The sequence below is a fragment of the Burkholderia sp. APQ4-4ca genome, from assembly GCF_057837105.1.
The window spans coordinates 121757-179427 of record NZ_JBYQCG010000243.1 but is presented as its reverse complement, the minus strand read 5'-3'; the positions used below and the strand labels follow the sequence as shown (position 1 = coordinate 179427).

Genomic DNA, 57671 nt, shown 5'->3' with positions numbered 1-57671 from the left:
CGAGCTGCTCGGCGGACGACACGACCTCGGCGATCGCCTCGCGAAGCGGCTTGCCCTGATCCATCGTGATGTGGCGGCCGATCGCCGGCGCACGCTCGCGCACCAGCGCAGCCGCGCGGCGCAGGATATCCGAGCGCGCGAGCGGCGACTCGCGGCGCCACGTCGCGAACGCACGATGCGCGGCGCGCACCGCGGCGTCGATATCGTCCGGCGTCGCATGCGGCAAGTCGCCGAGCACGCTGCCGGTTCCCGGATCGAGAACGGGCTGCGTGCGCCGGCCGTCGGCCTGAAGGAACCGGCCGTCGATATACAGATGGAGCGACGCGTAATCGCGTTGCGCATCAGGCGTCATGCGGGAAGTCAGCGGCGTAAACGGGATCAAGACGAATACCTCGGTAGAGATTGCACGATGGGCCGGCACGGCGAACGCGTCACGCGGCCGGCGGCGGTGCACGCAGCAGGCCGCCGATTTCCTGTCGGAGGATCTGGTTTTCCTGCCGGACGAGCAGATGCCGGACCTTGCCGCGAAACGTCCTGAACTCGGGATCGGCCATCAGCACGGCACGACGTCGCGCCCGATCGTCCAGCGAATCGAACGCCCACAGATAGACGAGCTGGTTCAACGGTCCGATTTCCGTCGCGAAACAGCCGACCATCGTGCCGAGCGCGTGCTCTTGCGCAGCGCGGCCGCACTCCGCATAGAGCCGCAGGTACTCGGCGACGCCGCCCGGCACCAGCGTATAGGTGCGTTGCTCAACCAACATCCGCGGTCTCCCGTTGTCGCGGTGCGAACGCCTGGAACGCCGCGGTCACGCCTGCGATGCCGGCGGCGTCCGTCTGCGCCGCCACGTAGCGATCGGGGCGCACGACCACGAGCGGGCCGCGATGCCGGTCGAACCATGCCGCCAGCGCGTTGTCGACATCCTCGACGCACACGCTGTCGTGGGCGCTCGTCACGCGCCGTGCGCGACCCGTCCCGCTACGCGAGCGATTGACCTGAACGAAGGTCCCGCCCAGCGCCGTCCAGTACGCGCGATCGTCGTCGCTCAGGCACGCCTGCGGATCGCATTGCCAGCCGACGATCGAAAACCATGGGCCGAGCACGTCGTCGAGCTTGCGCCGCACGCCGTCGGCCGTTTCGACGTCGGGCTGCGCGATCATCCTGCCCGCCGCGTCGCCCGGCGCGCCCGGCAGCACGACGCCGCGCGTATAGCTCGGCATCGGCTTGAAGCGCATCTGCAGCACGTAGTCCTTCAGGCCCGGCGCATACCGCGCGAGCCCGAGGAACCGGTCGCGCAGAAACGCGACGACCCGGTTGGTCGGCATCAGCATCGCGCCGAACGTGTCCGCGAGATCGATCATCGCCTTCGCGTGGTCGCGTCGCTCCGATTCGTAGGTCGGGATCACGCCGGGATCCAGCGTGCCGTTCACGACGCCCGCCAGTTTCCACGCGAGATTGCCGACGTCGCGCAAGCCCGCGTTCAGGCCCTGGCCGATCCACGGCGGGCTCAGGTGGGCGGCGTCGCCGACGAGCGCCACGCGGCCCGCCACGAAGCGCTCGGCCACGCGAGAATGGTGCGTATAGGTCCGTGCGCGCACGATCTCGATACGATCGACGTCGTCGACGTACGGCGCGATCAGCGCGCGGATCGATTCGGGCCGGGCGATCGCCTCCGCGTCCTCGTGCGGGAATACGAGAAACTCCCAGCGCCGGAAATTGAACGGCAGATAGATGCACACGTTCGGGCGGCGCGGGTCGCAGTTCAGCGCCGTGCACGGCTGCTCGAGCCCGGCGTTCTTCACGTCGACCACGACCCATTTGATCGGGTGCGTCGTGCCGGCCAGCTTGATGCCGAGCCAGTCGCGCATCGGGCTGCGCCCGCCGTCGGCCGCCACCACGTAGTCGGCGTCGAGCGCATACTGCCGGCCGTCGGCATCGCGCACCTGCAACGTGACGCATCGGTCGTCCTGTTCGACACCGACCACTTCCTCGCCAGTCCGCAACGATACGTGCGGATAGCGCGCCAGCCCGGCGCGCAGCGTGTGTTCGGCCAGTTGCTGCATGAAGATGTTGCGCCGCCACCAGCCGAATTCGCGCATCGACGGGCGGATGTCGGCAAAGCATTCGCCGTTCGCCTTGAACATGCGCAACGGCACGTTCTGGATGATGTCGCGGCTCAATTCGTCGGCGAGCCCCGCGGTCTGGAACATCCGCAATGCTTCGTCGTCGATGCCGACCGCGCGCGGAAAATCGACGACGTCCGCCGCCTTCTCGATGATCACCGTCGCGACGCCATAAAGGCCGAGCAGATTCGCCATCGCGACGCCGTTCGGGCCCGCGCCGACGATCGCGACCGACGTCCGGTTCCGGTTGTTCGCTTTCATTCGCCCGCGCCTCCGCTGCGCCATGCAGGATCGTCGAGACGATCGAGCCACGATCGCAATGCGTGATTGAACGCATCGGGTTGATCGTCGTGCACGTAATGCGTCGCGCCGGGAATGTCGATCCGCTCGATTTCCGCATTGGCGGCCGCCATCTCGGCCGCCACGTCGGCGGACAGGAAATCCGAGTCGCCGCCGCGCAACAGCAACGTGGGTACGTGCAGGTTGAGGATTAGCGGCCACAGATGGACGAGCTGCTCCGGCGTCGCGGCCAGCCGTGCGGCCGCAATCCCTTGCGCGTCGTGTCGCCAGACGATCCGGCCGTGCTCGCCTTTTTTCAGCGAGTGCGCGATGCGCGAATCGAGCGCGGATTCCGCGATGTTCGGCCGCTGGCGTCGCCAGAACGCGCGTGCGTCGTCCCACGACGAGAACGCGTCCGGCGTTTCCCGCAGCTCGCGCTTGATGCGCTCGGAACCCGCCGAGCCGGCCGACGCGCCGGGGCCCATGTCCTCGATCACGAGGCCCGCGAGCCGTTCGGCATGCCGTTCCGGCTGCGCCGCCGCGTAGACGAACGCATTGGCGCCGCCCATCGAGTGCCCGACCAGCACGAATCGTCGCAGGCTGAGTGCACGCACCAGTGCGTCGAGATCGCGCACGTAGGCCGCCGCGTAGTAATTGCGTTGCGGATCCCAATCGCTCAGCCCGCGTCCGCGCTGATCGAGCGCGACGACCCGGTAGCGGTCGACCAGCGCAGCGGCGACGGGCGCCCAGGTATACGCGTAACTGCGCAAGCCGTGCAGCATCACCACGGTCGGCGCATCGTCGCGCCCCCAGCTCACGTAGTGCAGCCGCAATCCCTCGTTGTCGATCCATCCCTCGTTGACGGACGCCGTGTTCATCATGTGCTCCCCGGCCGGCATGCGCTCAGACCAGACCGTCGCGACCGACGATCTCGCTCGCCTTCAGGCCGCCGAGCCGTGCATGCAGCCGCCCGCGCGTCGCGAACGCGAAGATCACCAGCACTTCGTCGTCGTTCGGTGCATCGGGAAACAGGCACGTCACCGTGTCGTAGTGGGAGCGCACGTAGAGCGCATCCTTGTGCGCGAGCGGCACGTCGATCACCGTATTGATCGGGCCGCGCTTGCCGCTCGACGGCACCCATGATTTGCCGCCGCCCAGCGCCGCGCGGATCGGCTCCGCGAAGATCGACGTGAGAAACGCGTTGCCGTGTTCGTATTCGCCGGCCGAACCGACCAGGCACGCCTTGCCGTAGCTCTCGATCGCACGGCCGTCGGCGAGCGACGCGATGCGTCGCGCAAACTCCTTGCCGAGCGCGGGTGACGGACGCACGAGATCGTCGAGGTTTTCGCTGAATCGCCCCGCGTACGGGTTGTGAACGGCCGCGGCGATCACGATCTTGCGCAACGGCTCGCCGTCCGCGAGCTGCCCGGTTTCGTTCGCGAGCGAATCCTCGATCTGCGTGTACCACTTGCGGATGTGAAAGCCTTCGAAATTGGCGGTCTTGCTCATTTGCATTCCTGTATAAAACGTCGATGATGCGGAGGGAAAGGCGGCGACTCAGTCGCTCAGTCGAACAGCGGTTCGAGCTGGACGGGATCGCTCGGCGCGTTGTATCGATGCAGCACGCGCTTGCCTTCTTCGTCGTCCGTGACCATTTCGCAGAAGAATTCGAGCCGGTTGCCGTCGGGGTCCGTGAAATACACGCCGATCCCGACCTTGTGATCGGTGATCTTGACGATCGGCACGTCGCGGCGAATCAGCATCCCGTACAGGCGGCGCAATTCGGTCAGCCCGCCGGCGATTTCGAGGCCGTAATGCTGCAGGCCGATCGTGCCGAGTTCCGCATCGGACGCCGCGCGAATCAGCGCGATGTCGTGGTGCTTCTGGCCGAACGACATGAACACCCACTGCTCGTCGCGCGCGGTTTCCGTCATGCCGAGCACGTCGGCGTACCAGAGGCTGGAGCGAACGGGGTCGCGCACGAACAGCGACAGGTGGGTGCGCTGCACGCGCGGCGTCGGCAGCGGCAGGCCGCTCGCGTTCGCACGCTCGGCGTGTTGCCGAATATCGGACGGTGTCATCGTTTGCTCCGCTCAGTGGGTCGACTGCGCGTGGGCGGCCAGCGGCGCCTCGAACGGGGTCCATGCCACCGCCGTGATCTCGCTGAAATCGCGCCATTCCTTGGTCCAGTTCCGGCCGCCGTCGCGCGAGCGGAACAGGTGCCCGTACTTGGTGCCCGCATACACGAGCGCCGGTTGGGCCGCATGCACGCCGAACGCCCAAAACGTGGAGTTCGGCGGCGTGTGCAGATCCGTCTCGTGCCACGCATGGCCGCGATCGGTCGAGCGGTAGATGCGGCTGCGGCTGCCCGGCGTGCCGTCGCCGATCGCCATCAGCAGGTCGCCTTCCGGCGCCGGCAGTTGCACGACGGTGCGCGTGTAGTACAGCCCGTCGAAGCGGTCGCGCGACAGCTTGCCGTCCCACGTCAGGCCGTCGTCCTCGCTCACGTACACCGCGTTGACCGTCAGCAGCACCGTGGTCTTCGGCCGGCCTTGCGCGGCGGACAGGATCGCAATCGCATGAATGTCGCTATTGCGGATCGCGGTGCCGGGGCCGTCCACGCGCGTCCAGCTCGCACCGGCATCGCGGCTGCGCCACGCGCCGCCCTCCTCCACGCCGTACCAGACGTTGCGGCTGTCGTCCGGATCCACGCAGATCGTCAGCAGCCGCGGACGATTGACGCCCGAGCAAAACTCCGGAAACTCGGGCGCCGTTCTCGCCCAGGTCACGCCCGCGTCGCTCGACTTGTAAAGCGCTGCGCGCGACGGCGCGCCGGTGCCCGCATAGAGCACCGCCGGGTTCGCCGGATCGATCGCGATCGACCAGACCGTCTGCCCGTTCAGCAGGTTGTCGGGCCGGAACCAGTGCGCGCCGCCATCGTCGCTGATGCACAGCCCCGAATCGGCGCCGGCATAGACGCGCGACGGCGTCGCGGGGCACACCGCGAGCGCGCGCACGATGCCGTCGAACTCGATCGGTTCGGCGAGCCCGAGGCGATGCCAGGTCTTGCCGTCGTCGTTCGAGCGCAGGATGCCTTGCCCGGCGGTGGCGACCAGTACGGTTGCGGTCATGAAGTGCTCCTTGTGTCAGAGAAAAATGCCGCGCGTGAGCCCGCCGTCGCAGCCGATCGACTCGCCGGTGATCGAGCCGGACTTCGGCGACGCGAGAAACGCGACGATCCATCCCATCTCTTCCGGCTGCAGCACGCGGCGGATCGGCGTGACCTTCACGTAGTTGGCCTCGACTTCCGCGGCGGTGAGCCCCTGCTTCTGCGCTTCCTTCTCGTAGAGCTCGTGGATGTGCGGCGTCTCGACGACGCCCGGATGAATCGTGTTGACCGTGATGCCGAACGGGCCGAGCTGGTCGGACAGCGTCTTGGTCAGGTGCACGATCGCCACGTTGCGCATGCCGGACAGCTGCTTGCTGCCGCGCCCAGTCAGGCCGCCGATGTTGACGATCCGGCCGAAGCCGTTGGCCCGCATGTACGGTGCGGCCGCCTTCGCGCAGCGCAGATAGCCGACCACCTTGATGTCGATGTCCTGCAGCAACCCCTGCGGATCGGCGTGCTCCAGCTCCGCGCGCACGAGCCCGCCCGGATGCGCGGCGCCGTTCAGCAGGATGTCGAGCCGGCCGAAGCGCTCGACGCTCGCGGCCATCGCCGCGTCGATCGACGCCATGTCGGTCGTGTCCACCGTGACGGGCAGGATCGCGCCGGCCGCGTCGCCGAACGGCGCGAGCGCCGCGCGAATTTCGGCGGCCGCTGTTTCCAGGTGTTCCAGGCGACGCGCGGCGATCGCGACGTTGACGCCTTCGCGCGCCAGTTCGAGCGCGACCGCCTTGCCGATGCCCATGCTGCCGCCGGTGATGAATGCGGCTTTTCCGTGCAGTTGCAGATCCATGTCGATGAAAGGTGAGAGTCGAGATTGAAGAAAGGAGCCGGTTGCGCAATCAGGACAACTGCATTTCGATGAGCGTCGGCCCGTCGGTGTGCGCGAGCGCGTCGTCGAGCGCTTGCACCAGCGCATGCGCATCGCTCACGCGTTGGGCCGGCACGCCGTAGCCGCGCGACAGCGCGAGCCAGTCGATCGGCGGATCGTCCAGTTGCGTCAGGCGGCTCGCGTGCGGCGTGTCGGCCGGCAAGCCGCTGCGCGCGAGTTCGGTCTGCAGGATCCCGTAGCGCCGGTTCGATGCGATCAGCATCACGATCGGCAAACGCTCGCGCGCCATCGTCCACAGCGACTGGATCGTGTACTGCGCACTGCCGTCGGACTGCAGCGCGAACACGCGGCGGTCCGGGCACGCGACGGCGGCGCCGAGCGCCACCGGCAGGCCCTGGCCGATCGCGCCGCCCGTGTTCGTCCAAATGGTGTGACGCCGCGCACGCGCCGATGCAGTCACGAACGGATAGCCGCACGTGCCGCCCTCGATCGACACGATCGCATCGTCGGGCAACGCATTCGCGAGCACGCGGCCGACGGCCTGCGGCGTGAGCGGGCCGTCCTCCACGCGCCAGCGCTCGACATGCACACCGTCGTCGTTCGTCGACGCACCGATGCGATCGGCCAGCGCCTCCAGCGCGTCGTCCGCCGCGTCGCCCGGTGTTGCCAGCGTCACGATGTCCTCGGGCCGCGCGAGTTCGCCCGGAATACCTTCGTAGCCGAAGTAGGTGACGGGCGCGAGCGCGCCGGCCAGCACCACGCGCCGGCCGGCCAGCGCCGCGAGCGCCGGCTCGGGGAAATAAGGCAGGCGGTCGATGTCCGGCAGGCCGCCGCCGCGCTCCGCCCGCGCAGGAAAAGTCTCGCTGAAGCAGGTCGCGCCGGTGGCCGCCGCGATGCGCGCCGCCGCGCGCTGCCCGCGCGCCGACAGCGCGCGGGCGCCCATCAGCAGGACGGCGCGATGGCCGCTGAGCAGCAGATCGGCCACCTGTTCGACCCGAGCGGCATCGAACGACACCGCGGCCGGGCGCACGACGGCGGGCCACGCCGCGCCGCGCACGCCGGCCGACTGGAGATCGACGGGCAGCACGAGGGTCGCGACGCCGCGCCGCGCGCCCATCGCGGCCGAAATCGCGTCGGCCGTATCCGTCGCGAGATCGGTGTCGCGCGCCACGCTGCGATACCACACCGACACCGGACGGGCGAGCGATTCGATGTCCGACGTGAGCGGCGCGTCGTACTTCAGATGCTCGCGCGTGTGATCGCCGACGATGTTCAGGATCGGCGTGCGGGCGCGGCGCGCATTGTGCAGGTTCGCAATGCCGTTCGCATGGCCGGGCCCGAGGTGCAGCAGCGTCATCGCGGGCTTGCCGGTCATGCGGCCATAGCCGTCGGCCGCGCCCGTGCACACGCCCTCGAACAATCCGAGGATCGACCGTACGCCGGCCACGGTGTCGAGCGCACCGACGAACGGCATTTCGGTCGTGCCGGGATTGGCGAAACAGACGTCGACGCCGGCGTCTCGCGCGGTGGTGAGCACGACGCTCGCCCCGCTTCTTGCTGCGGTATCGCTGTCCAACTGTGGGATGTTCATGCGGCTGCTCGACGGGTTTGGCTGAAGTGTTTTTACTTTAATCCCGAATTACGGGATTTGTCAAACAACCCATTTCACTTTTTAGAGCCACGAAGGGGCACGTTTACCCGACATTTCTTATATCTACACCGTTCGAACGAGATCAAGGCGCTATCCGATCGCCCCCACGAAACGATTCATTTCCCGTAATTCGGAATTTTTCGAAACCCTCACGCCCGATCGACCGCCTTCGTGCCGTGCACCGTTTCCCCTCCCTCATCCGATCTCAAAATTACGATTGCAAATGCCTCTCATTTGCATTAAATTGCCGCGCAAATGTACTGTTTGGAACACAGATGTCGGCGCAAGGCCGCCCGCCGTGCCCGAACGCGAACGACACGAAAAGGAGATGTATGAGCAGGAGGAACTGGGCGGCCGCACCGATGGCCATCGTCGTCGGCACGGCCGGCATGGGCGCCGCCGACGCGCAGGAAACGTCGCTGCCGACCATCGAAATCTCCGCGCAACGCGCGACGACGCCGTTTCGCACGCGCGAATCGACGAGCGCGACGCGCAGCGAGGCCGACGTGATGGAGATTCCGTTCGCGGTCAGCAGCGTCGACACGAAGCTGATCCAGACCGTGGCCGCCACGCGCGGCGACGACCTTTACGACTGGGTCGCGGGCGTCTCGCGCCAGAACAACTTCGGCGGCCTGTGGGACAACTACGCGGTGCGCGGCTTCGCCGGCGACGGCAACACGTCGGGCACCGACTATCTGGTCAACGGCTTTTCGTGGAATCGCGGGATGAGCGTGCCGCGCGACACCGTCAATCTCGAGCGCATGGAAGTACTCAAGGGGCCGGCGTCCGCGCTGTATGGCCGCGGCGATCCGGGCGGGATCATCAGCTATACGACGAAGCAGCCGCAGTTCGCACGCGCGAACACCGTCGGCGTGTCGGCCGGCAGCTACGGTGCGCTGCGCCAGACCCTCGATTCGACCGGCCCCGTCACGAAATCACTCGCGTACCGCTTCGTCGCGATGAACGAGAACAACGGCAGCTTCCGCGATACGGTGTCGAGCAAACGCTACCTGTTCTCGCCGTCGTTCACGTGGGACATCGGCGCGGACACGACGCTCCACTACGAATTCGAGAGCGCGCGTCAGCGCGCGCCGCTCGACCGCGGCGTGCTGGCGGTCAACGGCCAGCTCGGCGTGATCCCCGCGTCGCGCTTTCTCGGCGAGCCGCGCGACGGCGACTACGACGTGCGCAACACGGGCCACCAGTTCACGCTCGAGCATCGCATCGATTCCAGCTGGTCGATCAATGCCGGCGTCGCGCAGCGCAACACCGACCTGTCGGGGCGCTCGTCCGAGGCGTTCGCATTGCAGCCGGACGGCCGCACGCTGTGGCGTCGCTACCGGCAAGTCGCGTTTCACTCGAACGACCTGCAAGGTCGCGTCGAAACCACCGGCTCGTTCCGCACGGGCGGCATCGGCCATACGCTCGTGATGGGCGTCGACGCGTATCGCTTCAACTACGACCAGTTCGTCACGCGCTCCACGCCAAGCGCCGCGGCGCCGTATGCGATCGACATCTTCGATCCGGTCTACGGCCAGCCCGCGCCGACGCCGCGCACCGCGACCAACCTGCTCGAACGCGATAACGGACAAGGCGTCTACGCGCAGGACACGCTCGCGTTCGGGCCGCACTGGAAGATCCTGGCCGGGCTGCGCTGGGATCGCTTCCACCAGTCGATCGACAACCGCCTGAAGGGCGTGACGACGAGCCAGTTGCAGACCGCGGTGAGCCCGCGTATCGGCATCGTGTATGAAATGAGCCCCGCGTGGTCGTTCTATGCGAACACCGCGTATTCGTTCCGGCCGAACAACGGCGCGGACGTCGGCGGCAACGCGTTCGATCCCGAAAAGGGCCACGGCTACGAAGCCGGCGCGAAATGGGCGGGGGCGCGCTCGCTCGCGACCGTCTCGGCGTTCTACGTGACCAAGCGCAACGTGCTGACCGCCGATCCGGCGAATGCCGGCTTCTCGCGCGCGGCCGGCGAAGTGCGCAGCCGCGGCGTCGAATTCGAATGGAGCGGCGATCTCGGCCACGGCCTGCGCGGCATCGCCAACTTCGCGTATGTCGACGCCGAGGTCACGCGCGATACCGTGCTGGCGCCCGGCTCACGCCTCGTCGACGTCCCGCGGCTGAGCGGCAGCGCGCTGCTGATGTACGAGACCACACTGCCGTTCGCGGACAAGGCCGGTGCTGGCGCCGGCGTCATCTACGTCGGGCGTCGCGCCGGCAACACGGCCAACACGCAGGACGGCTTCGAGCTGCCGGCTTACGCGACCGTCCAGCTCAACGGCTACGTTCAGGTCAACAAGCACCTGCGTGCCTCGGTCGTGCTGAACAACCTGTTCAATCGCACCACCTACGTGAGCTCGTACAACAGCCTGTGGGTCGCGCCGGGCGCGCCGCGCAGCCTGTTCGCATCGCTCGCGTACTCGTTCTAGGCCGGCCGGGACGGCTGACGCGACGCGCATCGCGCATCAGCCGCCCACCACGAACCGCGCGCCCAGCGCGAGCAGCAACGCAGGCGGCATCACGCACGCGCCGACCGCGAGAAATTCGCGGAAACCGACCTGCAACCCTTCGCGCCGGATCGCCGTCAGCCACAGAATCGTCGCGAGCGATCCGGTGATCGACAGGTTCGGACCGAGATCGACGCCGATCAGGATCGCATCGACTACCGTTTGCGGGCTATGCGCGGCGTGGATCGTCGAACTCGCGATCAGCCCGGCGGGCAGGTTGTTGACCCCGTTCGACACCAGCGCGACCGCGACGCCGGCCACGCCCGCGGCGACGTGCTCGCCGCTTTGCATCAGCATGCGCAGCAGGCCGGCCAGCGCGCGCACCGCGCCGGTCCGGTCGAGCGTCTCGACGACGACGAACAGCCCCGCGACGAGCGGCAGCACGCTCCATGAAATCGCGCGAACGATCGGCACGCCCGCCGCGCGATCCCGCATCACCACGCACGCGACCGTGACGATGCCCGCCAGCGCGGTCGGCAATCCGAGCGGACGATCGGCGACCGACACCGCCATCAGCGCGACGGCCGTTGCGGCGATGCCTGCCAACGCGATGCGTCCGCCGCCCGTCAGCGGCTGCACCGGCAGCCCGGATTCGCAATGGCCGGACAGCGCACGTCGCTGCACGATCCTCAGCATGACGAACGTGCACGCGATCGACGCGACGGACGGCGCCGCGAAGTGCGCGAGCCAGACGCCGAGCGCCGGCATGTGCGCACCGTACAGCACCAGGTTCGCCGGATTCGAAATCGGCAGCACGAAACTCGCGGCATTGGCGACGAGCGCGCAGCTGTACAGCAGCGGCATCGGGTCGGCCTTCGCGCGGCGCGCGGCGGCAAGGACCGCGGGCGTCAGCACGACGGCGGTCGCATCGTTCGACAGGAACACCGTGGTGACGACGCCGACCCCGTAGATCAGCGCGAACAACCGCCGCGGCGAGCCCTGCGCGAGATTGACGACGTGCGTCGCGACCCAGTCGAACAGCCCCTCGCGACGGGCCGCCTCGGACAGCAGCATCATGCCCGTCAGGAACAGGTACACGTCGCCGCCTTTCGCGACGGCGTCCAGCGCCTGGGCGGCGGGCAACAGGTTCAACACGACCAGCAGCAGCGCGCCGCTCACGGCCCAGATGGCCTCGGGCCAACCGAACGGACGCGTGATGACGCCCGCGGTGGCGAGCGCGGAAATCAGCCAGGCAAGCGAAACAGGATTCATGGGCAAGTGGGCGGAGGCAGGGGAATCGACATCGCCGTCACGACGATGTCGCCGATAGATCGGCGGGCTTGCCGCACACGCTGCTCAGCGAGCGCGCATGGCCGAGCCACAGCGCGAGCGAGCCCGTCGACACGGCGCCCAGCACGACGAACGCGGCCGGATAGCCGAAGTGTTGCGCGAGCACGCCGCCCAGCACGGGACTGAGCGCCGCGCCGATACCCTGCGCGGTCGCGACCGCGCCCTGCCCGGCATTCACGCGGCCGGAGCCGTGCAGCAGGCGAACCACGAGCGCGGGCACGACCACGCTTTGCAGGCCGGCGCCGATGCCGTCGAGCACCTGCACCGGCCACACGCCCGCTTCGCTCATCCACGCCGCGGCGACCAGCCCGCGCACCGGCAGCACGAGGTACGAGAACAGCAACACCCGCCAGTAACCGTGCGTGCGAATCAGCCGGGGCGCGAGCCACGCCGCCGCGATCATCACGAACTGCGCGATGACGATCGTCTGTGCGGTGAACGCGCTCGGGTTGCTGCGATGCGTGACGACGACGCCCATCCCGTAGAGCGGCAGCATCGCGGCATTGCCGAGATGAAACAGCGCGAGCGACGCGCCGAGCAGCACCAGCGGCCTGTTTTCAGCGAGCGTGCGCAGGCCGCCGACACGTGACGTCGACGTCGCGGCCGACGCATGCGGATGCGCGGCATCCGTTCCCGGTGCGGCACCGGCAGGATCGAGGCCACGTGCGGACGCATGATCGATCGCGTGCCCGGGAATCGCCAGCGTGCTCACGATGGCGAGGACCGTGAACACGCCGACGAGCGCGAACACGGCGTCGAACCCGACATGCCAGCCGAGCCACCCGGCCAGCGCCGCACCGGCGACGTTGCCGGCATGGTTCGCCATCTGGTTGCGCCCGAACTGCCGGTCGAAACCCTGCCGGCGCACGATGCCGAGCGTCACGCCCGCGGCGGCCGGCGCCAGCACCGCGCCGCTGACCGCCGCCAGGACCTGCGACGCCGCCACCGCCGGATAGCTGTGGACGAACATCATCGCCAGCGACGCAAGCGCCGTCACCGCGGTGGCCACGACGATCAGCGCCCGCTTCGCGCGCACCGCATCGACGAGCGCGCCGGCCAACGGCGTCGCGGCCATCGCGGCGAGCCCGGCCAGCGTCATGACCGAGCCGATCGCATCGGCGCCCCAGCCGCGCGACAGCAGGATGACGCCGATGAACGGGCCGATGCCGGCCTGCACGTCGGCGAGGAAGAAGTTGAGCGCTTCGAGCGCGCGTGCCGCTCTCATGGTCGTCTCACCGTCGCGCGATCATTCGGCGTCCGCATCGACGAGCTCGGCGATCTCGCTCACGTCGAGCGTCGTGCCGTGCGGCGTGACGACGCCGTGCCCCCACGCCTGCACATGGACACCGGGACGCAGATAATCGTGCGGCGCCTCAGCCGCATGCGGCGGCACCCGCAGCGCGACGCCGCTCGTCAGCAACGCGCCGTTCGACTCACCTTTCGGGCCGTGCAGCGCAAACGCGACTTCGCCGCTCAGTTCCATCGGTTTTCGAGCGGCGTGCGCCGGCTTCGGCGGCGCGGCGTGCGCGGGCCCGCCGTCGACGATGTCGACGCCGTCGCGCCCGGTCAGTTGCACGGCCGCGATCATCGCCGCGCGACGCGGCTTGACGCCCCGCACGCGGATGCGGTCGCCGACCGCGATATGGCGTACCAGTTCGCGGCCCAAATGCGGCGGCACGTGAACCTGGAAGTCGCCGTTCAGGATCAGGCCGTCGATTTCTCCGTGCGGATCGAGCAGGAACTGCGTGACGCGGCCGCGCGTTTCGGGCAGGCAGGCGGGATCGATCCAATGCATGGCAGGACTCCTTTCGATGGATGGGGGGAACAGCGTCGCGCGATCAACGCGCGACGTCGTCATAGAGATTCACGACATGGCCCGGCGCGCCGAACGCCGTCGCCTGCAACGCTTCGCCGTAGGCGTTGCGCGTGCCGTAACCGACCGCGGCCACGCGCTCGCCGGGGACGAGCAGCGCGCCGAATTGCTGGGCGGCCGGCACGGTCAGCTTGACGACCGCACCGCTGTCGAGGATCACGCCGTCCGGCTCGCCGCGCGGCGCGCGCGTCACGCGGCGCACGACGCCGGACACGCTCAGGCGGGCGAGGTTGACGCCGCGCAGCATGGGCGGCACGGGCGCGACGAGCGGGGGCGGCTGATCGGACAGCGACGCGCCGGTGCCGTCGTTGCGAACCACGCGTGCGCGGATTTCATCGTCGGCGCGTCGTTCGCCGGCTACCGTGACACGCTGGCCCGAACGCACGAGCGCCGTCAGTTGCGAACCGAGATGCGGCGGCAGGCGAACGAGCGTGCCGTCGGTCAGCACGAAGCCGTCGACGGCGCCTTCCGGATTGATCGTCAGGCGCGACAGCGTGCCGGACACCAACGCATCCGATGCGGTGTCGTTTCCTGGCCCGGCAGGCGCAAGCGCGCGCGGCCGAGGAGGCGCAGGAGGCGGCGGCATGGCGTCGGCCGGATCTTCCGCGCGCGGCGCCGGCGGCACCTGCGCGAGGCTGACCGTTGCGACGGCAACGAGTGCGGCAGCGCAAAGCATGCGACACGACCGGCGAACGGCGGCACGGCGCGGCGGCCGCGATCGAGCGACAGGCAGGTACGACTTCATGACGGGCTCCGGCGACGGGTTGCGATGCACCGGTATTCGCAATACCCGTGCCAACCCGCGACGCGCCGCGCGGCCGTGCGCCGAACGACGACGCGCGGCCAACATGTCGGATTTCCCGACACGTCGCGTCACCGCCTGTCGGCATTCCCGACAGTCGTAACGGCTGACTAGTCGTCGCGCTCGATCCCGAGATTCGCCATGCGCGCATAGAGCGACTGGCGGCCGATCCCGAGCTGCCTCGCGGCCTCCGCGCGATTGCCGTTCGCGCGCTCGAGCGCGCGCAGGATCGCCGCGCGCTCGAGCGTCGCCAGCGCATCGGGCAGCGGCATGTCGAGCAGGTGCGCCGGCACCGCCTCGGCGCCCGATTCGCGCGCGGGCACGGCGGCCAGGCCGAGATCGACCGCGCTGACGGCCGGCCCGGGAGCGAGCGCGGCCGCCCGCTCCATCACGTTGCGCAGTTCGCGCACGTTGCCCGGCCAGCGGTGATCGAGCAGCGCGCGCTGCGCGTCGTTCGTCAGATGCAGCGCGCGCATGCCCGCCGCGCTGCCGAGGAAATGCGCGGCGAGCGGAAGGATGTCGGCCACACGTTCCGCGAGCGGCGGCAGGTGCAGCGGAATGACGTTCAGCCGATAGAAGAGATCTTCGCGGAACGTGCCGTTCGCGACGGCCGCGGCAAGGTCGCGGTGCGTCGCGGCCACGACGCGAATGTCGATTGCCGTGGTGCGATCCGCGCCGAGCGGCGTCACCTGGCGCTCCTGCAGCGCACGCAGCAGCTTCGCCTGCATCGCGGCGGGCATGTCGCCGATCTCGTCGAGAAAGAGCGTACCGCCATCGGCCTCGACGAGGCGCCCCGCGCGATCGGCATGCGCCCCCGTGAACGCGCCGCGACGATGCCCGAACAACTCGCTTTCGAGCAGATCGGCCGGGATGGCCGCGCAGTTCACGGCGACGAACGGCCCCGCATGCCGGGCCGACGCGGCATGCAGCACGCGGGCGGCCACCTCCTTGCCCGTGCCCGTCTCGCCGGTCAGGAGCACGGTCGCGTCGCTCATCGCGGCGCGGCCGACCTGCTTCTGCACGTCGCGCATCGCGGCGCTCACGCCCAGCAGTCGCGGTCGGTCCGCCGAAGGTTCGCCCGCGAAACCGTCGTCGGGCGGCGCGAGCGCGGGCGGCTGATTCGCCGACACGATGCGTTCGAGCAATTGCGCGATGTCGCGACGGCCGATCGGCTTCGTCAGGTGATCGAATGCGCCGAGCCGCATCGCTTCGATCGTGTTGTCGCTGGTCGCATGGGCCGTCAGCATGACGACCGGAATCGCGGCCAGCGCGGGATCGTCGCGCAGTTGCGCGAGCACGGCCAGCCCGTCCAGATCCGGCAGGCGGAAGTCCAGGAAGATGCATTCGATACCGTTGCCGCCGCCGTCGCGCAGCGTGCCGAGCGCGGCGCGGCCGGATGCGGCCTCGACGGCCCGATGACCGAGATCGGCGAGCGTTTCGGCGAGGCTGTCGCGAAAGGCCGCGTCGTCGTCGACTATGAGGATGTTTGCCATGGAATTTCAATCACGAATGCGGCCCCCCCGTCGAGGCGCGCGTGACCGCCGTGCGCCGCCGCCACTTCGCGGACGACGGCAAGGCCGAGGCCCGTGCCATCCGCGCGGCCCGTCACGAAAGGTTCGAAAATCCGCTCGCGCTGCGCGGCCGGCACGCCGGGGCCGCTGTCCGACACGGTGAGGCACAGCCAGTCGCGCCCGGCGAACGCGCGCCGCTCGGCGGCGAGCGTGACCGCGCCGCCGTCGCCCGCGTGGTGCAGCGCGTTGAGCAGCAGATTGTCGAGCGCGCGCCGCATCTGGTCGGGATCGAAAGCGGGAAAATCCGACGGCCACGCGAGCCGTTCGCCCTGCCCCGCGAGCGACAGCGTCAGATCGATCGCTTGCCGCTGCGCGAGTTCGCGGTGCGCGTCGACGGCCTGCGCGAGCCACGCGTCGACGTCGACGCGTGTCGCATGCGGACGCACCGGCTGCGTCAGCGCGAGCAGGCTCGACAATTGCGCATCGATGCGCTCGATCTGCGCGAGGATCACGCGCAACGCGTCCTGCTGCCGCCGGCCATCGCCCTCCAGCGCGTTCTCCGCCTTCAGCCGCATCGCGCCCATCGGATTGCGAATCTCGTGCGCGACCTGCGCGGCCAGCTTGCCCAGCATGCCGAACCGTTCGGCCTGCGCGAGGCGCGTGCGCAGTTCGTCGGCCTGCTGTTTCAGCAAGTCGGCGCGCCGCGCCCGCTCGTTGAACGCATCGATCACGCGGTCGAGATCGGGTTCGCCGACGTACGGCAGGTGACGCTCGCGCCCGTCGGGTTCCAGCCCGCTCTCGATCCGTGCGAGATTGCGCTTCCATCGGCGCAGCGCCACGGCCAGCGCCGCCGCGATCGCCAGAATCACGGCGAGCACGGCCGCGAGGCCCGTCGCCAGCAACTCACCGTGCCGGCCCAGCGGCGGGCGCGCACGCGTCAGCATCCACACGTACAGCCCCGAGCCGCCGCGTACCGGGCAGGCCGCCGCGATCACGGCATCCTGCGCGCCTTCGACGACGTTCGCCGTCGCGGCATGCGTCGCGGCCGCGGCGCGCAGCGTGCGGAGGATCAGCGGCGTTTCCGCTTCCGGAACGTCGTGTTTGACGCCGCTACCCTGATAGGTCGGAAAGGAATACGCGAGAAAGCCGCTCGCCGCAGGGGCGGCGTCGGGCATCCAGAACCCGCCTTCCATGTCGGGCGCACGGGACAGCACGATGTCGAGGATCGCGTGCATCAGCTCCGGGGCGGGCCCGGCGCCCGCCGACGCGGAAGACGCGCTGTAACGCGACGCGACCGCTTCGCATGCCGACGCGCCGGCGGCCTTCGCGCTGGCCACCTGCTGACTCTCGGCGGAACTCGCCGTGATCCAGACGACCGCGACCAGCGTCGCGCACAGCGCCGCGACGAGTGCCCAGAGCATGACGAGTTGGGTGGAAAACGACGGACGCTTCATCGGATCGGGCGGATGGTCGAGGACGACAGAATAGCGTATTGCATGTCATGCGAAGCCGTCGTGACCGCCATGCATCGCACCGGCGGCTTGCCGGATCGGAGCGACAACGGCTCACGCCGGAAAACCGGGCGAAAGCCTCGGGCGCCAGACTGCCTTCGGTCCAGCGTCCAGCGCCGAACCCTCCCCGCGCCGCTCGTTCGGCGAATGGCGGCTCGGCGGCGACGTGCCGGCCGCGTGGGGCGCGCCGCGGCCATGATGCGCGGCGCATTCGATCAGAATCGGTGGCGAATGCCGACGATCGCAAGCTCCTGGGTCGCCTTGCCGCCATCGACGTAGGCGTCCGCGATCACCGCCTGCGCGGGGCCCGCGCCGTTGCTGCCCGACGCATGCCCGTAGCTCGTCGTCGCATAGAGATCCGTGCGCTTGCTGAGCGCGTAGTCGGCCGCGAGCGTGACCTGCCGGTACGCGGCCGACGAATCGCCGTGCGATTTCAGGTAGTTGTAACCCGTCTCGAACAACAGCGCGGGCGATGCCTGCCACGCGACGAACACCGAGCCGGTGTTGTAGCGCTCGGCCGCCCCGAACGTCGCGGCGACGAGCGCGGGAATGTCCGCAACCACGCCCGCATAGGTGTTCTCCTTCGACGAACCGTATGGCGATTCGCGCCGGATCTCACCATCTCCGCGCACGACCGACTGCCTCTCCATGATGCGTCACCCCTTTTCGTGTGCCGATAACGCGGACGCCCGTGTCAGATGCCCAGCGCGCAGCCGTCCTTGCGATGGTCGGACGCGCCGATCAGCGTACCGGCCTCCCAGTCGATCCGGATCGCCTGCGCGCCGCCGATCGCCGAGCTCGGTGCGACGAGGTTGAAGCCGCGTCGCGCGAGCGCTTCACGCACCGCCGCGGGCATCGTGCATTCGACCTCGACGTGATCGGTGCCTGGCCGCGGAAAGATGCGCGGCAGGTCGATCGCCGTTTGCAGGTCCAGGCCGTAGTCGAGCACCTTCGACAGGAAGTGCGCATGCCCCATCGCCTGATAATGACCGCCCATCACGCCGAACGCGATCTGCACCTTGCCGTCGCGGGTCACCATGCCGGGAATGATCGTGTGCATCGGCCTCGCGTGCGGCGCGATCGCATTCGGGTGGCCGGCTTCGAGCGTGAAGCTCTGGCCGCGGTTGTGCAGCATCACACCCGTTTCCTCGGACATGATGCCGCTGCCGAACGGGTGAAACAGCGAGTTGATGAAGCTCGCGCAGTTGCGATCCTTGTCGACCACGCAGATGTAGACCGTGTCCTTGTGCTCCACCGACGCCGCGACCGGTGCGCCGATCGCGTGCAGCGCCGCGATGCGCGTGCGCAGCGATTCGACGGACGCCTCCGACAACAGCATCTCGACATCCATCGGCCGAAGGCGCGGGTCCGCCAGCAGCACGTCGCGAAGCGCATACGCGACGCGCGCGGCATCGATCTCCCGGTAGAGCCGCTCGGCGCCGAGCGGATCGTCGTTCGCGTCGAATCCTTCGAGCAGCTTCAGCATCAACAGCGCGATGACGCCCTGCCCGTTCGGCGGACACTCGTGCACGTCGTAGCCGCGAAAGCGCGCGGTGATCGGCTTCACGTATTCGCCATGGAACGCCGCGAAGTCGTCCATCGTGTGCAGGCCGCCCATGCCGCGCAGGCGGGCGACGATGTCCTCCGCGACCTCGCCTTCGTAGAACACGCGCGAGCCTGCCTGCGCGATCGTCTCGAGGGTGCGCGCGAGCAGCGGCTGCCGATGCACGGTGCCCGCGCGCGGCGCGTGGCCGCCAACCAGCATCTGTGCGCGGCTCGTGGCGTCCAGCGACAGCAGTTGCGCCTGATGCGCCCAGTCCGCCGCCGCGCGCGGTGCGACCGCATAGCCGTCTCGGGCGAGCCGGATCGCCGGCGCAAGCAACGCGGAAAGCGGCAGCGAACCGTGATCGCGCACGAGCGTCGCCCATGCGTCGACCGCGCCGGGCACCGTCACCGCGTGCGGCGAGTGGCGCTCGATCGACGTGACGCCGAGCGCGCGCAGCCGCTCGACGCTCGCGGCGGCCGGCGCCCAGCCCGACCCGTTGAAGCCGACGATGTCGTCGCCGCCGCCGCGCGAATAGAGCGCGAAGCAGTCGCCGCCGATGCCGGTCGAGCCGGGCTCGACGACGCATTGCACCGCGCACGCGGCAATCGCGGCGTCCATCGCGTTGCCGCCCGATTCCAGGATCCGGACGGCGGCCAGCGTCGACGCGGGATGCGACGTCGCGGCCATCGCGCCGGTCGACATGACGAGCGAGCGGCCAGGTTGTTCGAAATTCCTCATGGTGTTCTCCTGATTCAACGTGCGGACAGCGACCGGCGCCACGCGAGCGTGTCGTCGAGCGCCCGTTTCGACGCATCGAACAACTGGTCGATTTCGTCGTGCGTGATGATCAGCGGCGGGCAGAAATTGAACGCATCGCCCAACGCGCGCGTGATCACGCCGTACGCCAGCGCCCGCTCGCCGGCATGGGCGGCCACGCCTTCGGACGGCGGGAACGGCGTTTTCGTCGCCTTGTCGGCGACCAGTTCGACCGCGGCGAGGAGCCCCGCCCCGCGCGCCTCGCCCACGAGCGGATGCCCGGCGAGATCGGCCACGCGCTGCTGGAAATGCGGGATCACGCTGCGCACGTGGTCGAGCACGCCGTCTTCGTCGTAGATGCGCAGCGTCTCGAGCGCGACGGCCGCGCAAACCGGATGGCCGCTGTACGTGAAGCCGTGCCCGAAGGTACCGATCTTCTCGCTTTCGGCCACGAGCGCGCGATAGATCGCGTCGTTGACCATCAACGCCGAGATCGGCAGATAGCCGGCCGACAGTTGCTTGGCGACGACGATCATGTCGGGCTGCATGCCGAAGGTTTCCGAGCCGAACATGTTGCCGGTGCGACCGAACCCGCAGATGACCTCGTCGGCCACGAGCAGGATGTCGTACCGCTTCAGCACGCGCTGGATCTTTTCCATATAGGTGGCCGGCGGCACGATCACGCCGCCCGACGCCATGATCGGCTCGGCAAAGAACGCGGCGATCGTGTCGGGACCTTCGCGCAGGATCAGTTGCTCGAGCGACTCGGCGCAGCGTGTGGCGAACTGCGCCTCCGATTCGCCCGGCAGCGCATGACGATAGTAGTGCGGGCAATCCGTATGCAGGATGCGATCGATCGGCAGGTCGAAGTCGCGATGGTTGTTCGGCAGGCCGGTCAGGCTCGCGGACGCGATCGTCACGCCGTGGTATGCCCGCGTTCGGGCGATGATCTTCTTCTTCAGCGGCCGCCCGAGCGCGTTGTTGTAATACCAGATCAGCTTCACCGCGGTGTCGTTGGCTTCGGAACCCGAGTTCGCGAAGAACACCTTCGACATCGGCACGGGCGCCATCGCGATCAGTTTCTCGGCCAGCAGAATAGACGGTTCGGATGACTTATGACCGAACGCGTGATAAAACGGCAGCTTGCGCATCTGCCGGTCCGCCGCGTCGGCGAGCCGCGATTCGCTGAACCCCAGCGACGCGCAGAACAGGCCGCTCAGCGCTTCGATATAGCGGTTTCCTTCCGTGTCGTACACGTAGACGCCCTCGCCGCGCTCGATCACCATTGGCCCGACATCGCGATGACGGCTCAGGTTCGTGTATGGATGAAGGACGTGTTCGACGTCGTTCTGCTTCAGAGTGTGCATGAGTCCCTTCCTGGTTTTCGTCTCTTCCATGGTCGTGTCTTGTGTGCGGCACGGGCCCGAACAGGCGCCGGCTCCCGCTATTTGAGCCCGCCGGACAGGAACTTCTGCAACCGTCCGCTTTTCGGCGTCTTCAATATGTCGCGCGGATGGCCTTCTTCCTCCACCACGCCTTGATGCAGGAACATCACGTGGTTCGACACCTCGCGCGCGAAGCCCATCTCGTGCGTGACGACGATCATCGTGCGGCCTTCTCGCGCGAGATCGCGCATCACCTTGAGCACGTCGCCGACCAGCTCCGGATCGAGCGCCGACGTCGGTTCGTCGAACAACAGCGCGTCGGGTTCCATCGCGAGCGCGCGGGCGATCGCGACACGCTGCTGCTGGCCGCCGGACAGGTGCGCCGGATACGCGTTGGCGAAACGCGTCATGCCCACCTGCTCGAGATAGCGTTCCGCCCGCTCGCGCGCCTCCGCCCGGCCGAGCTTCAGTACGTGCAGCGGCGCCTCGACGACGTTCTGCAGCACCGTCATGTGCGCCCACAGATTGAAATGCTGGAACACCATCGCGAGCCGCGTGCGCATCCGGCGCAACTGGACGGGATCCGAAATCCTGATCCGGCCGCTGCGGTCGACCGACGTCCTCACCTCGCCGCCGCCGAGCGACACGCGGCCCGACGAAGGCGATTCCAGAAAATTGATGCATCGAAGCAGCGTGCTCTTGCCCGACCCCGACGAACCGATCACGCTGATCACGTCGCCCGGGTGGGCCGCCAGCGAGACGCCTTTCAGCACCTCGTGGTCGCCGTAGCGCTTGTGGAGATTCTCGACGGACAGTGCATTCATGTGGCGTGGCTCCGCGATTGCGCAAGCGTGGAAAGCGGCAGCGGCCGCAAGTGGACGAGCAGGCGCCGCTCGGTTGCCCGGATGAGCAGCGCGACGAGCCCGGTCAACGCGAAATAGACGGTGCCGACGGAAATGAACGCCTCGAACGGTGCGTAGTAGTTCGCATAGAAATCGCGTGCCGCGCCCGTCAGGTCGATCAGCGTGATCGCGCTGACGAGCGACGTGCCGTGCAACATCAGGATGACTTCGTTGCTGTAGGCGGGCAGGAAGCGGCGCAGTGCCGACGGCAACACGATGCGGCGCCAGGCGGTCGCACGCGACATCCCGTACGCCTGCGCCGCTTCGATTTCGCCGTACGCGGTCGCGCGGATCGCGCCGGCCAGGATTTCGACGGTATACGCGCAGGTGTTCGCGGTCAGCGCGATCATCGCGCAGCCGAACGGATCGCGCAGCAGCAACAGCAGCGGATTGCCGCGCTGCCACGCGTCCTGCACCCACTGGAACTGGCCGAAGCCGTAATACACGATCATCAGTTGCGCGAGCAACGGCGTGCCGCGCATGAACCACGTGTACACCGCCACCGGGCCGTGCACGAAGCGGTTAGGCGACACGCGCAGCACCGCCAGCGGAATCGCGAGCAGCAACCCGAGGGCCAGCGAACCCGCAGTCAGTTGCACCGTGACCCATAGCCCGCCGGCGTACGCACCAAGCAGCGAGATCAGTTGGTCGTGGCTCATCCGTGCAACCTCCCCTCGCGCATGCCGCGGTTCAAGTGCACGCGGGCGCGCGCCGCGCACGCCGTCGATCCCGACGTCACCAGCAGATACACCGCGCAGGCGGCGAGATAGAACGTCATCGGCGCCTGGGTCGTGCGGCCGGCCTGGTCGGAGATGAACATCACGTCGTGCAGGCCGATCAGCGACGCGATCGCCGTGGTCTTGAGCAGCACCAGCCAATTGTTCAGGGCGGCGGGCAACGCGAGCCGCGCCATCTGCGGAAACAGGATGCGGCGAAACGCGAGCCAGCCCGAGAATCCGTATGCGCGCGCCGCCTCCATCTGGCCGCGCGGCACACCGAGGATCGCGCCACGGAACGTCTCCGTGTAGTACGCGCCGAATATGAAACCGATCGTCAGCACCGCGGTCGCGAACGCGTCGACGTCGGGCGCATGCAGGCCGAACGCGGCCGACAGCCGGTTCAGCACGATCTGGCCGCCGTAGAACACCAGCAGCATCGTCACGAACTCCGGCACGCCGCGAATCAGCGTGGTGTACGCGGTGGCGGCGGACGCCAGCACGCGCGAGCCCGACAGCTTGGCCATCGCGCCCGCCATGCCGATGCATACGGCGAGCGCGACGGACAGCACGGCGAGCACGATCGTCATCTGGGCGCCGCGCAACAGGGCCGGCAGGTATTGCTGCAACTCGGACATGACGCTCCTTTCCTGCGCTCTCGCGGTTCGTTCCGGCCGCGCCGGCGCATACCTGCACGCCAGCACGACGCCGATCGACCGACGATCAGTAGATATCGAAGTCGAAGTACTTCTTCTCGATGGACTGATACACGCCACTGGCGCGAATGGCCGTGATCGCCTGGTTCAGCTGCTGGCGGAGATCGTCGTCGGTCTTGCGCACCGGAATGCCGTAACCCTCGCCGAGCAGCGTCTTCTGCTCGGGTGTCGTACCGACGATCGGCGTACCGATGAACTTGAAGTTCGCGCCTTCCGGTTTCGTCAGGAACGCGGAATACGCGGCGGTCGCGTCCTGCAACGCGGCATCGATGCGGCCCGAGCGCAGATCGAGATAGACCTCGTCCTGGGTCGGGTAGCGCACCAGCTGCACGCCGTTCTGCACCCAGTACGCGCTCGCGTACTTGTCGGCCAGCGTGCCGCGCTGAACGCCGACGCGCTTGCCCTTGAGTTCCGCCGGCGTCGCGTCCTTGATCGGGCTGTTTTTCGCGGCGACCAGCCGGCGCGGCGTGTTGTAGTACTTGTCGGTGAATGCGACCTTCTGCTTGCGCTCGGCGGTGATCGCGACCGAGGCGACGATCGCGTCGACCTTGTCGGCCATCAGGGCAGGCAGCAGGCCATCCCAGCCGATCTGCACCAGCGTGCAGTTCGCGTGCATCTGCGCACACAGTGCATGGATGACGTCGATGTCGAAGCCCACCGGCGTGCCGTCGGGCTGTATCGACGAAAACGGCGGATACGCGCCTTCGTAGCCGATCCGGATGTCCTTCCACTCTTTCGCGTGGGCCTGCGCGGCCGCCAGCAGGACGGTGACGAGCAGCAGGAATCTCATCATGGGTCGTTTCATGTCGATACTCCGTAACGTGTTTCGTTGGAAATGACTGCGTGGTCGTGTCGCACGGTTCTTGCCCGACAATTGATTTGGATCACTTATCGACAGGCACGAGGCGGCAACCGCCGCCTGGTCCTGTTTCCTTCAATGGCCGCCCGTCATCCAGTCGCGCACGGCCGGGACGGTCGCTTCGATGTGCTCGCGCACCGCGGCCTCGAGCGCGACAGGATCGCCGTTCCGGATCGCGTCGATCAGCCCCATGTGGTCGTCACGCGACGTCTTCGGCTTGTAGGCGCGCTCGAGCCACAAGCGCATGTGCGGTTCCACCACCGTGTGCAGCCCGGCAATCTGCGTGATCAGGCGCTGGCGCCCGCACAGCCGGCACAGATATTCGTGAAAGCTGCGATGCGCGGTCACCCACTGCTGGCCGTCCGGCTCGGCGCGCTCCATCGCGTCGATCAGGCGCGTCAATTCATCGACATGCTGCGGCGTGATGTTCGGCAGCGCCATGCGCGCGGCCAGCCCTTCCAGCACGCCGCGCATGCCGAACACCACCTCCATCTCGTCGACGTCGAGCCCCCGCACGATCGCGCCGCGATTCGGACGGATCGCGACCAACCCTTCGCTCGCGAGCCGACGGAACGCCTCCCGCACCGGCATGCGGCTCGTATTGATCTCGGCGGCGATGTCCTCGGGAATCAGGCGATCGCCGGCCTTGTACGTTCCCATCCGGATGCGGTAGAGCACGTGTGCGTAGGCCTCTTCCTCGGCCGTGGCGGGAAATTGCGGATGCAGCGGCGGCGTACGGGTGTCCATGTTCATGCAATGACCTCTTTCGCGGACCCTCGGCATCGCCGCGACGCGCCCGCACACCGAAGGCGCGTGGCGGGCTCGCGAACTTCCGTTCGATCTCGATTGAAAGGTATTGGTAATAGTGGATATTTGTATCTACGGCTGCACTATACGACGCCAGAAATAATGTCGAATATGGGTTAACCCGTAGAATCGGCGAGACACCGACGCGCCCTCGCCCGCAAACGAAAACGCCCGACGCCGGGCATCCGGCGTCGGGCGTGTCGGCCAACCATGACGGCGGACGGTGCGCCGTCAGCCTCCACCCGCGGGCACGGCCGCGCGCTTCGACGCGCCGTCCCGCTCGATCCGCTCGACGATGCGCGCGAGCCGAATGATGTCGGTCAGCGCGAAATCGGCCGCATCGGGCCGCGGCCGGCCGCACTGGTCGGCCATGCGCATCGCGAACGCGAGCGCCTCGGAACGCTCGCGCAGCAGCGCGCGCAATGCATCCGCGATCACCTGCCGGTCGCGCGGGTCATCCAGGCCCAGCACGGAACCGGCATCCGGCATCGCGAACGGGCCGGCCGCCAGCACGGCAACATCGGGCACGCGCATCGTGTTTCGTTCCATGATCTTCCTCTTTGTCGACTCGCGACCGACGGCGCGTCACCGCCGGTTCGAGCGCGACACCACGTCGATCCACACCGCGAGCACCAGCACCGCGCCCTTGACGATCATCTGCCAGTACGCGTCGACGTCGAGCATCGACATCCCGTTGTCGAGGCTCGCCATCACGAGCGCGCCGATCAGCGCGCCGTAGACGGTGCCCGACCCGCCGCGCATCGACGTGCCGCCGATGAAGCACGCGGCGATCGCATCGAGCTCGCCCATCGAGCCGGCGGACGGCGACCCGGCCGCGAGCCGCGCCGTGTTGACGAGGCCGGCGAACGCGCACATCAGCCCCATCAGCGCGAAGATCACGAGCTTCACACGATCGGTGTCCACGCCCGACAGCCGCGTCGCTTCCAGGTTCGACCCCACCGCATAGATGCGCCGGCCGAACACGGTCTGCGTCGCGATCCACGAGAACACGCCGAGCAGCACGAGCAGCAGCAGCACGGGCACCGGAATTCCGCCGTAACGGTCGAGCGTCGCGACGAACGCGAACAGCACGGCGCCGGCACCGACGATCTTCGCGACGTCCTGCCACAACGGCGCGACCGTGAGCCGATAGCGCCGCCGCGTGCCGCGCTGGCGCACCACCAGCAGCGTCGCGACCACGAACAGCAGCACCGCGAGGGCGTCCCCGGCAACGCGCGGCAGATAGCCCTGCCCGATGAACACGAAGCCGTCCGACACGGGCGCGATCGTCGAGCCGCCCGTCACGCCGAGCAGGATGCCGCGAAACGCGAGCATCCCGCCGAGCCCGACGATGAACGACGGCACGCGCCGATAGGTCGACCACCAGCCGTTGAAGAGCCCGATCAGCACGCCGAGCGCGAGCACGACCGGGACCGTCGCCGCGACCGGCCAGTGGCGGTTGACGTCGAGGATCGCGGCGACGCCGCCGAGCAGCCCGAGCAGCGAGCCGACCGACAGGTCGATCTCGCCCGCGATGATGACGAACACCATCCCGCACGCGAGCATGCCGGTGATCGACATCTGCCGCAGCAGGTTCGATACGTTGCGCGGCGTGACGAACGCGCCGTCCGTCAGCACCGAGAAGAACGCCCAGATCGCGACGACCGCGAACAGCAGCGCGAGCACCTTGTAGCGCGTGAAGACGTGGCGCAGCGCGAGCCGCGGCGCATGCCCGTCGGGACGACGCGCATCGGTATCCGGCGTCGCCGGGGTCGAGGAAGAAAGTTCGGAATTCATGTCGCACTCGCTGCGGTGGGTTCGGCGGCCGCCCGCGCGGGCTTCAGCGCGGCGGCGAGAATCTGTTCCTGCGTGAGGCCCTGGTTGACGAAATCGCCGCGCAGCTCGCCTTCACCGATCACCAGCACGCGATCGGCGAGGCCGAGCACTTCCGGCAGTTCCGACGACACGACGATCAGCGCGACGCCGCGCCTGGCCAGCGCGAAGATCAGCCGGTAGATCTCGGCCTTCGCGCCCACGTCGACGCCGCGCGTCGGTTCGTCGAGGATCAGCACCTGCGGCTCGGTCAGCAGCATCTTCGCGAGCACCGCCTTCTGCTGATTGCCGCCCGACAGGCTCGCGATCGACAGGAATGGATGCGCGGCGCGCACCGACAGCCGCTGCATCTCGGTGCGGATCGCGTCGAGCTCGGCGGCCGCGTCGATGCGCCCGCGCGCCGCGAAGCGCCGCAGCACCGCGAGCGTGATGTTGTGGCCCACGCCGAGCTGCGGCACGATGCCGTGGCGCTTGCGGTCCTCCGGCACCATCGCGATGCCGGCGCGGATCGCGTCGGCCGGCGAGCGGATCGCGAGCGGCCGGCCGTTCATCGTCACGCTCGCCGTGCACGCGCCCGGATACGCGCCGAAGATCGCCTGCATCAACTCGGTGCGGCCCGCGCCGACGAGCCCGGCGACGCCGACGATCTCGCCGCGCCGCACGCTGAACGACACGTCGTCGACGCGCTTGCGGCGCGCGTTCGTCACGTCGCGGCACGTCACGTGGCGCACGTCGAGCACGACGTCGCCGATCTCGTGCGGCTCGCGCGGATACAGGTCGCGGATCTCGCGGCCGACCATCATCGCGATGATGCGGTCGGTGGTCAGCGCGGCCATCGGCTCGGTCGCGACGTGGCGTCCGTCGCGGATCACGGTGACCGTGTCGCACACGGCCGCCACCTCGTCGAGCTTGTGCGAGATGTACACGCACGCCACGCCGCGCCGCTTCAGGTCGCGCACGATGTCGAGCAGGATCCGCGTTTCCGACGCGCTCAGCGACGACGACGGTTCGTCGAGGATCAGCAGCTTCGCCTGCTTGTTCAACGCCTTCGCGATCTCGATCAGCTGCTGGTGGCCGCCGCCGTAGTTCATCACCGGCTGCGCGACGTTGATCGCGTCGATCCGCGGTTCGTGCAGCAGTTCCTCCGCGCGCTGGACCATCGCCGCGAAGTGCATGCGCCCGCCCGGCAGCGTGATCTCGTTGCCGAGGAAGATGTTCTCGGCCACCGACAGTTCGGGCACGAGCATCAGTTCCTGATGGATGATCACGATGCCCGCGCGCTCGGTGTCGCGTATGCCGGATGCCGCGAGCGGCGCGCCTTCCCAGCGGATTTCGCCGTCCCACGTGCCGTGCGGGTACACGCCCGACAGCACCTTCATCAGCGTCGACTTGCCGGCGCCGTTCTCGCCGCACAGCCCGACGCATTCGCCGGGGCGCACGGTCAGGTCGATACCGTCGAGCGCCTTCACGCCGTCGAATGCCTTGACGATGCCGCGCATCGTCAGCAAGGGTTCCGTCATTCGTTCATGCCTCGCAGGATGCGCGCGGGCGCGACGGTGCGCCGCCCGCGCGTCGTGCCGTTACTGGCTCGCCAGCTGGGCCTGGGTATAGAAGCCGTCCTTCACGACGACGTCGACGTTGCGCTTGGTCAGCAGCGTCGGCTGCAGCAGCACCGTGTCGACCTTCTTCTTGTCGTTGTCGTATTGCGCGTTGAACGCGGGCTTCGTGCCCTTCGCGAGATCGACCGCGAGCTTCGCGGCTTCGCTCGCGATCAGCTTCAGCGGCTTGTAGACGGTCATCGTCTGCGTGCCGGCGATCACGCGCTTGACCGCGGCCAGATCCGCATCCTGCCCGGACACCGGCACCTTGCCGGCCAGATGCTGCGCGGCGAGCGCCTGGATCGCGCCGCCGGCCGTGCCGTCGTTCGATGCGACGATCGCGTCGATCTTGTTGTTGTTCGCGGTCAGCGCGTCCTCGACGATCCGCAGCGCGGTCGATGCGCTCCATTCGGGCACCCACTGCTGGCCGACGACCTTGATGTCGCCGCGGTCGATCGCGGGCTTGAGCACCTTCAGTTGTCCTTCGCGCAGCATCTTCGCGTTGTTGTCGGTCGGCGCGCCGCCCAGCAGGAAATAGTTGCCCTTCGGCTTCACGTCGTAGACGCCCTGCGCCTGCAGTTCGCCGACCTTCTCGTTGTCGAACGAGATGTATGCGTCGACGTCCGCGTCGAGGATCAGGCGGTCGTACGACACGACCTTGATGCCGGCCTTCTTCGCCTCGGCGACGACGTTGCCGAGCGTCTTCGAGTTGAACGGCACGATCACGATCACGTCGACGCCGCGCGAGATCAGGTTCTCGATCTGCGAAATCTGCCGCTCCTCGCTCGCATCGGCCGACTGCACCGACACCTTCGCGCCGAGCTTCGTCGCGGCCGCGACGAAATAGTCGCGATCGCGCGACCAGCGCTCGACGCGCAGATCGTCGATGCAGAAGCCGATCTCGGGCTTGTCCTTGCTCGCATGGGCGAGCGGCGAGCCCAGTGCGAGGATCGCCAGCGCGGCGGCGCCGGCAAGCGAACTCAATACGGTACGACGCGTCACGGATTTCATGTCTCCACTCCTTGTTATGGAACCACTCACGAACCGCGGGCGGCCGCCGGATTGCACCGCCCGCATCGAGTCACTGCGACGTGCGTCTCACGCGCCGGTCGCAAACACCGGTTCGAGCGCACGATACAGCGCGCGAAACGTCGGCCGCCGCACGTCGCGATACCATGCGTGCCGCTCGGGATCGGGCTCGCGCACCGCGACGACGGGTGGCTGCGGGCACACGTCGCCGAGCCGCGCATCGGGCTCGAGCGCGAGATGCGCGAGGCGCGCGGCGCCGAGCGCCGGCCCCACCTCGCCGCCCTCGCGCAGCGTCAGCGCGCGGCCGCTCAGATCGGCGAGCATCTGCGTCCAGTACGCGCTGCGCGAGCCGCCGCCGATCACGGTAATGCTGTCGGGGGCGAGCCCGGCCGCATGCAGCGCGTCGATGCCGTCGAGCAGCGCGAAGCCGACGCCTTCGAGCGTCGCGTTCGCGAAATCGGCGCGCCGCGTGTCGGGCGTGAGCCCATAGAACACGCCCTTCGCGTTCACGTCGTTGTGCGGCGTGGGGGGGGCGCTCAGGTACGGCAGGAACCACGGGCGGCTCGCGCGTGCGTGCGTTTCGGCGTCGTCGAGCAGCGCCGCGACGCCGTCGTAGCCGGCCAGTTGCGCGGTGAAGTCGATGCAGCCGGCCGCGTTCAGCATCACCGACATCAGATGCCAGGTATCGGGCAGCGCATGGCAGAAGCTGTGCACCGCCGATTCGGGATTCGCGCGAAACCCGTCCGACACCGCGAAATACACGCCCGACGTGCCGAGCGACAGCAGCGCGTCGCCGGGCCGCACGATCCCGACGCCGACCGCGCCGGCCGCGTTGTCGCCGCCGCCGGCCACCACCGGGATCTCGCGCAGGCCGAGCGCCCGTGCGACGGCCGGCAGCAGCGTGCCGGTGATGCGGTTGCCCTCGAAGACGGCCGGCATCTGCGTGCGCGACAGCCCGCAGGCGGCGAGCAGCGTATCGTCGTAATCGCGCTTCGCGACGTCGAGCCACAGCGTGCCCGCGGCATCCGACGGATCGGTGGCGAACGCGCCGGTCAGCCGGTAGCGCAGATAATCCTTCGGCAGCAGCACGTAGGCGATGCGCGCGAACACGTCGGGCTCGTGACGCCGCACCCACAGCAGCTTCGGCGCGGTGAAGCCCGGCATCGCGACGTTGCCGGCCACCGTGCGCAGCGACGGCGCGAGCCGTTCGAGTTCGTCGCACTCGGCGTCCGCACGCCCGTCGTTCCACAAAATCGCGGGGCGCAGCACGTCGCCGTGCGCATCGAGCAGCGTCGCGCCGTGCATCTGGCCGGTCAACCCGAGCGCGTCGATGTCGCGCGGATCGATGCCGGCCGAACGCGCATCCGCCACGACTGCGGCAAGCGCGCCGCAGGCGGCCTCCCACCAGTCGCGCGGCGCCTGCTCGGACCAGCGCGGCCGCGGCCGGCTCACCGTCAGCGGGCGGCTCGCGCTGGCGCGCACCGCGCCGTCGCGGTCGAGCAGCACCGCCTTCACGCCCGACGTGCCGAGATCGAGTCCGATGTACATGGCGTCAGCGCAGCCCGTAGATCGCCTGGTTCACGATGTTCTCCAGCCGCTCCTGCGCACCGCTCGCATGCCGCGGGTCCACACCGCGCGCGAGCGCGTCGGCCGCCAGCGACTCCAGCGTGTAGCCACCCGACAGGATCTTGCGGCCGAATTCATCGTCCCACCGCGCATAACGCTGCCGGCGCAGCGCGTCGAGCCGGTCGTTCTCGACCAGCACCGCCGCGCGTTCGAGCGCGAGCGCGAGCACGTCGATCGCGCCGACGTGGCCGTAGAACAGGTCTTCCGGATCGATGCTCTGGCGGCGCACCTTCGCGTCGAAGTTCATCCCGCCGGTCGTGAAGCCGCCGTGGCGCAGGATCTCGTAGAACGCGAGCGTCAGCTCCTCGACGCTGTTCGGGAACTGGTCGGTATCCCAGCCGTTCTGCGGATCGCCGCGGTTCGCGTCGACGCTGCCGAACACGCCGAGCGCGAACGCATTCGCGATCTCGTGATGGAACGAATGACCGGCGAGCGTCGCGTGGTTCGCCTCGATGTTCACGCGGATCTCGTTCTGCAGCCCGTACTGCACGAGAAAGCCGTGCACGGTCGCGACGTCGTAGTCGTACTGGTGCTTGGTCGGCTCCTGCGGCTTCGGCTCGATCAGCAGCGCGCCCTTGAAGCCGATCCGGTGCTTGTGCTCGACGACCATCGACAGGAAGCGGGCGAACTGGTCGCGCTCGCGCTTCAGGTCGGTATTGAGCAGCGTCTCGTAGCCTTCGCGTCCACCCCACAGCACGTAGTTCTCGCCGCCGAGCCGATGGGTCGCGTCGAGCGCGTGGCGCACCTGGGTCGCGGCCCACGCGAACACGTCGGGGTTCGGGTTCGTCGCGGCGCCCGCCGCGAAGCGCGGGTGCGAGAACAGGTTCGCGGTGCCCCACAACAACCGCACGCCGCTTGCCTCCTGGCGCTCGCCGAGATAGTCGGCCATTCGCGCGAAATTGGCCGCGTATTCGCGCAGGCTGTCGCCTTCCGGCGCGACGTCGGTGTCATGGAACGTATAGAACGGCGTGCCGAGCTTCGTGAAGAATTCGAATGCGGCGTCGGCCTTCATCCGCGCCCGTTCGAGCGCGTCGCCCGGCTGCTGCCACGGCCGCTGGAACGCGGGCTGACCGAAGATGTCGTGGCCGGGCCAGACGAACGTATGCCAGTAGCAGACCGCGATCCGCAGATGTTCGGCGAGCGTCTTGCCGAGCACGCGCTTGTCGGGGTCGTAATGGTGATACGCAAGCGGATTGTCCGACTGCGGGCCTTCGTAGCGAATCGCGGGAATGGGTTCGAAATACGACATGGCGTCTCCGTGCAGGTTCTTGTTGCAGCGCAACGCGCGTCGCGGCGACGCACGCGGCCGAATTCGGTTGGCTGGATCGTGCCCCCGCGCCTGCCGGCCGGCAATTGCGAAATTGCGCAGCGTGCTTGATGTTTCTTGCCAGTCGTACGCGTGCGGCCCGCGTTCCGTCCTACAATCGCCGTACACCAGACAACCGCGCCGCCTCCGCGAGCGCGCCCCGGAGACAACGGCACCGCGCCCGCCAGGCGCGCGCCCCGACACCGAGATGACACGCGCCCCATCCGCCCAGACGCCGCACCGCATCGCGCTGCTGTTCAACGCGAACAAGGTCTACGACCGCGAGATCATCAGCGGCATCGGCCAATACCTGCACACGACGCGCGTCGTGTGGGACCTGTTCCTCGAAGACGATTTCCGCTGCCGGCTCACCGGGATCGAACGTTTCGACGGCGACGGCATCATCGCGGACTTCGACGACCCGGCCGTCGCCGACGCGCTCGCCGGCTCGCCGCTGCCGATCGTCGCGATCGGATCGTCGTACGAGGATCCGGCGCAGTACCCGGACGATGTCCCATATATTGCGACGGACAACCCGAAGCTCGTGTCGCTCGCGTATACGCATCTGATCGGCGCCGGCCTCGCGCACTTCGCGATGTACAGCCTGCCGGTCGCGCAGGAGAACCGCTGGGCGCAGCAGCGCGAGCAGGCGTTCGACCGGCTCGCGCGCGCGGACGGGCTCGACGCGCCGATCTACCGCGGGCTGTCGACCAGCGCGTCGGGCTGGAATCACGCGATCGAGCAATTGGTCGACTGGCTGCATGCGCTGCCGAAGCCGGTCGGCGTGATCGCGGTGACCGATGCGCGCGCGCGGCATCTGCTGCAGGCGTGCCTGATCGCCGGCATCGCGGTGCCAGAACAGGTCGCGATCATCGGGATCGACAACGATCCGCTCACACGCACGCTGACGCGCATTCCGCTGTCGTCGGTGATCCAGGGCACCGAGGAAATGGGCCGCACCGCCGCGCACCTGCTGCACCGGATGCTACTGGGGGCGCGCTTTCCCGGGCAGCGCATTCTCGTGCCGCCGGTCGGCATCAACGTGCTCGAATCGACGCGCCACCAGCCGCTGGCGAGCCCGCACGTGATGCGCGCGCGGCATTTCATCCGTCAGTACGCGTGCCAGGGCATCAAGACCGAACAGGTCGCCGACTACGTCGGCGTGTCGCGCTCGCTGCTCGAGGAGCACTTCCGGCGCGAACTGCAGCGCACCGTCCATCAGGAGATCCTGCGTCACAAACTCGAAGCCGCGCAGGCGCTGCTCGCCGGCCGGCAGGCGTCAAGCGCCGAAGTCGCGATCCGTTGCGGGTTCACGTCGCTTCAATACATGTACGCGGTGTTCCGGCGCGAACTCGGCTGCACGCCGCGCGAATATCAGGACCGTGCGGCCGCCACGAACTGACACGCGCCGCCCATTCGACATCCACTCATGCACATCGATACCGAATCCTCACCTCTGACACCCGGCGCGGCACGCGTGCTGGCCGAGCCGTGGGGCACGCTGCCCGACGGCGAGCCCGTGCGGCGCTACACGCTGCGCAACGCGCACGGGATGCGCGTCGTCGTCAGCGACCTCGGCGCGACCGTCGTGTCGTGGCTCGCGCCCGATCGCACCGGGCGCCTGGCCGACATCGTGCTCGCGCACGACACGCCGGCCGAGTACCTCGCATCCGGCGCCTATCTCGGCGCGACCGTCGGCCGCTGGGCGAACCGGATCGCCGGCGCGCGCTTCACGCTCGACGGCGTCGATTACCTGCTCGACCGCAACGAAAACGGCAATCTGCTGCACGGCGGCGCGAACGGTTTTCATCGCGCGCGCTGGGACGTGGTCGACGATAGCGGCGCGCTCACGCTGCGGCTCGATTCGCCGGAAGGCGATGCGGGATTCCCCGGCAACGTGAGCGTGCAGGTGCGCTATACGCTCGACGACGACGGCACGCTGACGATCGATTATTCGGGGTGGACCGATGCGCCGACGCCGCTGAACCTGACGAACCACAGCTACTTCAACCTGAACGGGCGCGCGGGCAGCGACGTGCGCGGCCATCTGCTGCACATCGACGCCGACGCGTTCCTCGAAGTGGACGACGCGCTGATCCCGACCGGCACGGCCGACGTGACGGGCACGGCGTTCGATTTCCGGCAAAGCGCGCCGCTCGGCGCACGTCTGGACTGGCCGCATGCGCAACTGGCGCGGGCGCGCGGCTTCGATCATTGCTACGTCGTGGGCAACGGCGCGCGCGAGGTCCGGCCGGTCGCGCGAATCTACGATCCCGAAAGCGGCCGCGAGTTGATCGTGTCGACCGATCAGCGCGGTTTGCAGCTCTATACGGGCAACTATCTCGACGGCCTGCGCGTGAGCGGCGGCACGCGCTGCGGGCAGCACGCGGCGCTGTGCGTCGAGGCGGGCGGCTTTCCGGACCAGGTCAACATGGACGGCCTGCGCGACGACGTGATCGTTCGTCCGGGCGACGTCTATCGGCAGACCACGCGGTATCGGGTCGCCGTTCACGCATAGTGCGGAAGGCGGCATCGTCGACACTGGGGGGCCGCGCCGACATCGACCGCTGCTGCATGATCCGGCTTTCGTCGCGCAGCGCATGCGCGACGCGTTTCGACGCGTCGTCACGCATCCGCGCCGACGGCGTGGAACAGTTCCTCCTCCTGCGCGCAATGCAGGCGTACGATCGCGTCGAGCCCGTACAGCACGCGTTGAATCGCCTGAACCTGCATGGCGTCCGTCCCGTCGCGCGACAGGTCCGCGACCATCTGCCTGAGCGATCGGACCAACGTGAAGATCTCCCGATGGGCGCCGCTCATCGCCGCGAGCGGATCCTCACCCCCGAGCAACGGCGCAAGACGCGCGTAGACCTCCCGGTCGTCGGCGCGCTCGTGCGGCAGCAGCCGTTGATCCAGCGCGTCGACGACGTCGGCAAGCTCGCTGGCGATGCCGGCTCCAGATAGTTGCGGCAAGCGGCCCGCGAGTTCCCTGATCCGGTCCAGCAACGGCGACAAGGCCGCGTGCTCGCGCTTGAGTTGCTCGACGTCGACATCGGCCAGCCGGGTTTCAGGCCGCCGCGGGCGCACGAGCAGCACGCGCAGCGCATTGACGATCACGACGACGTCGACGACTTCCTGAATCACCGCACCGGCAATCGGCGGCAGATATCCCGCCGCCGCGATCGCCATCGCGACGATCGACAACGACATGCCGACCACCACGCTCTCGAGCGCGATCCGGCGCGATCGACGGGCGATGCGCACCGCATCCACGAGTCGATCCAGCCGATCCACCAGCAAGACCACGTCGGCGGCTTCGGATGACGCGGCCGCGCCACGCGCGCCCATCGCGATGCCGACGTCTGCCGCCGCCAGCGCCGGCGCGTCGTTCACGCCGTCGCCGACCATGATCGTCACGCCGTCCTTGCGGGCGGCCTGGATCGCGGCAAGCTTGTCCGCCGGCGTCTGTTCGGCGCGCACGTCGGTGACGCCGAGCAGTTCGCCGACGGCCCGGGCAATGTCGCGCCGGTCGCCGGTCAGCATGACGAGGCGCTCGACGCCCTCGCGTTTGAGCAGCCGTAACGCCCGCGGCGTTTCCAGCCGCACCTGGTCGGCCATCTGGATCGCGCCGACCATGACGCCATCGACGCCGACGAACACGGCAGCCCCGCCCGCGTTGCCGACCCGCTTCAGGAATGCCCCGCTCCACGGGGCATCCGCCGAGCCGGCGCGGACGTATCCGAACTTGCCGATCCTGACGGGCCGGCCGTCGACCCGGCCGGTCACGCCCTCGCCGGCCGTTTCGAGGACGTGCGACGGCGGCGACAGGTCGATTCGGCGTTCTCGCGCCGCGACCGTCAGTGCATCGGAAATGACGTGGCCCGACGCCTGGGCCAACGATGCCGCGAAACGCAGCACGTCGTCCGTTCCGATGCCGGCACCGCATTCGATCGCCACGATGCGGGCGCGCCCGCCCGTCAGCGTGCCGGTCTTGTCGAAGAACAGGATCGTCGCTTGCGCCAGGCGTTCAAGCGCGCCCCCGCCTTTGACGAGGATGCCGCGCTTCGAACAGCGCGACAGGCCGGACACGATCGCGACCGGCACGGCGAGGATCAACGGACAAGGCGTGGCGACGACGAGCACGGCGAGCGCGCGCGCGACGTCGCCGGTCAGCAGCCACGCGATGCCGGCGACGAGCAGCGCGGCGCACACGAAGAACGCGGCGTAACGATCCGCGAGACGCACGGACGGGCCGCGCTCGTGTCGAGCGCGCTCGACCATGCGGACGATGCCTGCGAACGTGCTGTCGCCAGCCGTGGTGCGGGCGACCATTTCGAACGGCGCGCCTGCGTTGACCGCGCCGCCGCAGACGTTTTCCCCGGAACGTCGCCGCTGGGTGGACGACTCGCCGGTCAGCATCGATTCGTCGAGCTCCGCGTCGCCGGTCAACGTGCCGTCGACCGGCGCGCATTCGCCGCTACGCACGAGCAGCCTGTCACCCGGAATAATGGTGTCCGGCGCGACGGCACGCCATTCGCCGTTCTCGAACCGGGTCGCCTGCCGGGGCGCGCGACCGAGCAGCGCGGTCATCTCGCGTTGCGCGCGATCTTGCGCATACCGTTCCAGCGTCCGGCCGCTTGCGAGCATCAACGCGATGACCGCGGCCGTCAGCGTCTCGTCGAGCGCGATTGCGAGGCCGATTGCCAGCCATGCGAGCACGTCGATACCGGCCTGCCGTTTCACCACGGCCCTTGCAAGGGAGACCGTCAACGCGAGCAAGACCGGCACCGTACCCAGCAGCCACACCACCCGCGCGAGCGAAGGCAGGCCGAATGCCGCGCACATGCCGCCTGCCGCGAGCGTAACGGCCGCCAGGACCAGCAACGCGAGCTCGATCGACCAGGGAATTCGGGACATGACCATTCTTCCGGTTGCCGTGCAAGGCGGGTTCGGCGCATCCGGTTCCGGTTGCGGAGGGCCGATCGCAGTGTGGCTAGCGGTCCGGTTGCGCCTGCGGGCCGGCGCACCCCGTACACAGACGCATCGTCCCGCGCCGGTCAGGGTCGTGCCACGAAAAGCGCACATCGACGGCCCCCCGCGCCGGGACGACGACGCGCCGGACTTCCTGAACGGCCCGGTCGTGCACGGACACGGTGTATCTCCCCGGCGGCACGCGCGCGAACAGGAACGGCCCGCGCGTGCGAACGTCGAGCACCGTCGACTTGCCCGACGACAGCGAGACATCGACATCGGAAAGATACTGGCCGGACTTCGAGGCGAACGTGAGCCGCAGGTTATATCGAGGCGCAACGTCGCGAAACGCGGTGACCTCGTCCTGGCCGATTCCGCCGGTGATATAAGCGACACCGTTGCGCACGACCGGTTCGGTCGACGTGTCGGCCAGCGCGCTCGCGCCGACGTTCAGCAGGCACGCTGCCAGCAGCAGCATCTTCACGGTTGGGGCACCCATCTTCACTCTCCTGATTGACCACGCACCTCGCGCATGCGTATCGAGGACGATGCCAGCGTCGCGCGAAACCACGATCTCCCGTTGACGCATGTCAAGTGCGCGGCAGTCGACGAGCACGCAGCCGGGGCAGTCACCGCGATAAAACCATCGCGCCCCGTCGTCCCGAGCGGCGCCGCCGCCAATACTGGAGACGTGACAGGACACAACATGTCGCGGCCGGGGCGCGGTTCTTCCGCCCCGCCGCCGGATCGAGGAGCTGGCGATGATTCAATCGTCGATCGCGACCTTCATCCGGGCCTGCCGGTCAGCGCGGCACCGCGACAGGATCGTAGCGATTGCGCGGGTTCCACAGCATCCAGCCATCCGTGCCTGCCGCATCGGCCGCGTCGACCTGGGCGCGAATCTCGTCGGCATCGAACAGCCGGCGATCGAATGCATAGTCGCGAAACGCCTGGAGCCACGGCCTGAACCGGACACCGTCCAGCCCGGTGCGGCGCTTCGCCTCCTCCAGCGACCGCGAAACGATCTCGCCCGGATGCTCGGTCGGTTTCCGGCAACCGGGCAGGCCCCACGTGAAGCCGGACGGATACAGCATCGGCGACACGTAGTCCACCACCGGCACGAGCGCATCGAGCCGCTGTCCGATTGCCGTATCGTCGGCGTTCCAGCAGACGTACCCAAAGATATCGGCCGACAGGTAGAGGTTGTACGGCTGCAGCCGCGCGCGCGCACCGGTGAGGAATCCGCTGATCGCCGCGACCCGGTTGGGTTCGGTATTCGGCTCGGCGAACCGCAGGCCGTTGGCGTCGGGAAACCGCAGGTAGTCGAACTGGATTTCGTCGAAGCCCATGCGGGCCGCCTCTTCGGCGACATCGTAATTGTGCTGCCACGCCGCGCGCGACGTCGGGTCGATCCAGCGCTGATGCTCGCGGTCTTCCCAGATCTCGCCGGCCGCGTCGCGCACGGCCCACTCGGGATGGGCGCGCGCGAGCGGATCGTCCTTGAACACGACGATGCGCGCGATCAGGTAAAGGCCGCGTGCGTGGAACGTCCGCAGCAGGTCCGGCAGATCGGGCGGATGAACGATCGCGCCGGATACATTGTTCGCCGCGCCGGAAATCTCACGCGCCTGGCTGCGATAAGGCGTCACGCCGCTGTCGCCCTTCACGTCGATGACGAGCGCATTGATCGCCGTCTTGTCCCGGAGGGCCAGCGCCGCGTCGCGCAGCGTGCGATCCGCGACGCCGTATGCGGACAGGTAGACCGCTTTCGGGCGCATCGGCGTCATGCGGATCGTGTGCGCGACCGCGGCCGGCGTCAGCGTGACTTCCGTTCGCGCGTAGCCCGCCGCACGCACGCTGACGCGTGTCCCGTTCGCATCGAGCTCCAGTGAAAACGCGCCATCGCGATCCGCGGTCCGGTTCACGCCCGCCGCGTGGCCGATCGCGCCGGCCAGCGGACGCCCGTTCGTGGCATCGACAACGTTGATCGCGACGGGCGCCGCCCGGACGGCGAAACCGGCGAGCGACACGAGCAGACAGACGAACAGGCGCTCAATCACGGTTTTCTCCGGCGGTTCTCAGTATTCCGTTCATGCATCGTGTGTCGCACGCGTCCGTCATCAGATAGCGCGGCAACGCCATGGCCGGGTCGGTGACACGAACGGGGCGGGCATCGAGCGTGAACGCCGCGACATAGCCTTCGCGAGCGGCGAGCGCGTCGGTCTGCGCATCGTGGATGCCGAACGGCCAGGCCAGCAGACTGACCGGCTCGCCGGTTTCGGCCTCGAGCCGCGCGCGCGACCGGCTCAGCTGGAACGACACGAAACGCCGGTAGTCGTCCGGCGCGAGCCGGGCACGCTCGCTGCGGAAATTCGGATGCCAGACCGTATGCGACTCGATGTCGAATCCGCCGGCCCGCCCGAGCGTGCGGAGTTGGTCCCACGTCATCGCGTAGCGGGCATTGGAGATGGCCGACGGATAGATGAACAGCGTGACCGGCGCCGGATGCGCCGCCAGCAACGGGCGCAGCACCTCGTACACCGAGCGGTGACCGTCGTCGACCGTGATCGCGACCGCGCGCGCCGGCACGGCATCGCGCTGGCCGTCATGCCAGCGTACGACGTCGGCGAGCGGCACGATGCGGTAGCCGTTCGCCTCGATCGCCTGCAACTGGTCGCGGAACGTGTCGACGCGCACCGTCATCGAATCCAGGCGCGCGGACGCGAACCGGTGGTAGGCCAGGATCAGCACGCGCTGCGGTGGAGAAGCGATCGACGCGACGTCGGCGGACGCAACCGGCCACACGCACGACAACAACAGCAGGCAGGCGATCAGTCGAAAGGCCATGGCGGATCTCGTCGAACAGGTGCCCCATTTTTTGCGATCGCGCCGTGCCATCCGCTGAGCCAGATCAACGATCGATCGCGGCGTCGGCGCGCTTGACGCGCATCAAGCCGCAACGGGCGACAGTCGGCTGCAATGGGGGCGTCGCACGCGTGTGCCCGGCCTGCCGGCCAGGTCCCGCGGCATCGCGCAGACGGGAACGTGCCGTTTCCGTTCGACTACACCCCCCGGGCGCTGCGACATGCGGTCGCCCTGCCCATCGATTCGTTCGCCATGTCCAGAGCGCCACGTCTGCCGTTCACGTCGAGCCGGGGAGCCGCACGACGAAAAGCCATGCAATTCGATCGCGCGTTGCGTCGGCCTGCCACATACTCCCACCCCGCCGGCCGGATCGTACGGATCGAAACCCATCTGTCCGTCGTCTATCTGGCGGGGCGCTACGCATACAAGCGCATCAAGCCCGTTCGATTCGCGTTCGTCGATCTCGTCCGCCCCGCGCAGCGTCGCCGCTGCGCACTGGCGGAGTGCACGCTCAACCGGCCGTTCGCCGGCCCGCTTTACCTGGGCGTCTGGCCGATCGTGGCGCGCGGCCGGCGCAGCGCCTTCGGCCCGCCCGTGCAAACCGGCGCGCGCCGCTATCGACAGCAGGCGGTGCCCGGCGAGTACGTGGTGCGGATGCGCCGGTTCGACGCGCAGGCCATGTTGTCGGTCCGCAGCGCATCGCACGGCGCGGGGCTGGCGGACGCGGACGCCCTCGCGGATACACTGGCCCGCCATCATCTGCACGCGCCGCGCCGTGCGCCGCGCGGCCGCCCGGGCAGCGCGGCCAGCGTCGTGGCTCAATGCCGGCAGTTGTGCGACACGCTCGACGTCACGGTGCCCGGGGAAGTTGCGCTGCGCCGCTGGTACGAGGCCGAGCTGGCCCGCGTCGCACCGCAGTTCGCCGAGCGGCATGCACGCGGATTCGTGCGCGCGTGCCACGGCGATCTGCATCTCGACAACGTCGTCCGCTGGCGCAACCGCATCCTGATGTTCGACTGCATCGAGTTCGACGACACGCTGCGCTGGATCGACGTGGCGAGCGACCTCGCGTTTGCGCTGATGGATTATTCCGCCCGCGGGCGAGCCGACTGCGCCCGCCGCCTCCTGTCCGAATGGCTCGCCCGCACGGGCGACCATGCGGCGCTGGGCGTGCTGCCGTGCTACTTCGTCTATCGCGCGCTGGTGCAGGCGATGACTGCGCGGCTGCGCGGCGACGACGCGGCCCGCCGTCGGTATCTGCGGATTGCGTCGGACATGGCGCGGGCACGGTGCGATGTGCAACCGGCATTGCTGCTGTGCCATGGCGTGTCCGGTTCGGGCAAATCGGTGGCCAGCCGCGCGCTGGCGGAACAGATCGGCGCGATCCGGCTGTCCAGCGACGCCGAACGCAAGCGCGACGCCCGCGCGCCCGAGCACACCCGGCTGTCCGCTGCCGCTTACGCGGATTCGGCGATCGACGCGATCTACGAAAGACTGCGTGAGCAGGCCGGCGTGGTCCTCGGCAGCGGCTACACGGCGATCGTCGACGCAACGTTCCTGCGCCGGCGCCACCGCGCGGCCTTCATCTCGCTCGCCGCGCGGCTCGGCGTACGCGTCGCGGTTCTCGATTTCGTCGCGAGCCGGGCAACGCTCGTCGCGCGTGTCGCGGCGCGGGCCGAGCGCGGGCACGATGCGTCCGACGCCGATACGGCCGTACTGGCCCGGCAGATCGACCAGGCCGAGACGCTGGCCCCGGCCGAGGCCGCGATCGCGATCCGCTTCGATACCGATTGCGACGCCGCGGCATACGGCGACCGCGCATTCTGGGCGCCGTTGTTCGCGGTGCTACGCGCGCAGCCGCGCGTTGTGCGGCCCGCGTGAAACGGCCCCCCGCGTTCACGGAGGGCGCCGGGCCGGCGACGTTACGCGCGCAAACGCTGCTCCCCGATCTGACGCGTCGCATCGCACGGGATGGGAGCGCGCACGGTCGACGGCCGAACGGGCGCGTAGGATCGTCTTAATCGAACAGCCCGGCGTAACGGCCCCGGTCGGTCACGACGCGCAGCGCCTGATCCGCGCCGCGCGGATCGAGATGAGCCTCGCGTTTCAGTTCAGGTCGACGATGACGCTCGTACAGGTGTCCGGCGCCGTATCGATATACGCGCGAAGGGGTGGATGAGCAGGCACGTCGCAACCCTCCCTGACGTACACCGCATCATCCACGCTGTTTTTCCTCGAAATACGGCTGGCGTGCCGCCACGAGGCGTAGTTCGTCGAGCAGCGCGGCGGCCGCGCGCAGCAGGTCGTCGAGCGACACGATGCCGACCAGCGCACCGCCGTCGCCCACTACCGGCAATCGGCGTACGCCATGCTGGCGCATCCGCTTCGCGAGCAGCCAGAGATCGTCGTCGACGTCCGCGACGGCGACCGGGGCCGACATGATGTCGCCGACGAACAATGAACCGGCCGGCGCGTCGGGGCCGACGACGGCGAGCACGATGTCCCGGTCGGTCAGCATGCCGACCGGCTCGTATCGTCCTTCTCTTTCACGTACGACGACCAGATCGCCGGCGTGTGCATCGCGCATCATCGCGGCCGCCTCGACGACGGTCATCTGCGCGGAACACATGGCGACATCGCGGGTGCAAAGCATCGCGGCATTCATGTTCCCTCCCCTGCCCGGGCGACGCGGGCCGTCGGTCGACTCGCGATCGACCCGCGCGAACATCGATCTTCGCTCTTGCAGCACGAGCGGTGTTGACGCCGGTCATCAAGCGCACGCATGCACCCCAAACAACCGGCGATTCGTCTGACGCAATGCCATCCGACGCCGCGGTTTCGCGTGCCCGTCAGGCCCCGTCAAGTTGATCGAAACGCCGCCGTTACGCCACGCCGAAGCAATCCTTGCACACGTCGAACGACTCTGATGGGTTCGCGCCGCCCGCCCGTCAGCTTGCCTGCGCAACCAGTTCGGCATGAATCCGCTCGACGTCGTCGCGCGTGCACAGTGCCGTCCCCGGATGCTCGACCGATGCCGCCGACGCCGCCAGCGCGTAGCGGCACGCATCGTCGAACGGCACGCCGCGCGCCAGCGCCCACACCATGCCGCCGACGAAACTGTCGCCGGCGCCGACCGTGCTGCATACCGCCGCCGGCCTGCCGGGCAGGCGCAGCGTGCGATCGCGCGTGACGACCCATGCGCCGCGCGCGCCGAGCGTCAACGCGACGATGTCGGCGTGGCCGCGCGCCACGAGTTCGCTCGCCTTCCGGCATGCCGACGTGTCGTCGAGCGATTCGCCGGCCAGCGCGCTCAGTTCGCCGATACTGGGCTTGACGAGATGCACGCCGGCCTCGAGGGCCGCCTGCAGCGCCCGGCCCGCCGCGTCGACCACCACGCGGCTGCCTCTGGCCTTCGCCGTCCGCGCCAACGTCGCGTAGAGATCGTCGGGGGCGCCGGGCGGCAGGCTGCCGCTCAGGACGAGATAGCGCGGCGCCGGTTGCATCGCGTCGATGCGCGCCGCGCAGTCGCGCCACTCGGCCTGCGTGAGCGTCGGCCCCGGCATCAGGAAGCGGTATTCGCGCCCGGTCGCCGTCTCGGTCACGCACACGTTCTCGCGGGTCTCGCCGGCGATCCGGATGCGCTCGCTCGGCAGATGCTCGGCTTCGAGCAGCCGCGTCAGGACGTCGCCGGTCGGCCCGCCGGCGAGGTACAGCGCGACGCAATCGCCGCCGAGCCGGTGAACGGTCCGGGCGACGTTGATTCCGCCGCCGCCGGGGTCGCGCCGCGGCCGCGCGCAGCGCAGCTTGTGCGACTCGACGATGTGCTCGACCGACGTAGCAACATCGACGGCGGGATTCAACGTGACGGTCACGATGTCGGTCATGGTGGGTGGCTCTCGGTCGATGGCGGGGACGCCCCGCCGGCTTCTCGGAACGGACGCCGGCGCGGCGACGCCCGGCAACCGATGCACGCCGGCCGTGGCTCCACCTTACGTTCAATGCCGGCCACCGCGTTGACCGCCGTCAAGCCACGCCGCGAAGGCGCTCGCTTGCGCTCGATCAACGACGCGTCCGGGCGGGCTCCTACAGTGAGTCATTCATCGTTGCCGAGCCCCGCCATGGACGAGCAGCCGCTTTGCACCACCGTGTTCACCGAACGCTATGCGCGGCCCGGCGAAACGTCTCGCGAGGCCCTCTTCCATCGCGTCGCGCAGGCGCTGTCGCTCGCCGAGCCGGCCGAGCTGCGCGCCCAGGCGGCGCGCGCATTCTTCCGGAACCTGCAGCGCGGCGCGATCGGCGCGGGCCGCATCCTCGCGAATGCCGGCGCGGATACCGGCGGAACGATGGTCAACTGCTTCGTCCATCCGCTCGCGATGCCGCCGGGTGCGCCATGGCGCGACATCGATGCAGCACTCGCGCGTGCGCTCGACGACGCACGGCTCACGCTGTTGATGGGCGGCGGAATCGGCTACGACTTCTCGCCGATGCCGCCTGCCGGCGCGTACGAACGGCGCGTGTCGTCCGAACGGGGTGCATGCGTCGCGATCGACCGCTTCGACGCGATGTGCCGGACGCTGCCGTTCACCGGCCCGCGCCGGGGCGCGCAAATGGGGGTGCTGCGCTGCGATCATCCGGATCTCGCGGCCTTCGTCGCCGCCAAACGCGGACGGGCGCGCTGGCCGACGTTCAACCTGTCGGTCGGCGTCACCGATGCGTTCATGGAGGCAGTCCGGCAGGACCTGCCCTGGGCGCTCGTCCATCACGCGCGGCCCCTTTCCGGGGCCGGCGCACGGCCCCGGCGGCCGGACGGACGATATCTTTACGCGACGATTCCGGCACGCACGCTCTGGCACGAGATCGTCGGCGCGGCGCGCGACAGCGCGGAGCCGGGGCTGCTGTTCCTCGACACGATCCGCGACGCGAATCCGCTGCGCGAACACGAGCGGATCGACGCGACGAACCCGTGCGGCGAGCAGCCGCTGCCGCCGTACGGCAGTTGCGTGCTCGGGCCGATCGACCTGTCGCGTTTCGTCCATCATCCGTTCGGGGTCGACGGCACGCCGCGCTTCGATTTCCCCGGGCTCGCCGACGCGGTGCGCATCCAGGTGCGCATGCTCGACAACGTGCTCGACCTGAGCGCGTGGCCGCTCGCCGCGCACGCCCACGAGGCGCGGCGCACGCGCCGCATCGGCGTCGGCGTCACCGGCCTGGGCGACGCGCTGACGATGCTGCGGCTGCGATACGACGGTGCACCAGCGCGGGCGTTCGCACGCGGGATCGCGCTGACGATGCGCGAGCATGCGTTCGCCGCGTCGGCCGCGCTTGCCGCCGAGCGCGGCGCGTTTCCCGCGTACGACCCCGCCGCCTATCTGACCGGCCCCGCGCATCGCATGCCGCTGCCGCTGAAGGTGCACCACGCGATCGCGCGGCACGGGCTGCGCAACAGCCACCTGCTGTCGTTCGCGCCGGCCGGCAGCGTGAGTCTCGCGTTCTGCGACAACTGTTCGAACGGGATCGAGCCGGCGCTCGGCTGGACCCAGCGGCGCCTCGTGCGCACCGCGGACGGACGGGTGCGGCCGTTTCGTGTCGAGAATCACGCTTACCGGCTGTTTCGCGACCTGCACGGCGGCACCGTCAGGCTGCCGGATTATTTCGTCACGGCGGCGGACATCGCGCCGGTCGATCATGTCGCGATGCTCGCGGCGCTGCAGCCGTGCGTCGACGCCGGCATCTCGAAGACCGTGACGCTGCCGGCGCGGTGTTCCCTCGCGGACGTCGACGCTCTGTTCTTCCAGGCATGGCGTGACGGGCTCAAGGGCATCACGGTGTTTCGGCCCGATCCGCGGCTCGCGTCGGTCGTGACCGCCGACGCGGCGCAGGCGCGGCGCGAGCGCCCGGTCTGCATCGGCTGTTGAACGGCGCACGCAGACCAGCGGCCGACGCTTGGCGCGACCGGGCGACCGTTCGTTCAGACGCGGGCTTCCGTGGCCATTTCCGTGTCGGCCTGCGTGGGCCGCCGCGCGTCGCCGGTATCGCCGGTATCGCCCGCCGGCGTGATGAGCGCCATCAGCCCGTCGTGATCGATCGATTCGTGCTGCAGCAAGCTGCGCGCGATCCGCTCCAGCGCATCGCGGTGCGCGCCGAGCGTCGCCGTGACCCGCGCGTGCGCGTCGTCGAGCAGCGCGCGCACCTCTTCATCGATCAGTTGCGCGGTGTGCTCGCTGCAATGGCCGTCGCCCGGTGTCCACACGGCCGGCGCGCCGCCCTGCGATACCGCGTCGTCGAGCGTCATCAACCCGATCCGGTCGCTCATCCCGTACTGCATGACCATGTGCCGCGCGAGCGCGGTCGCGCGTTCGAGATCGTTCTGCGCGCCGGTCGATACGTCGCCGAACGCGAGTTCCTCGGCCACCCGCCCGCCGAGCAGGACATCGAGCCGGTCGAGCAGTTCGCTCCTGCGCAGCACGTAGCGATCCTCGGTCGGCACCTGCTGCGTATAGCCGAGCGCCGCGATCCCGCGCGGGATGATCGACACCTTCTTCACCGGATCGCAATGCGCGCGGCTTTGCGCGACGAGCGCGTGCCCGGCTTCGTGATAAGCGATGGTCCGCTTCTCCTGTTCGTTCATCACGCGGCTCTTGCGCTCCATGCCCGTCAATGCGCGGTCGATCGCTTCGTCGAAATCGGCCATCGCGATCGCCGGCTTGTCGAGTTCGGCCGCATGCAGCGCGGCTTCGTTGACGACGTTCGCGAGATCGGCGCCGACGAAGCCCGGCGTGCGTTGCGCCAGCTCCGCGAGGTCGACTTCCGGCGCGAGCTTCACGCGCTTCGTATGGACGGCCAGGATCTGCTTGCGGCCGGTCAGGTCCGGCCGGTCGATCGCGATGTGCCGGTCGAACCGCCCGGGGCGCAGCAGCGCGGGATCCAGGATTTCCGGCCGGTTGGTCGCGGCCATGATGATGACGCCCGAATTCGCCTGAAAACCGTCCATCTCGACCAGCAGTTGATTGAGCGTCTGTTCGCGCTCGTCGTTGCCGGACATCAGCCCGACGCCGCGCGCCTTGCCGAGCGCGTCGAGCTCGTCGATGAACACGATGCACGGCGCCTTCTGCTGCGCCTGTTCGAACAGGTCGCGCACGCGGGCCGCGCCCACGCCGACGAACATCTCGACGAATGCCGATCCGCTGATCGTGAAGAACGGCACACCGGCCTCGCCGGCGACGGCGCGTGCCAGCAGCGTCTTGCCGGTGCCCGGCGCGCCGACGATCAGCACGCCCTTCGGGATCTTGCCGCCGAGCCGCTGATAGCGTTCGGGGCTGCGCAGGAACGCGACGATCTGCTGCAACTCGGCCTTCGCCTCGTCGATCCCCGCGATGTCGTCGAACGTGATGCCGGTTTCCTGCTGCACGTACACGCGCGCCTGGCTCTTGCCCATGCCGCTCAGGTCCCTCATCCCGCCCGGCCGCCGCATCATGAAGTTCCAGGCCAGCACGAGCACGAGCATCGGCAGCAGCCACGTCGCGAGCATCGCGATCCAGCCCGAATCCGGCACGCCGCGATAGCGGATGCCGGCTGCCGTCAGCGCGGCGACCAGATGGTCGTCGCCGACGCGGTTCGTCGTGAAGCGCCACGGCGGCCCTGCCTTCTTGACGGCGCCCGCGTCGGACGCCGGCAGCATGGTGGCGGCCTGCGGCATGCGCAGCACGCCCGAGATCGACGCCTGACCGATTTCGAGCTCGTCGACGAGCCGCGCGTCGACGAGCCGATGAAAATCGCTGTACGAAATCGATGTCGTCGCCGGCTGGGCCGACAGCAATTGATAGGCGACCAGGACCGCGAACGCGATCGGGATCATCAACCCGGCGTAGTCGAAGGTTTTCTTCATGACGTCGAGGCTGTGCGCCGAACCCGCGACCGCTCAGGCCGCGTCACGGGTCCAGTTCGCGCGCGGCGCAGATAATTGCGGCCGGGGCCGGAATGCGAACGATTCATGGCGGCTTCTCCGTGGTAGCGGACGGTACAGGCGCGACGCTCACGCGACGGTCAACCGGTCGACGACCTCGCGCACGCCCCTGACCGACGCCGCCGCGCCGCACGCGGCACGCCTTTCCGCCAGCGACGCGACCGTGCCCGTCAGCGTGACGATGCCGTCGTCCGCATCGATCGCGATCCCGGCGGATTCGCGCTGCGCGCGACGGGCCAGCGCTTCGGCAATCCGCGTGCCGACGTCGGGCACCGTCTGGTCGGCCCGCACCCGAATGCGGTTCGCGACGCCGACGACGCCTTTCATCCGGCTCACCATCTTTTCCGCCGCACGGCTCTGGAACGCATGATCGACCTCGCCGTCGAGCGTCACGCAGCCGTGATCGACTTCGACGCGAATCCGGTGATCGCGCAATGCCTCCTGCCAGCCGAGCGCGAACGTGATCGCGATCGCCAGTTCGTGGTCGGCGCAGGCATCCTCCGGCGGCTCGACGTTCAGTTCGAGCACCAGCGCACGCGCATCCGCGACATGCAGCGCGGTTTTCTGCGCCTCGAGCTTCCGGGCCCAGCTGTCGACCGTGCCGCGCAGCGTCACGATCCGGTCGCGCACGTCGACGTCGATCCGGCGCGAATCGATCGCCGGATTCCAGAACAGCGCCTGCTCGACATCCTGCTTGAGTGCTGCATCGGACTTCATGTCGGTCTCCCGTCCTGGCGCGTGCCGATCGCGAAGCGTGCGACCGGACGTGCGCCGTACCCGATTCAGCATCGCGCATGGCGGCGCCGGCGGCTTGACGAGGATCAACCAACCGCGGGCTTGCGGCCACGGCGGCCCGGTGCGCAACCGGCCGATTTGTCCGTTGATGCAGATCAACGGGCCGCCGGAGCGCGACTCGATCATGGCGAAAGACGCCGCGAACATGTCGCGGCGCGATGACCGAGCCGCTTCCCGGGAGACCGTCATGAACCGAAAGCAGTACCGCATCGCACTCGCGACGCTCAGCGTGTTCATCGCGCTGGCGTCGCTGGCCGGCATCGTGCACGGCATGCTGTTCGACGAGCGGGTGTTCAGATATTCGATCGTCACGTTGATGCTGAGCATCCTGTCGTTCGTCGTGCTGCTGAATCTCGCGCCCGGCGACCGCCCGTAAATCGAACCTCGGCTGGACGATCGGCCGGATGCCTGTCAAGCGAGGCTTCACTCGAAACGCATGACGGCCGCGGTGACGCAGATCAAGGGAGCGCGCGGCATTCGTCGGATATAAGTGAACCCGAAGCGGCGTCGCCATGGGGGCGGCGCCATCCCGCGTTCCCGTTCCCGTATCCGATGAGGCATCCCATGCGCGTCGTCGCGCTTTCCCCGCTGTTTCAGCCTGCCGTCCCGCGGCGCATTCGTCTCGTTGCGCTAGCGGCCGGCGCGGCCATGCTGTCGGGATGCCTGTCGCTCGCGCCACCCGACGAACGTCCCGCCGCGCCGATTCCCGCCGCGTTCCCCGATCCGTCCGCCCGCGGCGCCGCCATTGCGCAAGCGCCGCCTGCGTGGCAAGACTACTTCGTCGACGGACGTCTGCGCGCGTTGATCGGGCAGGCGCTCGCCAACAATCGGGATCTGCGCGCAGCGGTCGCACGCGTCGAACAGGCACGCGCCGTCTACGGCATTCGCCGCGCGGATCAGTGGCCGACGATCGGCGCCGGCGCGGCCTATGCGCGGTTTCGCACGCCGGGCGGCTTCCTGACGCCGGCGCCGGTCATCGGCCAGGTCTACGAGATCCAGCTGGCGCAGACGCAATGGGAGATCGATTTCTGGGGCCGCGTGCGCAACCTGAAAGCGGCGGCGCTGCAGCGCTATCTCGCGAGCGACGCCGCCCGGCAGGCGGTGACGTTGAGCGTGATCACCGGCGTGGCGGACGCCTATCTGACCTTGTGCGAGATCGATGAACGGATCGCGCTGACGCGCGCGACGATCGACACGCGACGCGAATCGCTGCGGATTTTCCGGCTGCGTCACGCGGCCGGCGCGATCTCGCGCCTGGACCTGACGCAATCGGAGATCCTGCTGCAGCAGGCCGAGTCGCTCGGCGTCCAGTTGCAGCAGGCGCGTGCATCGGCGGCCGATGCGCTGGCATTGCTCGTCGGTGCGACGCCGGCGCTGGCCGACACGCCGCTCGCGCTCGACGACGGCGCGGTGATGCCGTCGCTCGCGCCGGGCCTGCCGTCGTCGCTGCTCGCCCGGCGTCCGGACGTGATCGCGGCGGAGCACGAACTACAGGCCACGCGCGCGAACATCGGCGCCGCACGCGCGGCGTTTTTTCCGCGTATCGCGTTGACGAGCGCGATCGGTTCGGGAAGCAGCGCGCTGCACGACCTGCTGTCGTCCGGCGCGGGCGTGTGGTCGGTGATTCCCAATGTCACGCTGCCGCTCGTCGACGGCGGCCGCAATCGGTCGAATCTCGCCCTCGCACACGCCCAGCGCGACGAGGCGCTCGCCCAGTACGAGAAGACCCTGCAGCGCGCGTTTCGCGACGTGTCCGATGCGCTTGCCGCACGCTATTGGCTCGCCGATCAGGTCGCGATCGAGCGGGCGACGCTCGCGTCCCAGGCCGAACGCGCACGTCTGGCGACACTGCGCTACGACAGCGGCGCGACCCGCTTCCTGGAAGTACTCGACGCACAACGGGACCTGATGAACGCCGAGCAGCAATGGGTGATGACGCGTCGTGCGCTGTTGTCGAGCCGCGTCGCGCTGTACGGCGCGCTCGGCGGCGGGACGACCGATACCGACGGTGCCGCCGCGGCATCGAACCACCTTTCCATCGATTCGGGTTCCAGACCATGAAGACCATCAAGCGCCCTCTTCTGATCGGTGCCGGCGCGGCCGTGCTCGCGATCGGCCTCGCTTACTACGGCTGGACCCGCTGGCGCGACGCACGGACGGACGCCGGGCTCGTCAGCGGCAACGGCCGCATCGAGGCGACCGAGATTGACGTCGCGACGAAGTTGCCGGGGCGCGTCACCGCCATGCTCGTCGACGAGGGCGACTTCGTCACCGCCGGTCAGCCGCTCGCCCGCATGGACGTCGTCGTCCTGCGGGCGCAGCTCGACGAGGCGCAGGCCCGGGAACAGCAGGCGGTGAACACCGCGGCGAGCATCGACGCGCAGGTGGCCCAGCGTCGCAGCGACAAGGCTGCCGCCGCTGCGCTCGTCGTGCAGCGCGAAAGCGAGCTGGACGCCGCCACGCGCCGGCTGGCGCGTTCCGAAACGCTGTCGCGGGACGGCGCGTCGTCGCTGCAGGAACTCGACGACGATCGCGCGCGCGCCGGCAGCCTGCGGGCGACCGTGAATGCCGCGCGTGCGCAGGTCGAAGCCGCCCAGGCCGGGATCGACGCCACCCGGGCCCAGCTCGTCGCCGCGCGCTCGGCGGTGACGGCCGCGCAGGCGACCGTCGCGCGCGTGCAGGCCGATATCTCGGACAGCGAGCTGACGTCGCCGCGCGACGGGCGGGTGCAGTATCGGATCGCCGAATCGGGCGAAGTTCTGCCGGCAGGCGGCAAGGTGCTCAATGTCGTCGACCTGTCCGACGTCTACATGACGTTCTTCCTGCCCGAAACGGTCGTGGGGAGAGTCCCGCTCGGCGCCGACGTGCGGATCGTGCTCGATGCGGCGCCGGAGTACGTGATTCCGGCACGCGTGTCGTACGTGTCGAGCACGGCGCAATTCACGCCAAAGACGGTCGAGACGGCCACCGAACGTCAGAAACTGATGTTTCGGGTCAAGGCGCGCATCGACCGCGACCTGCTGCGGCGCCACCTGAAGCTCGTCAAAACCGGCCTGCCGGGTGTCGCGTGGCTGAAGACCGATCCGAATGCGGATTGGCCCGCGCGCCTCGCGATCAAGGTGCCGCAATGAACGCGACGGTGCCGGTCGCTACCGGCGCCGGTGCGGGCGAAGGTCCGCCGGCATCGGTTGGATCGGGTGTGGTCGCCCGCCTGTCGGGCGTCTCGTTGCGCTACGGCGACACGTCCGCGCTCGACGACGTGACGCTCGATATTCCGGCCGGCCGCATGGTCGGGCTGATCGGACCGGACGGCGTCGGCAAGTCGAGCCTGCTCGCGCTCGTGTCCGGCGCGCGTGCGATCCGGCAGGGCCGCGTATGGACGCTCGATGGCGACCTGTCGTCGCGCCGCCATCGCGCACGCATATGCCGGCGCATCGCCTACATGCCGCAAGGGCTGGGCCGGAACCTGTACGCGACGCTGTCGGTCGAGGAAAACCTGCAGTTCTTCGCCAGACTGTTCGGCCACGACGCGGCCGAGCGACGCCGCCGCATCGACGCGCTCACGCACAGCACCGGCCTTCATGCGTTTCTCGACCGCCCCGCCGGCAAACTGTCCGGCGGCATGAAGCAGAAACTCGGCCTGTGCTGTGCATTGATCCACGATCCCGACCTGCTGATCCTGGACGAACCGACGACCGGCGTGGATCCGCTCTCGCGCGCCCAGTTCTGGGAACTGATCGACCGTATTCGCACCGCCCGCCCCGCAATGAGCGTGCTCGTCGCCACCGCGTACATGGACGAGGCCCGGCGTTTCGACTGGCTGATCGCGATGGACGCCGGCCGCGTGCTGGCGACGGGCAGCCCCGGCGAACTGCTCGCCCGCACCGGCTGCGACACGCTGGAAGCCGCGTTCATCGCGTTGCTGCCGGAAGCGCGACGGCACGGGCACCAGCCGATCCGGCTGACGCCGTTCCAGCCCGACGCGGCCGACGGCTACGCGATCGAGGCCGACGGGCTGACGATGCGGTTCGGCGATTTCGTCGCGGTCGACCACGTGAGCCTGAAGATCCGTCGCGGCGAAATCTTCGGCTTTCTCGGCTCCAACGGCTGCGGCAAATCGACGACCATGAAGATGCTCACGGGCCTGCTCGCCGCGTCCGAAGGCACGGCGACGCTGTTCGGCCGTCCGGTCGCCGCGAACGATATCGATACGCGCAGGCGCGTCGGCTACATGTCGCAGGGGTTTTCGCTGTACGGCGAACTGACCGTCCGGCAGAACCTCGTGCTGCATGCGCGCCTGTTCGGCGTACCGGAACCGGACCTGCCCGCGCGCATCGCCGAAATGGTCGGACGCTTCGGGCTCGCCGAGGTGCTCGATGCGCTGCCCGAACGCCTGCCGCTCGGCATGCGGCAGCGGCTGTCCCTTGCCGTGGCGATGGTGCACAAGCCCGAGCTGCTGATCCTCGACGAACCGACGTCGGGCGTGGACCCGGTTGCGCGCGACGACTTCTGGCGATTGATGATCGAGCTCGCGCGCAACGATCGCGTCACGATTTTCATTTCGACGCACTTCATGAACGAGGCCGCCCGCTGCGACCGTATCTCGCTGATGCACGCGGGCCGCGTGCTGGCGAGCGCCGCACCGGACGAACTGGTTCGCCTGCGCGGCGCCGCCACGCTCGAGGACGCGTTCATCGGCTACCTGACCGACGCGCAACGCGTGGACGGCGCACCGGCGGACACGTCACCGGGCGCCGGCTGGCTCGCCGCGTCGCCCGCCGCGGACGACGCCGCCCGCGGCGCCGCCTGGTTCAGTCCGGCGCGCGCCGGCAGCTACCTGTGGCGCGAAGTGCTGGAACTGCGCCGCGACCCGCTGCGCGCGACGCTCGCGCTGTTCGGTTCGCTCGTGTTGATGTGCGTGATCAGCATCGGCATCAGTCTCGACGTGGACAACCTGACGTTCGCCGTGCTCGATCGCGATCAATCGATGCTGAGCCAGGACTATGCGCAGAATCTCGCGGGTTCCCGCTACTTCGTGCCGCGCGCCCGGCTTGCGGATGACCGCGACCTCGATCGCCGCATGCGCAACGGCCAGCTTTCGCTCGCGATCGAGATCCCGCCCGGTTTCGCACGCGACGTCGCCCGCGGCCGGCACGTGGAGATCGGCGCATGGGTCGACGGCGCGATGCCGATGCGCGCGGAAACGATCCGCGGCTATGTGGCCGGCATGCACGAGAACTGGCTGCGCGATCAGGCGAAGCGCCGGCTCGGCGTGTCGCTCGCCCCGGCAGTCGACGTCGCGATCCGCTATCGGTACAACCCGGACGTCAAGAGCCTGCCCGCGATGATTCCCGCGATCATGCCGATGCTGCTGCTGATGCTGCCCGCGATGCTGACGGCGCTGGCCGTCGTCCGGGAACGGGAGCTCGGATCGATCGTCAACCTGTACGTGACGCCCGTGACCCGCGCCGAATTCCTGCTCGGCAAGCAGGCGCCTTACGTGATGCTGGCCATGCTGAATTTCCTGCTGATGGTCGTGCTGGCCGACGTCGTGTTCGGCGTGCGGATCAAGGGAAGCTTCGCGACGCTGGCGGCCGCGGTGCTGATCTTCAACGTCGTCGCCACCGGCATCGGGTTGTTCGCGTCGACGTTCACGCGCAGCCAGATCGCCGCGATCTTCATGACGATCGTCGGCACGCTGATCCCCGTCGTGCAGTTCTCGGGCCTGCTCACGCCGCTGTCGTCGCTCGAAGGCAGCGGCAAGTGGATCGGGACGATCTATCCGGCCACCTACATGCTCGCGATCAGCCGAGGCGTCTACAACAAGGCGCTCGGGCTGGCCGACCTGTCGTCCCAGTTCTGGCCGCTGCTCGCGGCCGTGCCGGTCATCATGGTGACGACCGGCATCCTGCTGCGCAAGCAGGAGCGCTGACCATGTCGCGCCTGCTCGCCGTCTACCGGCTCGGGATCAAGGAACTGTGGAGCCTCGCCCGCGACCCGATCCTGCTCGCGCTGATCATCTATACGTTCAGCGCGTCGATCTACGTCGCCGCGACCGCACGCCCCGAAACGCTGCACAAGGTGCCGATCGCGCTCGTCGACGAAGACGCGTCGCCGCTGTCGGCACGGATCGCGGCGGCGTTCTTTCCGCCCCAGTTCGCGCCGCCCCCGATCGTCGACGCCGGCGCGGCCGATCGCGGGCTCGACAACGGCGACTACACGTTCTCGCTCGACATTCCGCCGGACTTCCAGCGCGACGTGCTGGCCGGCCGTCACGCGACGATCCAGCTCAACGTCGATGCGACGCGCATGACGCAAGCCTTCACCGGCAGCACCTACATCCAGCAGATCGTGTCGGGCGAGATCGACGCGTTCGTGCGGCGCTATCGCGGCACGCCGCTGCCCCCCGTCGATCTCGCGATGCGGATGCGCTTCAACCCGAATCTCGACGAGGTCTGGTTCGGCGCGCTGATGGAACTGATCAACAACGTGACGATGCTGTCGATGATCCTCACCGGCGCCGCGCTGATTCGCGAGCGCGAACACGGCACGATCGAGCATCTGCTCGTGATGCCGGTGACCGCGGCGGAGATCATGCTCGCGAAGGTGTGGTCGATGGGGCTCGTCGTCACGGTGGCGGCCGTCGCGTCGCTGACCTGCGTCGTGGGCGGCGCCCTGCACGTGCCGATTCCCGGCTCCATCCCGTTGTTCGTGGCCGGGATGGCGTTGCACCTGTTCGCCACGACGTCGATGGGGATCTTTCTCGCGACGCTCGTGCGCAGCATGCCGCAGTTCGGCATGTTGCTCGTGCTCGTGCTGCTGCCGCTGCAACTGCTGTCGGGCGGATTGACGCCGCGCGAAAGCATGCCGGCGGCCGTGCGGGACATCATGCTGGCCGCGCCGACCACCCATTTCGTCGAACTCGCGCAACGCATCCTGTACCGGGGCGCCGGCTTGGATGCGGTGTGGCCGCAGTTCGCGGCGCTGCTCGCGATCGGGGGCGTGCTGTTCCTGCTGTCGCTGATGCGGTTCCGCAAGACCATTGGTCAGATGACTTGATCGTTCCCCGGCCTCATTGCCCCATCGCACGCGAGGCCGGGATTCGCCCGTTGATACAGATCAACCGGGCCGGAAGCCGGTACGCGATCATGACGCCATGGCTTGCGAAATCGCAAACTGCCGCTGCGCGTCAACGCGGACGAACGCCAGCCGCTCCATGGGAGACCGTCATGATTCGCCATTCGTACCGGACCACGCTCGCCACGCTGGGCGTGTTCATCGCACTCGCGTCGCTACTGGGCGTCGTGCACGCGATGCTGGTCGACGCGAACGTGCTGCCGTACGCGATCGTCACGCTGGTGTCGGGCGGCGTCGCGTTCGTCGCGCAGCTCGATCCCGCGCCGGGCGAGCGCTAGCGAAACCGCCTGACACGCCGCATTCGACATCGTGCTCGATACGGGAATCGCTGACTTCCGTCAATCGCCGCGCGCGGGTTCGCGATGTAATCGACGCACTGAACCCCTCGACTTTCAGGAAGGCGAGCGATGAAACTGACATTTCTCGGTGCGACCGAAACCGTGACCGGCTCGAAGTATCTGGTCGAGCACGGCGGCCGGCGCGTCCTGGTCGATTGCGGCCTGTTCCAGGGCACGAAAAATCTGCGATTGCGCAACTGGAGCCCGCTGCCGCTCGCGCCCGACACGCTCGACGCGGTCGTGCTCACGCACGCGCACATCGACCATACCGGCTATCTTCCGGTGCTGGCACGCGACGGCTATCGCGGGCCGGTGTACTGCACGGCGGCCACGGCCGAACTCTGCGACATCATGCTGCGCGACAGCGCGCGGCTGCAGGAGGAAGAAGCCGACTTCGCGAACCGACACGGCTACTCGAAGCATCATCCGGCGCAGCCGCTCTATACGCTGGACGACGCGCAGCGCGCGTTGCGCCTGCTGACGCCCGTCGCCTTCGACGAATGCACCGCGCTCGGCGACGGCCTGGCGTTCCGCTTCCTGCCGGCCGGGCACATCCTCGGCGCGGCGAGCGTGGTGATGCACTGGGATCACAAGGTGCTCGCGTTCTCGGGCGACCTCGGCCGCTATCACGACCCGATCATGCAGCCGCCGCGGCCGCCCGCGCATGCGGATTTCCTGGTCGTCGAATCGACCTACGGCGACCGGCTGCATCCGGAATCGGATCCCGAGAACGCGCTCGCCACGCTGTTCGACAAGACGTTCGCGCGCGGCGGGGTCGTCGTGATGCCGTGTTTCACCGTCGGCCGCGCGCAGGAGATCCTGCACTACGTCGCGCGGCTGAAGGCGTCCGGCCGCATGGCGCGCGTGCCCGTGTTCCTCGACAGCCCGATGGCGACGGACGTGACCGAAATCTATCGCCACCACATCCTCGAACACCGGCTGACCGTGTCCGAAGCCAACGCACTCGG

The 57671-nt window shown here is 68.8% G+C and carries 48 protein-coding genes and 1 pseudogene (2 of these 49 running past the window's edge); 12 read left to right on the top strand and 37 right to left on the bottom strand.

Annotated features, from left to right (window positions below):
* From AC3IFE_RS33315 to AC3IFE_RS33275, 9 genes are all read right to left on the bottom strand, one after another.
* Positions 1–352, bottom strand: the 5' end (the start) of a protein-coding gene (locus tag AC3IFE_RS33315; RefSeq protein ID WP_489194601.1) for an NAD-dependent succinate-semialdehyde dehydrogenase. It extends 1106 nt beyond the left edge of the window; 352 of the gene's 1458 nt are visible here — the first part of the coding sequence; its start codon is at positions 350–352; its stop codon lies off the left edge, out of view.
* Positions 353–431: 79 nt separating this feature from the next.
* On the bottom strand, positions 432–764 hold the full coding sequence (locus tag AC3IFE_RS33310) for an NIPSNAP family protein (protein ID WP_089471365.1): 333 nt from the start codon (positions 762–764) through the stop codon (positions 432–434).
* The gene (locus AC3IFE_RS33305; protein WP_089471366.1) at positions 754–2385 is read right to left on the bottom strand and encodes a bifunctional 3-(3-hydroxy-phenyl)propionate/3-hydroxycinnamic acid hydroxylase; all 1632 of its coding nucleotides are present in this window, start codon (positions 2383–2385) and stop codon (positions 754–756) included. Before AC3IFE_RS33305 ends, AC3IFE_RS33310 begins: the two co-directional genes overlap by 11 nt.
* On the bottom strand, positions 2382–3281 hold the full coding sequence (locus AC3IFE_RS33300; RefSeq protein WP_489194598.1) for an alpha/beta fold hydrolase: 900 nt from the start codon (positions 3279–3281) through the stop codon (positions 2382–2384). Before AC3IFE_RS33300 ends, AC3IFE_RS33305 begins: the two co-directional genes overlap by 4 nt.
* Positions 3282–3306: 25 nt before the next feature.
* Positions 3307–3912 (bottom strand): amino acid synthesis family protein, encoded by a 606-nt coding sequence (locus AC3IFE_RS33295; RefSeq protein WP_039356026.1) that lies wholly within the window; start codon positions 3910–3912, stop codon positions 3307–3309.
* A gap of 56 nt (positions 3913–3968) precedes the next feature.
* Positions 3969–4484 (bottom strand): VOC family protein, encoded by a 516-nt coding sequence (locus tag AC3IFE_RS33290; RefSeq protein WP_089471368.1) that lies wholly within the window; start codon positions 4482–4484, stop codon positions 3969–3971.
* A gap of 12 nt (positions 4485–4496) precedes the next feature.
* On the bottom strand, positions 4497–5534 hold the full coding sequence (locus tag AC3IFE_RS33285; protein WP_089471369.1) for a WD40/YVTN/BNR-like repeat-containing protein: 1038 nt from the start codon (positions 5532–5534) through the stop codon (positions 4497–4499).
* Between the two features lie 15 nt (positions 5535–5549).
* Entirely contained in the window at positions 5550–6362 is an 813-nt protein-coding gene (locus AC3IFE_RS33280) for an SDR family NAD(P)-dependent oxidoreductase (RefSeq protein ID WP_089471370.1), read from the bottom strand.
* Between the two features lie 49 nt (positions 6363–6411).
* Positions 6412–7992: an acetolactate synthase large subunit gene (locus AC3IFE_RS33275; RefSeq protein ID WP_489194595.1), complete on the bottom strand. Its 1581-nt coding sequence runs from the start codon at positions 7990–7992 to the stop codon at positions 6412–6414.
* Between the two features lie 392 nt (positions 7993–8384).
* Between AC3IFE_RS33275 and AC3IFE_RS33270 the strand changes: the two genes are divergently transcribed.
* Positions 8385–10490: a TonB-dependent siderophore receptor gene (locus AC3IFE_RS33270; RefSeq protein WP_489194593.1), complete on the top strand. Its 2106-nt coding sequence runs from the start codon at positions 8385–8387 to the stop codon at positions 10488–10490.
* A 36-nt stretch (positions 10491–10526) separates the two neighbouring features.
* On the opposite strand, the gene AC3IFE_RS33265 is transcribed toward AC3IFE_RS33270, so the two are convergent.
* The 20 genes and pseudogenes from AC3IFE_RS33265 to xylA all read right to left on the bottom strand — a co-directional run bounded on the left by AC3IFE_RS33265 (position 10527) and on the right by xylA (position 32577).
* The gene (locus AC3IFE_RS33265; RefSeq protein ID WP_489194591.1) at positions 10527–11780 is read right to left on the bottom strand and encodes an arsenic transporter; all 1254 of its coding nucleotides are present in this window, start codon (positions 11778–11780) and stop codon (positions 10527–10529) included.
* Between the two features lie 37 nt (positions 11781–11817).
* Complete coding sequence (locus tag AC3IFE_RS33260) at positions 11818–13083, bottom strand: MFS transporter (protein WP_489194589.1); 1266 nt, start codon at positions 13081–13083, stop codon at positions 11818–11820.
* Between the two features lie 21 nt (positions 13084–13104).
* Complete coding sequence (locus AC3IFE_RS33255; RefSeq protein WP_489194587.1) at positions 13105–13653, bottom strand: hypothetical protein; 549 nt, start codon at positions 13651–13653, stop codon at positions 13105–13107.
* A 43-nt stretch (positions 13654–13696) separates the two neighbouring features.
* Positions 13697–14236, bottom strand: a complete 540-nt coding sequence (locus AC3IFE_RS33250; protein WP_489194585.1) for a hypothetical protein — start codon at positions 14234–14236, stop codon at positions 13697–13699.
* Between the two features lie 407 nt (positions 14237–14643).
* Positions 14644–16026, bottom strand: coding sequence for a sigma-54-dependent transcriptional regulator (locus tag AC3IFE_RS33245; protein WP_489194583.1), 1383 nt, complete (start codon positions 16024–16026; stop codon positions 14644–14646).
* Positions 16008–17498 carry a sensor histidine kinase gene (locus AC3IFE_RS33240; RefSeq protein WP_489194581.1) on the bottom strand — a complete coding sequence of 497 codons (1491 nt, stop codon included), beginning with the start codon at positions 17496–17498 and terminating at the stop codon, positions 16008–16010. Before AC3IFE_RS33240 ends, AC3IFE_RS33245 begins: the two co-directional genes overlap by 19 nt.
* Before the next feature lie 272 nt (positions 17499–17770).
* Positions 17771–18130, bottom strand: a pseudogene (locus tag AC3IFE_RS33235) (porin); the annotation flags it as partial.
* Between the two features lie 119 nt (positions 18131–18249).
* Positions 18250–19839 (bottom strand): gamma-glutamyltransferase family protein, encoded by a 1590-nt coding sequence (locus AC3IFE_RS33230; RefSeq protein WP_089471715.1) that lies wholly within the window; start codon positions 19837–19839, stop codon positions 18250–18252.
* A gap of 14 nt (positions 19840–19853) precedes the next feature.
* A complete protein-coding gene (locus tag AC3IFE_RS33225; RefSeq protein ID WP_489194579.1) occupies positions 19854–21224 on the bottom strand; it encodes an aspartate aminotransferase family protein in 1371 nt (456 codons plus the stop codon).
* A gap of 77 nt (positions 21225–21301) precedes the next feature.
* Complete coding sequence (locus tag AC3IFE_RS33220) at positions 21302–22066, bottom strand: ABC transporter ATP-binding protein (RefSeq protein ID WP_089471379.1); 765 nt, start codon at positions 22064–22066, stop codon at positions 21302–21304.
* Positions 22063–22803, bottom strand: coding sequence for an ABC transporter permease (locus tag AC3IFE_RS33215; protein WP_089471380.1), 741 nt, complete (start codon positions 22801–22803; stop codon positions 22063–22065). Before AC3IFE_RS33215 ends, AC3IFE_RS33220 begins: the two co-directional genes overlap by 4 nt.
* Complete coding sequence (locus AC3IFE_RS33210) at positions 22800–23498, bottom strand: ABC transporter permease (RefSeq protein ID WP_489194576.1); 699 nt, start codon at positions 23496–23498, stop codon at positions 22800–22802. The genes AC3IFE_RS33215 and AC3IFE_RS33210 overlap by 4 nt, the downstream gene beginning before the upstream one ends.
* An 85-nt stretch (positions 23499–23583) precedes the next feature.
* Positions 23584–24381, bottom strand: a complete 798-nt coding sequence (locus AC3IFE_RS33205; protein WP_489194574.1) for an ABC transporter substrate-binding protein — start codon at positions 24379–24381, stop codon at positions 23584–23586.
* A 129-nt stretch (positions 24382–24510) separates the two neighbouring features.
* Entirely contained in the window at positions 24511–25188 is a 678-nt protein-coding gene (locus AC3IFE_RS33200; protein WP_089471383.1) for a GntR family transcriptional regulator, read from the bottom strand.
* Between the two features lie 285 nt (positions 25189–25473).
* The gene (locus AC3IFE_RS33195; RefSeq protein WP_301737010.1) at positions 25474–25791 is read right to left on the bottom strand and encodes a hypothetical protein; all 318 of its coding nucleotides are present in this window, start codon (positions 25789–25791) and stop codon (positions 25474–25476) included.
* A gap of 36 nt (positions 25792–25827) precedes the next feature.
* Positions 25828–27039 carry a sugar ABC transporter permease gene (locus AC3IFE_RS33190; protein WP_089471385.1) on the bottom strand — a complete coding sequence of 404 codons (1212 nt, stop codon included), beginning with the start codon at positions 27037–27039 and terminating at the stop codon, positions 25828–25830.
* The gene (gene xylG / locus AC3IFE_RS33185) at positions 27036–28595 is read right to left on the bottom strand and encodes a D-xylose ABC transporter ATP-binding protein (protein ID WP_489194571.1); all 1560 of its coding nucleotides are present in this window, start codon (positions 28593–28595) and stop codon (positions 27036–27038) included. The genes AC3IFE_RS33190 and xylG overlap by 4 nt, the downstream gene beginning before the upstream one ends.
* A 60-nt stretch (positions 28596–28655) precedes the next feature.
* A complete protein-coding gene (xylF, locus tag AC3IFE_RS33180) occupies positions 28656–29684 on the bottom strand; it encodes a D-xylose ABC transporter substrate-binding protein (protein WP_489194569.1) in 1029 nt (342 codons plus the stop codon).
* Between the two features lie 87 nt (positions 29685–29771).
* Positions 29772–31250: a xylulokinase gene (xylB, locus tag AC3IFE_RS33175; RefSeq protein ID WP_489194567.1), complete on the bottom strand. Its 1479-nt coding sequence runs from the start codon at positions 31248–31250 to the stop codon at positions 29772–29774.
* A 4-nt stretch (positions 31251–31254) separates the two neighbouring features.
* Positions 31255–32577 (bottom strand): xylose isomerase, encoded by a 1323-nt coding sequence (gene xylA, locus AC3IFE_RS33170; RefSeq protein WP_489194565.1) that lies wholly within the window; start codon positions 32575–32577, stop codon positions 31255–31257.
* A gap of 265 nt (positions 32578–32842) precedes the next feature.
* Between xylA and AC3IFE_RS33165 the strand changes: the two genes are divergently transcribed.
* Together AC3IFE_RS33165 and AC3IFE_RS33160 are read left to right on the top strand one after the other, a co-directional pair.
* On the top strand, positions 32843–34036 hold the full coding sequence (locus AC3IFE_RS33165; protein WP_301737014.1) for a XylR family transcriptional regulator: 1194 nt from the start codon (positions 32843–32845) through the stop codon (positions 34034–34036).
* Positions 34037–34063: 27 nt separating this feature from the next.
* Positions 34064–35152, top strand: a complete 1089-nt coding sequence (locus AC3IFE_RS33160) for an aldose epimerase family protein (RefSeq protein ID WP_489194563.1) — start codon at positions 34064–34066, stop codon at positions 35150–35152.
* Between the two features lie 107 nt (positions 35153–35259).
* Here the strand turns inward: AC3IFE_RS33160 and AC3IFE_RS33155 are convergent, their stop codons facing one another.
* The 4 genes from AC3IFE_RS33155 to AC3IFE_RS33140 form a co-directional block, all read right to left on the bottom strand.
* On the bottom strand, positions 35260–37557 hold the full coding sequence (locus tag AC3IFE_RS33155) for a heavy metal translocating P-type ATPase (RefSeq protein ID WP_489194703.1): 2298 nt from the start codon (positions 37555–37557) through the stop codon (positions 35260–35262).
* A 70-nt stretch (positions 37558–37627) separates the two neighbouring features.
* On the bottom strand, positions 37628–38104 hold the full coding sequence (locus AC3IFE_RS33150; RefSeq protein WP_089471391.1) for a hypothetical protein: 477 nt from the start codon (positions 38102–38104) through the stop codon (positions 37628–37630).
* A gap of 304 nt (positions 38105–38408) precedes the next feature.
* Positions 38409–39665, bottom strand: coding sequence for a putative glycoside hydrolase (locus tag AC3IFE_RS33145; protein WP_089471392.1), 1257 nt, complete (start codon positions 39663–39665; stop codon positions 38409–38411).
* On the bottom strand, positions 39658–40452 hold the full coding sequence (locus AC3IFE_RS33140) for a polysaccharide deacetylase family protein (protein ID WP_089471393.1): 795 nt from the start codon (positions 40450–40452) through the stop codon (positions 39658–39660). The genes AC3IFE_RS33145 and AC3IFE_RS33140 overlap by 8 nt, the downstream gene beginning before the upstream one ends.
* 330 nt (positions 40453–40782) lie before the next feature.
* Between AC3IFE_RS33140 and AC3IFE_RS33135 the strand changes: the two genes are divergently transcribed.
* Positions 40783–42351, top strand: a complete 1569-nt coding sequence (locus AC3IFE_RS33135) for a bifunctional aminoglycoside phosphotransferase/ATP-binding protein (protein ID WP_489194560.1) — start codon at positions 40783–40785, stop codon at positions 42349–42351.
* Positions 42352–42685: 334 nt separating this feature from the next.
* On the opposite strand, the gene AC3IFE_RS33130 is transcribed toward AC3IFE_RS33135, so the two are convergent.
* Both AC3IFE_RS33130 and AC3IFE_RS33125 read right to left on the bottom strand, forming a co-directional pair.
* Positions 42686–43135, bottom strand: coding sequence for a CBS domain-containing protein (locus tag AC3IFE_RS33130; protein WP_089471719.1), 450 nt, complete (start codon positions 43133–43135; stop codon positions 42686–42688).
* A gap of 283 nt (positions 43136–43418) precedes the next feature.
* Positions 43419–44354: a 1-phosphofructokinase family hexose kinase gene (locus AC3IFE_RS33125; RefSeq protein WP_489194558.1), complete on the bottom strand. Its 936-nt coding sequence runs from the start codon at positions 44352–44354 to the stop codon at positions 43419–43421.
* A 234-nt stretch (positions 44355–44588) separates the two neighbouring features.
* Between AC3IFE_RS33125 and AC3IFE_RS33120 the strand changes: the two genes are divergently transcribed.
* Entirely contained in the window at positions 44589–46385 is a 1797-nt protein-coding gene (locus AC3IFE_RS33120) for an adenosylcobalamin-dependent ribonucleoside-diphosphate reductase (protein WP_489194556.1), read from the top strand.
* Between the two features lie 53 nt (positions 46386–46438).
* Here the strand turns inward: AC3IFE_RS33120 and ftsH are convergent, their stop codons facing one another.
* Both ftsH and AC3IFE_RS33110 read right to left on the bottom strand, forming a co-directional pair.
* Positions 46439–48355, bottom strand: a complete 1917-nt coding sequence (gene ftsH, locus AC3IFE_RS33115) for an ATP-dependent zinc metalloprotease FtsH (RefSeq protein WP_489194554.1) — start codon at positions 48353–48355, stop codon at positions 46439–46441.
* 147 nt (positions 48356–48502) lie between these two features.
* Complete coding sequence (locus tag AC3IFE_RS33110) at positions 48503–49150, bottom strand: BON domain-containing protein (RefSeq protein ID WP_489194552.1); 648 nt, start codon at positions 49148–49150, stop codon at positions 48503–48505.
* Positions 49151–49415: 265 nt separating this feature from the next.
* Here AC3IFE_RS33110 and AC3IFE_RS33105 point away from each other — a divergent pair, with 265 nt between their 5' ends.
* The 7 genes from AC3IFE_RS33105 to AC3IFE_RS33075 form a co-directional block, all read left to right on the top strand.
* Positions 49416–49604, top strand: a complete 189-nt coding sequence (locus AC3IFE_RS33105; protein ID WP_301737023.1) for a DUF2964 family protein — start codon at positions 49416–49418, stop codon at positions 49602–49604.
* Between the two features lie 188 nt (positions 49605–49792).
* On the top strand, positions 49793–51289 hold the full coding sequence (locus AC3IFE_RS33100) for an efflux transporter outer membrane subunit (RefSeq protein ID WP_489194550.1): 1497 nt from the start codon (positions 49793–49795) through the stop codon (positions 51287–51289).
* Positions 51286–52359 (top strand): HlyD family secretion protein, encoded by a 1074-nt coding sequence (locus AC3IFE_RS33095; RefSeq protein ID WP_489194548.1) that lies wholly within the window; start codon positions 51286–51288, stop codon positions 52357–52359. Before AC3IFE_RS33100 ends, AC3IFE_RS33095 begins: the two co-directional genes overlap by 4 nt.
* A complete protein-coding gene (rbbA, locus tag AC3IFE_RS33090) occupies positions 52356–55160 on the top strand; it encodes a ribosome-associated ATPase/putative transporter RbbA (RefSeq protein WP_489194546.1) in 2805 nt (934 codons plus the stop codon). The genes AC3IFE_RS33095 and rbbA overlap by 4 nt, the downstream gene beginning before the upstream one ends.
* A gap of 2 nt (positions 55161–55162) precedes the next feature.
* Entirely contained in the window at positions 55163–56287 is a 1125-nt protein-coding gene (locus tag AC3IFE_RS33085) for an ABC transporter permease (RefSeq protein ID WP_089471402.1), read from the top strand.
* A gap of 170 nt (positions 56288–56457) precedes the next feature.
* Positions 56458–56643 (top strand): DUF2964 family protein, encoded by a 186-nt coding sequence (locus AC3IFE_RS33080; protein WP_089471403.1) that lies wholly within the window; start codon positions 56458–56460, stop codon positions 56641–56643.
* Between the two features lie 129 nt (positions 56644–56772).
* A protein-coding gene (locus AC3IFE_RS33075) for an MBL fold metallo-hydrolase RNA specificity domain-containing protein (RefSeq protein ID WP_489194543.1) crosses the window boundary here: on the top strand, positions 56773–57671 show its 5' portion. Its footprint extends 484 nt past the window's final position; 899 of the gene's 1383 nt are visible here — the first part of the coding sequence; the start codon lies at positions 56773–56775; its stop codon lies beyond the right edge, outside the window.

What these genes read in the sequence shown, in the direction of transcription:
- AC3IFE_RS33165 (WP_301737014.1), top strand. Translation starts at nt 32,843, where the DNA reads ATGACACGCGCCCCATCCGCCCAGACGCCGCACCGCATCGCGCTGCTG.
- AC3IFE_RS33205 (WP_489194574.1), bottom strand. Translation starts at nt 24,381, where the DNA reads ATGAAACGACCCATGATGAGATTCCTGCTGCTCGTCACCGTCCTGCTG.
- AC3IFE_RS33220 (WP_089471379.1), bottom strand. Translation starts at nt 22,066, where the DNA reads ATGAATGCACTGTCCGTCGAGAATCTCCACAAGCGCTACGGCGACCAC.
- AC3IFE_RS33125 (WP_489194558.1), bottom strand. Translation starts at nt 44,354, where the DNA reads ATGACCGACATCGTGACCGTCACGTTGAATCCCGCCGTCGATGTTGCT.
- AC3IFE_RS33305 (WP_089471366.1), bottom strand. Translation starts at nt 2,385, where the DNA reads ATGAAAGCGAACAACCGGAACCGGACGTCGGTCGCGATCGTCGGCGCG.
- AC3IFE_RS33275 (WP_489194595.1), bottom strand. Translation starts at nt 7,992, where the DNA reads ATGAACATCCCACAGTTGGACAGCGATACCGCAGCAAGAAGCGGGGCG.
- AC3IFE_RS33160 (WP_489194563.1), top strand. Translation starts at nt 34,064, where the DNA reads ATGCACATCGATACCGAATCCTCACCTCTGACACCCGGCGCGGCACGC.
- xylG (WP_489194571.1), bottom strand. Translation starts at nt 28,595, where the DNA reads ATGACGGAACCCTTGCTGACGATGCGCGGCATCGTCAAGGCATTCGAC.
- AC3IFE_RS33155 (WP_489194703.1), bottom strand. Translation starts at nt 37,557, where the DNA reads ATGGTCATGTCCCGAATTCCCTGGTCGATCGAGCTCGCGTTGCTGGTC.
- AC3IFE_RS33130 (WP_089471719.1), bottom strand. Translation starts at nt 43,135, where the DNA reads ATGAATGCCGCGATGCTTTGCACCCGCGATGTCGCCATGTGTTCCGCG.
- AC3IFE_RS33245 (WP_489194583.1), bottom strand. Translation starts at nt 16,026, where the DNA reads ATGGCAAACATCCTCATAGTCGACGACGACGCGGCCTTTCGCGACAGC.
- AC3IFE_RS33110 (WP_489194552.1), bottom strand. Translation starts at nt 49,150, where the DNA reads ATGAAGTCCGATGCAGCACTCAAGCAGGATGTCGAGCAGGCGCTGTTC.
- AC3IFE_RS33280 (WP_089471370.1), bottom strand. Translation starts at nt 6,362, where the DNA reads ATGGATCTGCAACTGCACGGAAAAGCCGCATTCATCACCGGCGGCAGC.
- AC3IFE_RS33135 (WP_489194560.1), top strand. Translation starts at nt 40,783, where the DNA reads ATGCAATTCGATCGCGCGTTGCGTCGGCCTGCCACATACTCCCACCCC.
- AC3IFE_RS33140 (WP_089471393.1), bottom strand. Translation starts at nt 40,452, where the DNA reads ATGGCCTTTCGACTGATCGCCTGCCTGCTGTTGTTGTCGTGCGTGTGG.
- AC3IFE_RS33290 (WP_089471368.1), bottom strand. Translation starts at nt 4,484, where the DNA reads ATGACACCGTCCGATATTCGGCAACACGCCGAGCGTGCGAACGCGAGC.
- AC3IFE_RS33265 (WP_489194591.1), bottom strand. Translation starts at nt 11,780, where the DNA reads ATGAATCCTGTTTCGCTTGCCTGGCTGATTTCCGCGCTCGCCACCGCG.
- AC3IFE_RS33210 (WP_489194576.1), bottom strand. Translation starts at nt 23,498, where the DNA reads ATGTCCGAGTTGCAGCAATACCTGCCGGCCCTGTTGCGCGGCGCCCAG.
- AC3IFE_RS33225 (WP_489194579.1), bottom strand. Translation starts at nt 21,224, where the DNA reads ATGCACACTCTGAAGCAGAACGACGTCGAACACGTCCTTCATCCATAC.
- AC3IFE_RS33195 (WP_301737010.1), bottom strand. Translation starts at nt 25,791, where the DNA reads ATGGAACGAAACACGATGCGCGTGCCCGATGTTGCCGTGCTGGCGGCC.
- AC3IFE_RS33095 (WP_489194548.1), top strand. Translation starts at nt 51,286, where the DNA reads ATGAAGACCATCAAGCGCCCTCTTCTGATCGGTGCCGGCGCGGCCGTG.
- AC3IFE_RS33255 (WP_489194587.1), bottom strand. Translation starts at nt 13,653, where the DNA reads ATGCATTGGATCGATCCCGCCTGCCTGCCCGAAACGCGCGGCCGCGTC.
- AC3IFE_RS33100 (WP_489194550.1), top strand. Translation starts at nt 49,793, where the DNA reads ATGCGCGTCGTCGCGCTTTCCCCGCTGTTTCAGCCTGCCGTCCCGCGG.
- xylF (WP_489194569.1), bottom strand. Translation starts at nt 29,684, where the DNA reads ATGAAATCCGTGACGCGTCGTACCGTATTGAGTTCGCTTGCCGGCGCC.
- xylB (WP_489194567.1), bottom strand. Translation starts at nt 31,250, where the DNA reads ATGTACATCGGACTCGATCTCGGCACGTCGGGCGTGAAGGCGGTGCTG.
- AC3IFE_RS33085 (WP_089471402.1), top strand. Translation starts at nt 55,163, where the DNA reads ATGTCGCGCCTGCTCGCCGTCTACCGGCTCGGGATCAAGGAACTGTGG.
- AC3IFE_RS33150 (WP_089471391.1), bottom strand. Translation starts at nt 38,104, where the DNA reads ATGGGTGCCCCAACCGTGAAGATGCTGCTGCTGGCAGCGTGCCTGCTG.
- AC3IFE_RS33080 (WP_089471403.1), top strand. Translation starts at nt 56,458, where the DNA reads ATGATTCGCCATTCGTACCGGACCACGCTCGCCACGCTGGGCGTGTTC.
- AC3IFE_RS33240 (WP_489194581.1), bottom strand. Translation starts at nt 17,498, where the DNA reads ATGAAGCGTCCGTCGTTTTCCACCCAACTCGTCATGCTCTGGGCACTC.
- AC3IFE_RS33105 (WP_301737023.1), top strand. Translation starts at nt 49,416, where the DNA reads ATGAACCGAAAGCAGTACCGCATCGCACTCGCGACGCTCAGCGTGTTC.
- AC3IFE_RS33200 (WP_089471383.1), bottom strand. Translation starts at nt 25,188, where the DNA reads ATGAACATGGACACCCGTACGCCGCCGCTGCATCCGCAATTTCCCGCC.
- AC3IFE_RS33260 (WP_489194589.1), bottom strand. Translation starts at nt 13,083, where the DNA reads ATGAGAGCGGCACGCGCGCTCGAAGCGCTCAACTTCTTCCTCGCCGAC.
- ftsH (WP_489194554.1), bottom strand. Translation starts at nt 48,355, where the DNA reads ATGAAGAAAACCTTCGACTACGCCGGGTTGATGATCCCGATCGCGTTC.
- AC3IFE_RS33190 (WP_089471385.1), bottom strand. Translation starts at nt 27,039, where the DNA reads ATGAATTCCGAACTTTCTTCCTCGACCCCGGCGACGCCGGATACCGAT.
- rbbA (WP_489194546.1), top strand. Translation starts at nt 52,356, where the DNA reads ATGAACGCGACGGTGCCGGTCGCTACCGGCGCCGGTGCGGGCGAAGGT.
- AC3IFE_RS33300 (WP_489194598.1), bottom strand. Translation starts at nt 3,281, where the DNA reads ATGAACACGGCGTCCGTCAACGAGGGATGGATCGACAACGAGGGATTG.
- AC3IFE_RS33230 (WP_089471715.1), bottom strand. Translation starts at nt 19,839, where the DNA reads ATGAGGAATTTCGAACAACCTGGCCGCTCGCTCGTCATGTCGACCGGC.
- AC3IFE_RS33120 (WP_489194556.1), top strand. Translation starts at nt 44,589, where the DNA reads ATGGACGAGCAGCCGCTTTGCACCACCGTGTTCACCGAACGCTATGCG.
- AC3IFE_RS33310 (WP_089471365.1), bottom strand. Translation starts at nt 764, where the DNA reads ATGTTGGTTGAGCAACGCACCTATACGCTGGTGCCGGGCGGCGTCGCC.
- AC3IFE_RS33270 (WP_489194593.1), top strand. Translation starts at nt 8,385, where the DNA reads ATGAGCAGGAGGAACTGGGCGGCCGCACCGATGGCCATCGTCGTCGGC.
- xylA (WP_489194565.1), bottom strand. Translation starts at nt 32,577, where the DNA reads ATGTCGTATTTCGAACCCATTCCCGCGATTCGCTACGAAGGCCCGCAG.
- AC3IFE_RS33285 (WP_089471369.1), bottom strand. Translation starts at nt 5,534, where the DNA reads ATGACCGCAACCGTACTGGTCGCCACCGCCGGGCAAGGCATCCTGCGC.
- AC3IFE_RS33215 (WP_089471380.1), bottom strand. Translation starts at nt 22,803, where the DNA reads ATGAGCCACGACCAACTGATCTCGCTGCTTGGTGCGTACGCCGGCGGG.
- AC3IFE_RS33295 (WP_039356026.1), bottom strand. Translation starts at nt 3,912, where the DNA reads ATGAGCAAGACCGCCAATTTCGAAGGCTTTCACATCCGCAAGTGGTAC.